We start from the raw sequence: 55597 nt of genomic DNA on the forward strand, positions 1-55597 counted from the left end.
TCCGAACGTTGCGGGCGGAGAAACACCCAGTCATCGACCTGTAAGCCTGTGCCGGCTGAGCCGATCAGGCGTTCCTGATTGGCGCTACGGCCATACAGGGCGTCATAGCTGAGGCCGGTCGGCGAGACTGGTGTTGCCGGCCATTGCCCGCCATACAGGTAGTAAGCCTGCTGGCGATTGGGGTTCCAGCGCTGCAGCAGTTGTTGTGATCCGTCGAGAAACGGCAGTTGTCCAGGCAACGCCTTGAGCACCGGGCTGGCGATCCACAGGGCGGCTTGTTGGGCGGTCAGCAGGTCGCTGTCGAAATCACTGGGTTTGAGCAGTGCGGAGCCGACCGCGACTTCATTCAATGGCGTATCGCGCTGGGTGTGCAGGGCATAGGTCAGGCTGCCCGCGCCATTGAGCAGCGGCTGTTGCGGCCACAGTTCGCTGAATGCGGCGGCGCTGGTGATAAATGCGCGGTAGCGTGCGGCGCTCTGGGTAAAGGCGCTGGTTTGGTCTGTCCAGAACGGCGTATGGGCGAGGTGCGCGTCATAGCCCATCAAGCCTCGTACGCGTAGCCGGTTGGGCGTATTACGCAGCCAGGTGAGTGCGGCGCCAAGTTCTGCGGGCGTCGCAAACCCCCCGCGAGCCAGGCCGATGTCGATTTCAAAGGCAATCTGTAGCGGTTGGTTGAGGGCGTTGGCCAGTGCTGCGTATTCCTGCAGACGGGGTTGGCTATCGACCAGCCAGGTCAGCTGCTCAGCGGGCACAAAGCCACTGCCCTGCGGCAGTTGCTGGTAGAAACTCAGGGCCGCTGCTGCGGGTAAGGGCTTGCCGAGCAGCAGGTCGGCCTGGGGGAAGTTCACCGCGAGCTGATTGATCTGCGGCTGGTGAAACACCATAAAGCGCTGCGTGCCGAGCTTCTTTGCCAGGTACTCCAGCAGGCCGATGGCGGCCAGGGACTTGGCCACCAGACGCAACGGCAACTGGTTGCCGAGTTGGCTGGCGAGCCGCTCGGCATTCTGATCCAGGCGCGCCAGGTCAACCACCAGCAGAGGGATGCCGCCGCCCTCACGGCGCAAAAGCTGGTTGAGCGCGGCAAAGTATGGCACGTGGGGCTGGCCGAGATCGCTCGGGCGTAGCGCCCAGCCGCCCAATAACCCCAGCGCGCCGAGGCCGAGCAGATTGCGTCGCTTCATCGCGCCCAGCGTTGTTGCAGTTGCCGGCTGCTCGTAAGCGCAGCGCGGTATTCGCTGTCCAGGCGGGTGATCAGCTGCTCGACGCTGGGCAGGTCGCTGATAGTGCCAACACCCTGGCCGGCCGACCATACGGTCTTCCAGGCCTTGGCTTCTTCATCCATTGGCTTGAGCTTCTCGCCGTAGTTGATCTCGCCTTTGTTCTGCAGCTGCTTGAGGTCGTAGCCGGCCAGCTCCAGGCTCTGGCGCATAAAGCTCGCCGGTACGCCGGAGACCGCCGGGGTGTGGATGATGTCGGCGGCTTTGGCGTCGAGAATCATCTGCTTATAGGCAGCGGAAGCGGCGTTTTCCTGGGTGGCAATCAGGCGGGTGCCAAGGTAGGCGAGGTCGGCGCCAAGCAGTTGCGCGGCCAGCACTTCGTGGCCTTGGTTAAGGCAGCCGGCCAGCAGCAGAGTTTTGTCGAAAAACTGGCGGATTTCGGCAATCAGCGCAAACGGGCTCCAGGTCCCGGCATGTCCGCCTGCGCCAGCTGCGACTGCAATCAGCCCATCGACTCCGGCTTCAGCGGCCTTCTCGGCATGCCGGCGGGTGGTCACATCATGGAACACCAGGCCCCCGTAACTGTGTACGGCATCCACCACGTCCTTCACTGCACCGAGGCTGGTGATCACGATAGGCACGCGTTGCTCGACGCAGATCGCCAGGTCTGCCTGCAGGCGCGGGTTGCTGCCATGCACGATCAGGTTGACCGCATAGGGAGCTGCATCGCTACTCAGGCCCGCCTCGATCTCTTGCAGCCAGTCCTTGAAGCCGCTGCTCTCACGCTGGTTCAGCGCGGGAAAGCTACCGACGATGCCATTGTTGCAGCAGGCCAGCACCAGTTGTGGGTTGGACACCAGAAACATCGGCGCGGCGACGACGGGCAGGCGCAGGCGTTGTTCGAGCAGGGCCGGAAGCGACATGCAGTAATCCTCTTGATGGAATTAGAAGGGGCGAACCACGACCAGAATGACAATGCCGAGCAGGGCCAGCACGGGCGCTTCATTGAACCAGCGGTAGAACACATGGCTGCGCTGGTTCTCGCCCCGGGCAAAGGCCTTGACTTGAGCGCCGCACATAAACTGGTAGACCACCAGCAGCGCCACCAGGCTCAGCTTGGCGTGCATCCAGCCCTGGCTGAAGTAGTAGCTCGGGTTAAGGCTGATCAGCCACAGACCCAGGCCGACAGTAAGAATCAGTGACGGCCACATGATGCCGCGATAGAGCTTGCGCTCCATGATGCAGAAGCGTTCGCGGCTGACTTCGTCGGTGCTCATGGCGTGGTAAACGAACAGGCGCGGCAGGTAGAACAGACCGGCGAACCAGCAGACCATGGCGATGATGTGCAGGGCCTTGAGCCATAGATAAAGCATTGTCCGTACTCGTTACAGGAAAGTGCCCCGATAGTAGTGGGCATGACCGCCTCCGTCATCACATGCGGCGCTCAAGTGTTGGCCCCTGGCCGAAGCGGCCGTATCATCGGCAGCTTTCCACTGCTGGTATTGCAAAGGGGCAAGTGATGATCAAGGTCGGAATCGTCGGCGGCACGGGGTATACCGGTGTCGAGCTGTTGCGTTTGTTGGCGCAACACCCGCAAGCGCAGGTCGAGGTGATTACCTCGCGCTCCGAGGCCGGCATGCGTGTCGATGAGATGTACCCGAACCTGCGCGGTCATTACGACAACCTGGCGTTCAGCGTGCCGGACGTCGCTACCCTGGGCGCGTGCGATGTGGTGTTCTTCGCCACCCCGCATGGTGTTGCGCATGCCCTGGCCGGTGAGCTGCTGGCCGCTGGAACCAAGGTGATCGACCTTTCCGCTGACTTCCGCCTGCAGGATGCTGATGAATGGGCCAAGTGGTACGGCCAGCCGCATGGCGCGGCGGACCTGCTGCCGGAGGCGGTGTATGGCCTGCCTGAGGTCAACCGTGAGGCGATTAAACAGGCGCGTCTGATTGCCGTGCCGGGTTGTTACCCGACTGCCGCACAGCTGGCGCTGATTCCGCTGCTGGAGGCCGGTCTGGCTGATACCTCGCAAGTGATCGCCGACTGCAAGTCCGGCGTCAGTGGTGCCGGGCGTGGTGCCAGCGTGGCTTCGCTGTTCAGTGAAGCCGGCGAAAGCATGAAAGCCTATGGGGTCAAAGGTCATCGGCATTTGCCAGAAATTCGCCAAGGCCTGCGTCGCGCTGCCGGTAAGGATGTCGGCCTGACCTTTGTGCCACACCTCACGCCAATGATTCGTGGTATTCACGCTACGCTTTACGCCACCGTGGTTGACCACTCGGTGGATCTGCAGGCGTTGTTTGAGAAGCGTTATGCCAGCGAGCCCTTCGTCGATGTAATGCCTGCCGGCAGCCACCCGGAAACCCGCAGCGTGCGTGGCGCCAACGTCTGCCGTATCGCCGTGCACCGTCCGCAGGGTGGCGACCTGGTGGTGGTGCTGTCGGTGATCGACAACCTGGTCAAGGGTGCGTCGGGCCAGGCGGTGCAGAACATGAACATCCTCTTTGGCCTCGATGAGCGCCTGGGCTTGTCCCACGCGGCCATGTTGCCCTGATGGCGGGCTGGGAGGTTCGCCCAAGCGATCCGGGGCGTGCGCGGCGGCGGCGCATGCTCGGCTTGCTGCTGGTGCTGTGCATTCCGCTGGCCTTCTATGTCGGCGGCTGGTGGCAGCAGTACACGCAGCCTGCAGTAGTGGTGGGGCTGCCGGCCGAGCCAGTGCGTGATGAACAATTGGTGCGCGAGGTCGATGAGTTGCGTCAGCGCGTGGCAGTGCTCAGCAGCGCAGAAAAGCTCAGCCAGCAAGCTAATGAACAGAACCGTCTGACCATCAAGCTGCTCGAAGAGCAGATCTACAAACAGCAACAGGATCTGGCCTTCTACAAAGGCGTATTGGCCCCCGCCAGCCGTCGTGAAGGTTTGCGCATCAAGACCTTTGAGCTACAGGCCACGGACAAGCCTGAGCATTTCCGCTACAAGATACTCCTCAGCCGTGTGGGCAAAGGCGAGACGCCGCTGGAAGGCCAGTTGCAGGTGTCGATTGTCGGCAAGCAAGGCGAGCAGGATGTCACGCTTGAGCTGGCGACGTTAGGCGCAGACTTACCCGGTGCCCTGCCTGAGCAGCCGATTGCCTTCGCCTTCAAGCACTTTCAGGCCATCCCCGAGGCCGGGCGATTTGCCGAGCTAAAGTTGCCTGAAGGGTTTATCCCGCGCGAGATCAAGGTGCGTGCCGAGGTGCAGGGCGAGAAGCCTCTGCTGCGCACATTCAAATGGAACAAAGAGGAGTAACTGTTCCTTATGTGGAATAAAGATAAGGCGCGCACTGACGTGCAGCGTTTCGCGGGTAAGACCAGCCTGATTGCGGTGGGTGCTGAATTGCATGGCGATTTGCGCTTTCAGGGCGCGGTACAGGTCGATGGCAAGGTTATGGGTAACCTGGTGGCCAGCGAAGGTATGGTGCGCGTCAGTGTGCAGGGGAGGGTTGAAGGTGAGATCCGCGCCCCCCATATAGTGATTGATGGCGAAGTAGTCGGCGATGTGCACGCCAGTGGTCATCTTGAGTTGGGCGCGCGGGCGCGGGTACGTGGCAATCTGTATTACGCCCTGATGGAAATGGCCATGGGTGCGCAGATAGAGGGTCGTCTCTGTCGCTTGCAAGACGAGGCTCGGCCGTTGGAACTACCAGAAACGCTGGATGCTGCACAATAGTTGACCGCTTTTCTCGGGTAAGCGGATAATGCCGATCAGAATGCAGTATGGCGCGTAGCGCCGGGAGTTAATCAGCATGAGCGTCGAAACCTTCACCCCTAGTGCTATGCAATTTACGCAGGGCGCGGCGAACAAGGTGAAGAGCCTGGTCGATGAGGAAGGCAATCCGCGCCTGAAGTTGCGCGTGTTTGTAACGGGAGGCGGTTGTTCCGGCTTCCAGTACGGCTTCACCTTCGATGAGGAAGTGGCCGAGGATGACACCATAATCGAGCGCGAAGGCGTGAGTCTGGTGGTTGACCCGATGAGTTTCCAGTACCTGGCAGGTGCCGAGGTGGATTATCAGGAAGGTCTGGAGGGTTCGCGATTTGTCATCAACAATCCGAACGCCACCACCACCTGCGGTTGCGGTTCTTCGTTCTCGATCTGAGTTGCAGGCTGTTCAAGTTAACGCCGTGCCTTGTGCACGGCGTTGTCGTTTCTGGGTGCAGCAGATTTGAAAAGGTGACTAGGCGGGGTAGATCGCGCCAAGTACCCGCAGGCCTCTAGCGCCAGTGACGCTAGGCCGGTTGGCGGGAATGCCTTCCAGGCAGCAGTGCGCCAGCCAGGCAAAGGCCATGGCCTCAACCCAGTCGGCAGGAACGCCATGCGCATCGGTACTGCTCACCTGACTGTTAGGCAGCAGCTGCGCCAGGCGGCGCATCAGTGTGTGGTTATGCGCGCCACCACCACACACCAGCAGCATCTCGGTGTTCTGCTGAGCAGCCTTGAGCGCCTCGGTAATGCTGATAGCGGTCAGCTCCAGCAGCGTTGCCTGCACGTCAGTCGCCGCAAATGCCGGCAAGTTCTGCAGGTGCTGATCCAGCCAGTTCAGGTTGAACAACTCGCGCCCGGTGCTTTTCGGGCCTTGAGTCTGGAAATAGGGATCACTCAGTAAGGCTTGCAGAAGTTGCGGCTCTATCTGGCCGCTGGCGGCCCACTGGCCATCCTTATCGTATGCCAGGCCCTGATGGCGTTGAATCCAGGCATCCAGCAGCACATTGCCCGGGCCGCAATCGAAGCCATGCACCGGACTCTCAGGCTCAAGCAGGCTGAGGTTGCTGAAACCGCCAATATTAAGGATCGCGCGAGTGCTGCCTTCGCTGGCGAACAATGCCTGGTGGAATGCCGGAACCAGCGGTGCGCCCTGGCCGCCGGCGGCAACATCGCGGCGGCGGAAGTCACTGACGACGCTGATACCGGTCAATTCAGCGAGCAGGGCGGAGTTGCCGATCTGGATGCTAAATCCGCGTGCAGGCTCATGGCGCACGGTCTGACCGTGGCTGCCGATGGCGCGAACGCTGTGTGCGGGTATGTCGTGCTGGATTAGCAGTTCATTGATGCCTTGCGCGGCGAGCGCGACCCACTGTTGTTCGGCGATTGCCGCACGTGCCAGTTCATCTGGGCCGGATGCGCACAGGCTGAGCAGCGCGCTGCGCAGCTCGTCTGGCATGGGCAGGTAGCGGGTGCCGAGCAGGCGGGTGTTGTGTTCCTGCTCTATCAGCGCAATGTCCAGGCCATCCAGGCTGGTACCGGACATCACGCCAAGGTAGAGGGGCATGGTTTAGCGCTGATTGTTGAGGGCAAGCATGGTGGACTTTTCTTTATCCATTTGTGCCATCAACGGTTTGCTCAACTGCATAAAGCGGGCTTTCTCGCTCTTGGCGATAGGGTCAGCCATTGGTAGCTTCTGGCTCAGCGGGTCAACGTGCACGCCATTGACCTGGAACTCATAGTGCAAGTGCGGCCCGGTGGACAGGCCGGTGGTGCCGATATAACCGATGATCTGGCCCTGCTTGACGTTGCTACCACTACGGATGCCCTTAGCAAAGCCGTTCATATGAGCATACAGGGTGCGGTAGCGTTGACCATGCTGGATGATCACCGCATTGCCGTAGCCGCCGTGACGACCGGCCAGGGTGATGCGGCCATCGCCGGCTGCCTTGATTGGCGTGCCGCGCGGGGCTGCGTAATCAACGCCCTTGTGTGCACGAATCTTATTCAGCACAGGGTGGCGACGGCCTGTGGAAAAGCGCGAGCTGATGCGGGCAAAGTCTACCGGGGTGCGAATAAAGGCTTTGCGCATGCTCTCGCCATTGGCGTTGTAATAGCTGCTGTTGCCTTGCTTGTTCGTGTAGCGCACGGCGGTGTAGGTCTTGCCGCGGTTGGTGAAGCGTGCTGAGAGAATATTGCCAGTGCCGACCTGCTTGCCGTTGACCACTTTCTTCTCGTAGATCAGCTCGAACACGTCGCCTTCGCGAATATCCATGGCGAAATCGATGTCGTAGCCGAATACGTTGGCCAGATCCATGGTCAGGCTATGCGACAGGCCCGCGCGCTTGGCTGAGAGAAACAGCGAGCTGTTGATCACTCCGTGGCTGTAAGTGGTTTGAACTTCAGGTTTGACCAGTTCGCGCTTGAAACTAAAGCCTTTCTCGCTTTTCGTCAGGGCAATGCTTTCCAGATCACTGAGCTTGCTGTGCAGGCTTTCAAGCTGACCGTCTGTGTTCAGATTGAATTCGAGCGCTTGGCCTACTTTCAGGCGTGTCAGCTGCTTGGCGTCCTTGCTGCTATTGAGCACGTCATGCAGTGTGGTGGCGCTCAGGCCGACCTTGGCAAATACCGTGGATAGCGTATCGCCGTTTTCCACGCGGATGATGTGCTTAAGCGGGTCGATTTCTTCCTGAGGTTTTTCGGCCTGCGCAGCCTTCTGCTCATCGTCTGTGGAGCGCTCTGTGGCTGCCGTATTGGCGAAAGGTGATTGGCTTTTGTTGGGCGACGGTAGGGTGTCTAAGTTCTGCTCGCCCTGTAGCTCGGCGAACTCAGAACCGTTGTCTAGCTCAAGATTGATGTAGGTTTTTTGGGCTTCAACTTCGCGGGAGGGAAATACCAGTAGGGCTAGGCTCAGTAGGGCGGCGACGCCACTGGCCGCCAGAATATGGCTTTTCGGGTACAGGGGCGGCGCTTTAGCTGGAGAGGTCATAGGCTGCTTTTTGACTTTAAAAATGAAAAGAAATAGATAAACGAAATGATGAATATGCAGTAACTGTATAAAATATAACCAAATCGCTAGCTAGGCAACCCCGGTTGTCGCGAGGAGGTCTTAGCGTAGGTGGATGGCGGGCAGAACTTGTGATTTGTCTGCGATCTTGTATGGTTGGTTCCCTTTTGTTTTGAGTGGTCGTGAGTCCTGTCATGAAGTCGGTTGAAGAGCAGTTGGCGCTGATCAAGCGTGGCGCAGAAGAGGTTCTGGTTGAGGCTGAGCTAGTTGAGAAGCTCAAGCGTGGTCAGCCACTGCGTATCAAGGCCGGGTTTGATCCGACTGCGCCGGATCTGCACCTTGGGCACACCGTGCTTATTAATAAGCTGCGTCAGTTCCAGGAGCTGGGGCATCAGGTGATTTTCCTGATTGGCGACTTCACGGGAATGATCGGTGATCCCAGTGGCAAGAGCGCTACGCGTCCACCGCTGACTCGCGAGCAAGTGCTGGAGAACGCGGAGACCTACAAGACCCAGGTGTTCAAGATTCTTGATCCGGCGAAAACCGAAGTTGCCTTCAACTCCACCTGGATGGACAAGATGGGACCGGCAGATTTCATTCGCCTGACTTCGCAGTACACCGTTGCGCGGATGCTTGAGCGTGATGATTTCAGTAAGCGCTACTCGACCAATCAACCGATCGCCATCCATGAGTTCCTCTACCCGCTGGTGCAGGGTTATGACTCTGTCGCTCTGCAGGCGGATGTTGAGCTGGGCGGCACTGATCAGAAATTCAACCTGTTGATGGGGCGCGAGTTGCAGCGCTCCTATGGTCAGTCCTCGCAGTGCATCGTCACCATGCCGTTGCTTGAAGGTCTGGATGGCGTGAAGAAGATGTCCAAGTCGCTGGGCAACTATATAGGTATCCAGGAAGCTCCTGGTGTCATGTACAACAAGCTGGTATCCATGCCGGATGCGCTGATGTGGCGCTACTTCGAGCTGCTCAGCTTCCGCTCCATGGAAGAGATCGAGCAGTTCAAGCGTGATGTCGAGCAGGGCGCCAACCCCCGTGACATCAAAATCAAATTGGCTGAAGAGATCGTTGCGCGCTTCCATGGCGAAGAGGCGGCGCTCAATGCTCATCGCTCGGCGGGTAATCGTATGAAGGAAGGCGAGCTACCTGAGGATCTACCTGAGATTGAAGTCCTGTCTGTTGAGGATATGCCGATTGCCGCGCTGCTTAATAAAGCAGGCCTGGTGAAGAACGCTGCGATGGCGCGTGATCTGCTGGGCTCTGGTAGTGTGCGCGTGGATGGCGAGGTGGTGGATCGCTCCTTTATATATAAGGTGGGTGCCGCTCATGTTTGTCAGGCCGGCAAGAAAGCGTTTGCACGCATTACGCTTAAGCTCGAGTCGTGATGCGCTAGATGTAGTAGGTGCGACAAAGCCGTTGAAGCGTCAGCTTCAACGGCTTTGTCGTTTCTGAGGGCGGCGCGGGTGGTGAGTTGTCGTGGCTGTTGAATTTGCGGCTTTTGAAACAAAAGCATAACAATCGATTGACCTTGGTTATTTTGTCCCTATAATGCGCAGCTCTTCAGGCGTAAGCAGCTCCTTAAACTTCTTATAAAACAAGAAGTTATATTTAAAATAGGGGTTGCAAAGCAGCGAAAGCTGCGTAGAATGCGCCACCTCTTCAGGTGGTGATATTTGAGTCTGAAGAGGTTCGGTCAGGTAGATCGAAAGCGGTAAAAGAGGCAGTTGACAGTGGTTTGAAACGCTGTAGAATTCGCCTCCCGCTGACGAGAAGCTAGGTGTTGATCGAAGGTGCAAGTGGTTGAGATTGAAAAGAAATTTTCAAAATCACTTGACGGAAGATGAGGCTGCTGTAGAATGCGCGCCTCGGTTGAGGCGAAAGACTTAACCACCCGCTCTTTAACAACTGAATCAAGCAATTCGTGTGGGTGCTTGTGAGGTAAGACTGTTAGTCGCAAGATTATCAGCATCACAAGTAACACTCGTTAATTTGAGAGTTTTTTGTCGATTGCTGAGCTAAGTTTAGGGTTTTTTCAAAACCCAAGCAGTATTGAACTGAAGAGTTTGATCATGGCTCAGATTGAACGCTGGCGGCAGGCCTAACACATGCAAGTCGAGCGGTAGAGAAAAGCTTGCTTTTCTTGAGAGCGGCGGACGGGTGAGTAATGCCTAGGAATCTGCCTAGTGGTGGGGGATAACGTTCGGAAACGGACGCTAATACCGCATACGTCCTACGGGAGAAAGCGGGGGACCTTCGGGCCTCGCGCCATTAGATGAGCCTAGGTCGGATTAGCTAGTTGGTGAGGTAATGGCTCACCAAGGCGACGATCCGTAACTGGTCTGAGAGGATGATCAGTCACACTGGAACTGAGACACGGTCCAGACTCCTACGGGAGGCAGCAGTGGGGAATATTGGACAATGGGCGAAAGCCTGATCCAGCCATGCCGCGTGTGTGAAGAAGGTCTTCGGATTGTAAAGCACTTTAAGTTGGGAGGAAGGGTAGTAACTTAATACGTTGCTACTTTGACGTTACCGACAGAATAAGCACCGGCTAACTTCGTGCCAGCAGCCGCGGTAATACGAAGGGTGCAAGCGTTAATCGGAATTACTGGGCGTAAAGCGCGCGTAGGTGGTTCAGTAAGTTGGAAGTGAAATCCCCGGGCTCAACCTGGGAACTGCTTTCAAAACTGCTGAGCTAGAGTACGGTAGAGGGTGGTGGAATTTCCTGTGTAGCGGTGAAATGCGTAGATATAGGAAGGAACACCAGTGGCGAAGGCGACCACCTGGACTGATACTGACACTGAGGTGCGAAAGCGTGGGGAGCAAACAGGATTAGATACCCTGGTAGTCCACGCCGTAAACGATGTCAACTAGCCGTTGGGAGTCTTGAACTCTTAGTGGCGCAGCTAACGCATTAAGTTGACCGCCTGGGGAGTACGGCCGCAAGGTTAAAACTCAAATGAATTGACGGGGGCCCGCACAAGCGGTGGAGCATGTGGTTTAATTCGAAGCAACGCGAAGAACCTTACCTGGCCTTGACATGCTGAGAACTTTCTAGAGATAGATTGGTGCCTTCGGGAACTCAGACACAGGTGCTGCATGGCTGTCGTCAGCTCGTGTCGTGAGATGTTGGGTTAAGTCCCGTAACGAGCGCAACCCTTGTCCTTAGTTACCAGCACGTTATGGTGGGAACTCTAAGGAGACTGCCGGTGACAAACCGGAGGAAGGTGGGGATGACGTCAAGTCATCATGGCCCTTACGGCCAGGGCTACACACGTGCTACAATGGTCGGTACAAAGGGTTGCCAAGCCGCGAGGTGGAGCTAATCCCATAAAACCGATCGTAGTCCGGATCGCAGTCTGCAACTCGACTGCGTGAAGTCGGAATCGCTAGTAATCGTGAATCAGAATGTCACGGTGAATACGTTCCCGGGCCTTGTACACACCGCCCGTCACACCATGGGAGTGGGTTGCACCAGAAGTAGCTAGTCTAACCGCAAGGGGGACGGTTACCACGGTGTGATTCATGACTGGGGTGAAGTCGTAACAAGGTAGCCGTAGGGGAACCTGCGGCTGGATCACCTCCTTAATCGAAGACTTCAGCTTCTTCATAAGTTCCCACACGAATTGCTTGATTCATTGAGAAAGACGATTGGGTCTGTAGCTCAGTTGGTTAGAGCGCACCCCTGATAAGGGTGAGGTCGGCAGTTCGAATCTGCCCAGACCCACCAATTGTTGTGGGGTTTGGCCTTGTAAGAATATGGGGCCATAGCTCAGCTGGGAGAGCGCCTGCCTTGCACGCAGGAGGTCAGCGGTTCGATCCCGCTTGGCTCCACCATATACAGCCTCGTTGAGAGTTCAGAAATGAGCGTTCCTGCTAAAGCAGATGAATGTTGATTTCTGGTCTTTGACCAGTAAGAAAATCGTTCTTTAAAAATTTGGGTATGTGATAGAAGTGACTGATTGATTACTTTCACTGGTAATTAATTTGGTCAAGGTAAAATTTGTAGTTCTCAATTGCAAATTTTCGGCGAATGTCGTCTTCACGTTAGAGACAATAACCAGATTGCTTGGGGTTATATGGTCAAGTGAAGAAGCGCATACGGTGGATGCCTTGGCAGTCAGAGGCGATGAAAGACGTTGTAGCCTGCGATAAGCTCCGGGGAGTCGGCAAACAGACTTTGATCCGGAGATCTCTGAATGGGGGAACCCAGCCAGCATAAGCTGGTTATTACACACTGAATACATAGGTGTGTAAGGCGAACCAGGGGAACTGAAACATCTAAGTACCCTGAGGAATAGAAATCAACCGAGATTCCCTTAGTAGTGGCGAGCGAACGGGGACTAGCCCTTAAGTTGATTTGAGAATAGTGGAAGGCTCTGGAAAGTGCCGCCGTAGTGGGTGATAGCCCCGTACACGAAATTCTCTTATCAATGAAATCGAGTAGGACGGAGCACGAGAAACTTTGTCTGAATATGGGGGGACCATCCTCCAAGGCTAAATACTACTGACTGACCGATAGTGAACTAGTACCGTGAGGGAAAGGCGAAAAGAACCCCGGAGAGGGGAGTGAAATAGATCCTGAAACCGTATGCGTACAAGCAGTGGGAGCCCACTTTGTTGGGTGACTGCGTACCTTTTGTATAATGGGTCAGCGACTTATATTCAGTGGCGAGCTTAACCGAATAGGGGAGGCGTAGCGAAAGCGAGTCTTAATAGGGCGTTTAGTCGCTGGGTATAGACCCGAAACCGGGCGATCTATCCATGGGCAGGTTGAAGGTTGGGTAACACTAACTGGAGGACCGAACCGACTACCGTTGAAAAGTTAGCGGATGACCTGTGGATCGGAGTGAAAGGCTAATCAAGCTCGGAGATAGCTGGTTCTCCTCGAAAGCTATTTAGGTAGCGCCTCGTGTATCACTGCTGGGGGTAGAGCACTGTTTCGGCTAGGGGGTCATCCCGACTTACCAAACCGATGCAAACTCCGAATACCAGCAAGTGTCAGCACGGGAGACACACGGCGGGTGCTAACGTCCGTCGTGAAAAGGGAAACAACCCAGACCGTCAGCTAAGGTCCCAAAGTTATGGTTAAGTGGGAAACGATGTGGGAAGGCTTAGACAGCTAGGAGGTTGGCTTAGAAGCAGCCACCCTTTAAAGAAAGCGTAATAGCTCACTAGTCGAGTCGGCCTGCGCGGAAGATGTAACGGGGCTCAAACCATACACCGAAGCTACGGGTTCAACGTAAGTTGAGCGGTAGAGGAGCGTTCTGTAAGCCTGTGAAGGTGAGTTGAGAAGCTTGCTGGAGGTATCAGAAGTGCGAATGCTGACATGAGTAACGACAATGGGAGTGAAAAACTCCCACGCCGAAAGACCAAGGTTTCCTGCGCAACGTTAATCGACGCAGGGTGAGTCGGCCCCTAAGGCGAGGCAGAAATGCGTAGTCGATGGGAAACGGGTTAATATTCCCGTACTTCTAATTACTGCGATGGAGGGACGGAGAAGGCTAGGCCAGCACGGCGTTGGTTGTCCGTGTTTAAGGTTGTAGGCTGAATGCTTAGGTAAATCCGGGCGTTCAAGGCCGAGAACTGATGACGAGTTATCTTTTAGATGACGAAGTGGTTGATGCCATGCTTCCAGGAAAAGCTTCTAAGCTTCAGGTAATTAGGAACCGTACCCCAAACCGACACAGGTGGTTAGGTAGAGAATACCAAGGCGCTTGAGAGAACTCGGGTGAAGGAACTAGGCAAAATGGCACCGTAACTTCGGGAGAAGGTGCGCCGGTGAGGGTGAAGTATTTACTGCGTAAGCCCATGCCGGTCGAAGATACCAGGCCGCTGCGACTGTTTATTAAAAACACAGCACTCTGCAAACACGAAAGTGGACGTATAGGGTGTGACGCCTGCCCGGTGCCGGAAGGTTAATTGATGGGGTTAGCTAACGCGAAGCTCTTGATCGAAGCCCCGGTAAACGGCGGCCGTAACTATAACGGTCCTAAGGTAGCGAAATTCCTTGTCGGGTAAGTTCCGACCTGCACGAATGGCGTAACGATGGCGGCGCTGTCTCCACCCGAGACTCAGTGAAATTGAAATCGCTGTGAAGATGCAGTGTATCCGCGGCTAGACGGAAAGACCCCGTGAACCTTTACTATAGCTTTGCACTGGACTTTGAGTTTACTTGTGTAGGATAGGTGGGAGGCTTTGAAGCGTGGACGCCAGTTCGCGTGGAGCCATCCTTGAAATACCACCCTGGTAACCTTGAGGTTCTAACTCTGGTCCGTTATCCGGATCGAGGACAGTGTATGGTGGGTAGTTTGACTGGGGCGGTCTCCTCCTAAAGAGTAACGGAGGAGTACGAAGGTGCGCTCAGACCGGTCGGAAATCGGTCGTAGAGTATAAAGGCAAAAGCGCGCTTGACTGCGAGACAGACACGTCGAGCAGGTACGAAAGTAGGTCTTAGTGATCCGGTGGTTCTGTATGGAAGGGCCATCGCTCAACGGATAAAAGGTACTCCGGGGATAACAGGCTGATACCGCCCAAGAGTTCATATCGACGGCGGTGTTTGGCACCTCGATGTCGGCTCATCACATCCTGGGGCTGAAGCCGGTCCCAAGGGTATGGCTGTTCGCCATTTAAAGTGGTACGCGAGCTGGGTTTAGAACGTCGTGAGACAGTTCGGTCCCTATCTGCCGTGGACGTTTGAGATTTGAGAGGGGCTGCTCCTAGTACGAGAGGACCGGAGTGGACGAACCTCTGGTGTTCCGGTTGTCACGCCAGTGGCATTGCCGGGTAGCTATGTTCGGAAAAGATAACCGCTGAAAGCATCTAAGCGGGAAACTTGCCTCGAGATGAGATCTCACTGGAACCTTGAGTTCCCTAAAGGGCCGTCGAAGACTACGACGTTGATAGGTTGGGTGTGTAAGCGCTGTGAGGCGTTGAGCTAACCAATACTAATTGCCCGTGAGGCTTGACCATATAACACCCAAACAATTTGATGTTTGTGTGTCTCTATGAAGACTGCAACAGCCGAAAATTTGCACAACTACAAAACACATCACATACCCAATTCGAGGTAGCGAGCCGCGAAAGCAGCGCGACATCTCAGCTGAATCGCTTGACGACCATAGAGCATTGGAACCACCTGATCCCATCCCGAACTCAGAAGTGAAACGATGCATCGCCGATGGTAGTGTGGGGTTTCCCCATGTGAGAGTAGGTCATCGTCAAGCACCTATACCAAAACCCCCGATCGTGAAAACGATCGGGGGTTTTACTATTAGTACAAGCATGAAGTTTTGAGTGATCAAGGCCAGTGCTGAAAAGATGTAATGCAAGTGGTTGAGTAGAAAGAACTTTTTCTGAAAGGAACTTCGAAAAATAGCTTGACGGAAGATGAGGCTGCTGTAGAATGCGCGCCTCGGTTGAGACGAAAGACTTAACCACCCGCTCTTTAACAACTGAATCAAGCAATTCGTGTGGGTGCTTGTGAGGTAAGACTGCTAGTCGCAAGATTATCAGCATCACAAGTAACACTCGTTAATTTGAGAGTTTTTTGTCGATTGCTGAGCTAAGTTTAGGGTTTTTTCAAAACCCAAGCAGTATTGAACTGAAGAGTTTGATCATGGCTCAGATTGAACGCTGGCGGCAGGCCTAACACATGCAAGTCGAGCGGTAGAGAGAAGCTTGCTTCTCTTGAGAGCGGCGGACGGGTGAGTAATGCCTAGGAATCTGCCTAGTGGTGGGGGATAACGTTCGGAAACGGACGCTAATACCGCATACGTCCTACGGGAGAAAGCGGGGGACCTTCGGGCCTCGCGCCATTAGATGAGCCTAGGTCGGATTAGCTAGTTGGTGAGGTAATGGCTCACCAAGGCGACGATCCGTAACTGGTCTGAGAGGATGATCAGTCACACTGGAACTGAGACACGGTCCAGACTCCTACGGGAGGCAGCAGTGGGGAATATTGGACAATGGGCGAAAGCCTGATCCAGCCATGCCGCGTGTGTGAAGAAGGTCTTCGGATTGTAAAGCACTTTAAGTTGGGAGGAAGGGTAGTAACTTAATACGTTGCTGCTTTGACGTTACCGACAGAATAAGCACCGGCTAACTTCGTGCCAGCAGCCGCGGTAATACGAAGGGTGCAAGCGTTAATCGGAATTACTGGGCGTAAAGCGCGCGTAGGTGGTTCAGTAAGTTGGAAGTGAAATCCCCGGGCTCAACCTGGGAACTGCTTTCAAAACTGCTGAGCTAGAGTACGGTAGAGGGTGGTGGAATTTCCTGTGTAGCGGTGAAATGCGTAGATATAGGAAGGAACACCAGTGGCGAAGGCGACCACCTGGACTGATACTGACACTGAGGTGCGAAAGCGTGGGGAGCAAACAGGATTAGATACCCTGGTAGTCCACGCCGTAAACGATGTCAACTAGCCGTTGGGAGTCTTGAACTCTTAGTGGCGCAGCTAACGCATTAAGTTGACCGCCTGGGGAGTACGGCCGCAAGGTTAAAACTCAAATGAATTGACGGGGGCCCGCACAAGCGGTGGAGCATGTGGTTTAATTCGAAGCAACGCGAAGAACCTTACCTGGCCTTGACATGCTGAGAACTTTCTAGAGATAGATTGGTGCCTTCGGGAACTCAGACACAGGTGCTGCATGGCTGTCGTCAGCTCGTGTCGTGAGATGTTGGGTTAAGTCCCGTAACGAGCGCAACCCTTGTCCTTAGTTACCAGCACGTTATGGTGGGAACTCTAAGGAGACTGCCGGTGACAAACCGGAGGAAGGTGGGGATGACGTCAAGTCATCATGGCCCTTACGGCCAGGGCTACACACGTGCTACAATGGTCGGTACAAAGGGTTGCCAAGCCGCGAGGTGGAGCTAATCCCATAAAACCGATCGTAGTCCGGATCGCAGTCTGCAACTCGACTGCGTGAAGTCGGAATCGCTAGTAATCGTGAATCAGAATGTCACGGTGAATACGTTCCCGGGCCTTGTACACACCGCCCGTCACACCATGGGAGTGGGTTGCACCAGAAGTAGCTAGTCTAACCGCAAGGGGGACGGTTACCACGGTGTGATTCATGACTGGGGTGAAGTCGTAACAAGGTAGCCGTAGGGGAACCTGCGGCTGGATCACCTCCTTAATCGAAGACTTCAGCTTCTTCATAAGTTCCCACACGAATTGCTTGATTCATTGAGAAAGACGATTGGGTCTGTAGCTCAGTTGGTTAGAGCGCACCCCTGATAAGGGTGAGGTCGGCAGTTCGAATCTGCCCAGACCCACCAATTGTTGTGGGGTTTGGCCTTGTAAGAATATGGGGCCATAGCTCAGCTGGGAGAGCGCCTGCCTTGCACGCAGGAGGTCAGCGGTTCGATCCCGCTTGGCTCCACCATATACAGCCTCGTTGAGAGTTCAGAAATGAGCGTTCCTGCTAAAGCAGATGAATGTTGATTTCTGGTCTTTGACCAGTAAGAAAATCGTTCTTTAAAAATTTGGGTATGTGATAGAAGTGACTGATTGATTACTTTCACTGGTAATTAATTTGGTCAAGGTAAAATTTGTAGTTCTCAATTGCAAATTTTCGGCGAATGTCGTCTTCACGTTAGAGACAATAACCAGATTGCTTGGGGTTATATGGTCAAGTGAAGAAGCGCATACGGTGGATGCCTTGGCAGTCAGAGGCGATGAAAGACGTTGTAGCCTGCGATAAGCTCCGGGGAGTCGGCAAACAGACTTTGATCCGGAGATCTCTGAATGGGGGAACCCAGCCAGCATAAGCTGGTTATTACACACTGAATACATAGGTGTGTAAGGCGAACCAGGGGAACTGAAACATCTAAGTACCCTGAGGAATAGAAATCAACCGAGATTCCCTTAGTAGTGGCGAGCGAACGGGGACTAGCCCTTAAGTTGATTTGAGAATAGTGGAAGGCTCTGGAAAGTGCCGCCGTAGTGGGTGATAGCCCCGTACACGAAATTCTCTTATCAATGAAATCGAGTAGGACGGAGCACGAGAAACTTTGTCTGAATATGGGGGGACCATCCTCCAAGGCTAAATACTACTGACTGACCGATAGTGAACTAGTACCGTGAGGGAAAGGCGAAAAGAACCCCGGAGAGGGGAGTGAAATAGATCCTGAAACCGTATGCGTACAAGCAGTGGGAGCCCACTTTGTTGGGTGACTGCGTACCTTTTGTATAATGGGTCAGCGACTTATATTCAGTGGCGAGCTTAACCGAATAGGGGAGGCGTAGCGAAAGCGAGTCTTAATAGGGCGTTTAGTCGCTGGGTATAGACCCGAAACCGGGCGATCTATCCATGGGCAGGTTGAAGGTTGGGTAACACTAACTGGAGGACCGAACCGACTACCGTTGAAAAGTTAGCGGATGACCTGTGGATCGGAGTGAAAGGCTAATCAAGCTCGGAGATAGCTGGTTCTCCTCGAAAGCTATTTAGGTAGCGCCTCGTGTATCACTGCTGGGGGTAGAGCACTGTTTCGGCTAGGGGGTCATCCCGACTTACCAAACCGATGCAAACTCCGAATACCAGCAAGTGTCAGCACGGGAGACACACGGCGGGTGCTAACGTCCGTCGTGAAAAGGGAAACAACCCAGACCGTCAGCTAAGGTCCCAAAGTTATGGTTAAGTGGGAAACGATGTGGGAAGGCTTAGACAGCTAGGAGGTTGGCTTAGAAGCAGCCACCCTTTAAAGAAAGCGTAATAGCTCACTAGTCGAGTCGGCCTGCGCGGAAGATGTAACGGGGCTCAAACCATACACCGAAGCTACGGGTTCAACGTAAGTTGAGCGGTAGAGGAGCGTTCTGTAAGCCTGTGAAGGTGAGTTGAGAAGCTTGCTGGAGGTATCAGAAGTGCGAATGCTGACATGAGTAACGACAATGGGAGTGAAAAACTCCCACGCCGAAAGACCAAGGTTTCCTGCGCAACGTTAATCGACGCAGGGTGAGTCGGCCCCTAAGGCGAGGCAGAAATGCGTAGTCGATGGGAAACGGGTTAATATTCCCGTACTTCTAATTACTGCGATGGAGGGACGGAGAAGGCTAGGCCAGCACGGCGTTGGTTGTCCGTGTTTAAGGTTGTAGGCTGAATGCTTAGGTAAATCCGGGCGTTCAAGGCCGAGAACTGATGACGAGTTATCTTTTAGATGACGAAGTGGTTGATGCCATGCTTCCAGGAAAAGCTTCTAAGCTTCAGGTAATTAGGAACCGTACCCCAAACCGACACAGGTGGTTAGGTAGAGAATACCAAGGCGCTTGAGAGAACTCGGGTGAAGGAACTAGGCAAAATGGCACCGTAACTTCGGGAGAAGGTGCGCCGGTGAGGGTGAAGTATTTACTGCGTAAGCCCATGCCGGTCGAAGATACCAGGCCGCTGCGACTGTTTATTAAAAACACAGCACTCTGCAAACACGAAAGTGGACGTATAGGGTGTGACGCCTGCCCGGTGCCGGAAGGTTAATTGATGGGGTTAGCTAACGCGAAGCTCTTGATCGAAGCCCCGGTAAACGGCGGCCGTAACTATAACGGTCCTAAGGTAGCGAAATTCCTTGTCGGGTAAGTTCCGACCTGCACGAATGGCGTAACGATGGCGGCGCTGTCTCCACCCGAGACTCAGTGAAATTGAAATCGCTGTGAAGATGCAGTGTATCCGCGGCTAGACGGAAAGACCCCGTGAACCTTTACTATAGCTTTGCACTGGACTTTGAGTTTACTTGTGTAGGATAGGTGGGAGGCTTTGAAGCGTGGACGCCAGTTCGCGTGGAGCCATCCTTGAAATACCACCCTGGTAACCTTGAGGTTCTAACTCTGGTCCGTTATCCGGATCGAGGACAGTGTATGGTGGGTAGTTTGACTGGGGCGGTCTCCTCCTAAAGAGTAACGGAGGAGTACGAAGGTGCGCTCAGACCGGTCGGAAATCGGTCGTAGAGTATAAAGGCAAAAGCGCGCTTGACTGCGAGACAGACACGTCGAGCAGGTACGAAAGTAGGTCTTAGTGATCCGGTGGTTCTGTATGGAAGGGCCATCGCTCAACGGATAAAAGGTACTCCGGGGATAACAGGCTGATACCGCCCAAGAGTTCATATCGACGGCGGTGTTTGGCACCTCGATGTCGGCTCATCACATCCTGGGGCTGAAGCCGGTCCCAAGGGTATGGCTGTTCGCCATTTAAAGTGGTACGCGAGCTGGGTTTAGAACGTCGTGAGACAGTTCGGTCCCTATCTGCCGTGGACGTTTGAGATTTGAGAGGGGCTGCTCCTAGTACGAGAGGACCGGAGTGGACGAACCTCTGGTGTTCCGGTTGTCACGCCAGTGGCATTGCCGGGTAGCTATGTTCGGAAAAGATAACCGCTGAAAGCATCTAAGCGGGAAACTTGCCTCGAGATGAGATCTCACTGGAACCTTGAGTTCCCTAAAGGGCCGTCGAAGACTACGACGTTGATAGGTTGGGTGTGTAAGCGCTGTGAGGCGTTGAGCTAACCAATACTAATTGCCCGTGAGGCTTGACCATATAACACCCAAACAATTTGATGTTTGTGTGTCTCTATGAAGACTGCAACAGCCGAAAATTTGCACAACTACAAAACACATCACATACCCAATTCGAGGTAGCGAGCCGCGAAAGCAGCGCGACATCTCAGCTGAATCGCTTGACGACCATAGAGCATTGGAACCACCTGATCCCATCCCGAACTCAGAAGTGAAACGATGCATCGCCGATGGTAGTGTGGGGTTTCCCCATGTGAGAGTAGGTCATCGTCAAGCACCTATACCAAAACCCCCGATCAGGTAACTGATCGGGGGTTTTATTTTGCGCCGCGAAAACAAGTCAGGCGCAGGTGCGCCTTTGATAGGCAACTAAACGGCGCATCGTTATCATGCGTGCCTTATTGCTTGGCGGGACTCATATGCTTGCATTGTTAAGGCTTCTTCAAGACGGGCGTTTCCACTCCGGTGAGGCGCTTGGCGCGGCTTTGGGAGTGAGCCGCTCTGCTGTGTGGAAACAGTTACAGGCTTTGCAGGCTGAATTGTCGTTACCCTTGCACAAGGTGCGCGGGCGTGGCTATCAGTTGGCGACGCCACTGCAGCTGCTGGATGCTGACTGGCTAAATGCTCAGGTGGATGCTCCGCAGTGGCATATGTGCGTTATGCCCAGTGTGGACTCGACCAATGCGGAGGCATTACGGCTGTTGCCTGCGGCGCAGACTCTGCCGTTCTATGTGCTCGCTGAGCGGCAAACCAGTGGGCGAGGGCGGCGGGGGCGTAGTTGGGTAAGTCCCTTCGGCGAGAATCTGTATTACAGCCTGGTTGTTCGTGTTGAGGGTGGCATGCGTCAGCTTGAAGGCATGAGCCTCGCTGTCGGCTTGGCGTTGTTACAGGTTATTCGCGGCTTTGGCGTGGCCGAGGCCGGATTGAAGTGGCCCAACGATGTGCTGGTCGATGAGCGAAAGCTGGCGGGCATCCTATTAGAGCTGTCCGGCGACCCGGCTGATGTGTGTCATGTGGTCATTGGGATTGGCTTGAATGTGAATATGCTCGCGGCTGATCAGGGGGCTATTGGTCAGCCCTGGACTTCGATGCGTGCTGAGCTGGGGCGTCTGTTAAATCGCAATGAGCTGGTCAGTGAGTTGAATCGGCAGCTGTCGCGCTATCTGGATATTCAGCTGCGTGATGGTTTCGCGGCTTTGCAGGATGAGTGGCAGGCTTGTCACCTTTGGCAGGGGGGATCAGTTGCGCTAACGGCTGGCGGTGAGCCTATAGAAGGTGAGGTTTTAGGGGTGGATCGTTCTGGGGCCATTCGTCTTCGTGTTGATGGGGTTGAGCGAAGCTTTAGCGGCGGTGAGCTTAGCCTGAGGTTGCGTGATGATTCTTGAGCTCGACTGCGGTAATACCTTTATTAAGTGGCGCTTGCTGGGTGGTGGCAAGGCTACGGCAGACGTAGGCGGTGTCGTTGACTCGGATCAGGCGCTTATAGAGGTTGTCCGCGAGCAAGCAGTGCAGCTACGTGCCTGTCGTCTGGTGAGTGTGCGCAGTGACGAAGAGACTGCGCAGTTGATCTCCCAGCTTGAGCAGGCTTTTGCTGTCGAGTGTCGTGCAGCTCGGCCTGCTGTTTCCTTGTCGGGTGTGCGCAATGGCTATGAGCAGTACGAGCGCCTTGGGCTTGATCGCTGGCTTGCGGTGGTAGGGGCTTATCAGTTATCGGGCAAGGCTGCGCTGGTTATTGACCTGGGCACTGCGGTTACTTCGGATTTTGTGGGGGCAGATGGTAGGCACCTGGGCGGCTTTATTTGCCCGGGCGTGCCGCTGATGCGCACGCAGTTGCGAACCCACACCCGCAGAACACGTTATGACAGCGATGAGGCGGCCAGGGCGCTTGAGGATTTGGTGCCGGGGCGGGCGACTGCTGAGGCTGTTGAGCGTGGATGTTTGTTGATGCTGCGTGGTTTTGTCAGTGGCCAGGTGGCGATGGCGGCAGAGCTGCTGGGCAGTGATTTTGATGTTTTCCTCACTGGTGGGGATGCTCCGCTGGTGATGGATGTTATTCCGGGGGCGCGGGTTGTGCCGGATCTGGTGTTTATCGGCTTGGCGATCGCTTGCCCCATAGATTGAGGTCATGCATGCGCTGGATGTTCTTGTGGTTGGTTGTGCTGAATCTGTTCTATTACGTGTGGCATCAGCAGCAGGCTCCTTTGCGGGTTACTGAGATTGCACCGCTAAATATGGCGCAAGACAGTAAGCGCGATATTCGCCTGCTCAGTGAGTCGAGCGCGCCGCCGCGACGAGAGGTTGCTGTAGCGCAGTCTGCTGAGGCTGTGTGCTTGTTTCTCGGTAGTTTTGAGGTGATGGCGGATGCGTCTGCGGTCGAACAACGGTTGTTGAGTCTGGATATTCAGTCGCGTGTGCAAAGTATGGATGCGGCGGCGGGCGTCGATTACTGGGTGTATCTACCGCCGCTGGCTTCACGGCAGGCGTCTCTGCGCCAGTTGCGGGAGCTGCAGGCACGCAAGATCGATAGTTACATCATTACCCAGGGCGATTTGGCCAACGGTATTTCCCTGGGCATCTTTCCGCGCAGCGATTCGGCGCAGAGTGTCATGCAGCGTTTGCGTGATGCCGGGTACGAGCCGTCTCTGCGTGAGCTGACGCGCGCACACCGCAGTTTCTGGGTGCGTATCTCTCCGCAAAGTCGGCGTCTGGCGGATGATTCCTTGCTGCAGCGTTTGGCTTTTGACTTCAAGGGCTTAGAGCAGCAATTAATGCCGTGTGAGGGGGTTGCAAGCCCTCAGTAGAATGCATAGAATGGCCCCCGCTTCGCAGGGTGGCGCTTACAAGTGTTCTGCGAAGTTGCTGTCAATGTAGCTAACCTCAGGTTTTTTAATGAGAAATTGCTTGACAGTAGGTCGGCATCGAATGAGAATGCCGCCCCGTTTGGAGGGATTCCCGAGTGGCCAAAGGGATCAGACTGTAAATCTGACGTCATCGACTTCGAAGGTTCGAATCCTTCTCCCTCCACCAGATTTAGCGAGAGCTGCAGGCTCCGCGGGTATAGTTCAGTGGTAGAACCTCAGCCTTCCAAGCTGATGATGCGGGTTCGATTCCCGCTACCCGCTCCAGCATTGTTGTTTTCGTAATGTGTTTGCTCATGTAGCTCAGTTGGTAGAGCACACCCTTGGTAAGGGTGAGGTCAGCGGTTCAAGTCCGCTCATGAGCTCCATCTAATAAAGGCAGATATGCAAGTATCTGCCTTTGTTTTATGGCGGTGATGCTGAGTCAATTCTTCTCTGGGAGGCAGTCAAAATGGCTAAAGAAAAGTTTGAGCGTAACAAGCCGCACGTCAACGTTGGCACTATCGGTCACGTTGACCACGGTAAAACCACTCTGACCGCTGCTCTGACCCGCGTCTGCTCCGAAGTGTTCGGTTCGGCCAAGGTTGACTTCGACAAGATCGACAGCGCCCCAGAAGAAAAAGCTCGCGGTATCACCATTAACACCGCTCACGTTGAATACGATTCGTCCGTGCGTCACTACGCGCACGTTGACTGCCCAGGTCACGCTGACTACGTAAAAAACATGATCACCGGTGCTGCGCAGATGGACGGCGCTATCCTGGTTTGCTCGGCCGCTGATGGTCCGATGCCGCAAACTCGTGAGCACATCCTGCTGTCCCGTCAGGTAGGCGTTCCGTACATCGTTGTCTTCCTGAACAAGGCCGACATGGTTGACGACGCTGAGCTGCTGGAGCTGGTTGAAATGGAAGTGCGCGACCTGCTCAGCACTTACGATTTCCCAGGCGACGACACTCCGATCATCATCGGTTCCGCTCTGATGGCTCTGAACGGCCAAGACGACAACGAAATGGGCACCAGCGCTGTTAAGAAGCTGGTTGAAACTCTGGACAGCTACATCCCGGAGCCAGTTCGTGCAATCGACAAGCCGTTCCTGATGCCAATCGAAGACGTGTTCTCGATCTCCGGTCGTGGCACCGTGGTAACTGGCCGTATCGAGCGCGGTATCGTCAAGATCCAGGAAGAAATCGAGATCGTTGGTCTGCGTGACACCACCAAGACTACCTGTACTGGTGTTGAAATGTTCCGCAAGCTGCTCGACGAAGGTCGTGCTGGTGAGAACTGCGGCGTTCTGCTGCGCGGCACCAAGCGTGACGACGTAGAGCGTGGTCAGGTTCTGGTCAAGCCAGGTTCGGTTAAGCCGCACACCACCTTCACTGCAGAAGTGTATGTGTTGAGCAAAGAAGAAGGCGGTCGTCACACTCCGTTCTTCAAGGGCTACCGTCCTCAGTTCTACTTCCGTACTACTGACGTGACTGGTAACTGCGAACTGCCGGAAGGCGTTGAGATGGTAATGCCAGGTGACAACATCCAGATGACTGTCACTCTGATCAAGACCATCGCAATGGAAGAAGGTCTGCGTTTCGCTATTCGTGAAGGCGGTCGTACCGTCGGCGCTGGCGTCGTAGCTAAGATCATCGCTTAATCGATTGATCTGTTTTGATCGGGCCGGCATAATGGCCGGCCTGATTCAGTTTTTAGGTCAGTAGCTCAATTGGCAGAGCGACGGTCTCCAAAACCGTAGGTTGGGGGTTCGATTCCCTCCTGACCTGCCATTTTCCCTAGGATTTGGCGCGTCTTTTTACAGGATATTAGTAGATGAATGTTAAGGCTGAAGCCAAAGACTCTCGCTTCGATCTGCTTAAGTGGCTTGTAGTTGCTGCTCTGGTAATCGCAGGCGTAGTCGGTAATCAGTATTTCTCTGCTGAGCCTATTCTGTATCGTGTTCTGGCTTTGCTGGTTATTGCAGCATTGGCTGGTGTAATTGCACTGCAAACCTCAAAAGGTCAGGCTTTTTGGGTGTTGGCAAAAGAAGCTCGCGTTGAAATTCGTAAGGTCGTTTGGCCAACTCGCCAAGAAACCACGCAGACAACTCTGATTGTTGTGGCTGTTGTTTTGGTTATGGCGCTGTTGTTGTGGGGTTTAGATTCCCTGCTTGGTTGGCTTGTTTCGTTGATTGTAGGCTAAGGGTGTCCCGTGGCTAAGCGTTGGTACGTCGTGCATGCTTACTCGGGTTACGAGAAGCATGTTATGCGCTCGTTGGTCGAGCGCGTGAAGCTCGCTGGTATGGAAGACGTTTTTGGCGAGATTCTGGTCCCCACTGAAGAAGTAGTGGAGATGCGGAACGGTCAGAAGCGCAAGAGTGAGCGTAAGTTCTTCCCGGGGTATGTGCTGGTGCAGATGGAGATGAGCGAGGCGACTTGGCATTTGATCAAGAACACTCCGCGCGTCATGGGCTTCATCGGTGGTACAGCAGATAAGCCTGCGCCGATCACTGAAAAAGAAGCTGATGCCATTCTGCGTCGTGTTGCCGATAGTGGTGACAAGCCGAAGCCGAAAACATTGTTCGAGCCGGGCGAAATGGTGCGCGTGACCGATGGTCCGTTTGCTGATTTCAGCGGTGTTGTTGAAGAAGTTAATTACGAGAAGAGCCGAATCCAGGTAGCAGTGACTATTTTTGGTCGCTCTACACCGGTCGAGCTGGAGTTCAGTCAGGTCGAAAAGGCATAACTGACATACGCATCCCTTACCCCGCAGCCATAGGCTGCGGGGTTTTGTCGTCACTGGGATAAATAGGCAATAACTGGGGAGCTGAAAGGCGCTAGAACCCAAAACTGGAGTAGCTCATGGCTAAGAAGATTACGGCTTATATCAAGCTGCAAGTAAAGGCTGCACAAGCCAACCCGTCGCCACCTGTCGGCCCAGCTCTGGGTCAGCACGGCGTAAACATCATGGAATTCTGCAAGGCGTTCAATGCCCGTACCCAGGGCATGGAGCCTGGTCTGCCGACTCCAGTGATCATCACTGTTTATAGCGACCGTAGCTTCACCTTTGAAACCAAGTCCACCCCTGCTTCGGTTCTGCTGAAGAAGGCTGCTGGCCTGACCAGCGGTTCGGCTCGTCCGAACACCGTTAAGGTTGGTACCGTGACTCGTGCTCAGCTGGAAGAGATCGCCAAAACCAAACAGGCTGATCTGACTGCCGCTGATATGGATGCAGCTGTGCGTACCATCGCCGGCTCCGCTCGTAGCATGGGCCTCAACGTGGAGGGTGTGTAATGGCTAAGTTGACCAAGCGTCAAAAGGCAATCGCTGAGAAAGTTGAAGCTGGCAAGGCTTACAACTTTGTTGAAGCAGCCGCTCTGCTGGCTGAGCTGTCCGCAGTTAAGTTCTCTGAGTCGGTAGATATCGCCGTCAACCTCGGTGTTGACCCGCGTAAATCCGACCAAGTTGTACGTGGCGCTACCGTGCTGCCGAACGGCTCGGGCAAAAGCGTTCGCGTTGCCGTGTTCACCCAAGGCCCAGCTGCTGAAGCCGCTCTGGCTGCCGGCGCTGATCGCGTAGGTATGGATGAGCTGGCTGCCGAAATGAAAGGCGGCGACCTGAACTATGACGTAGTAATTGCTTCCCCGGATGCAATGCGCGTTGTGGGTCAGTTGGGTCAAGTGCTCGGCCCGCGTGGCCTGATGCCGAACCCGAAAGTCGGTACCGTTACCCCTGACGTGGCTACCGCTGTGAAAAACGCCAAAGCTGGTCAAGTACGTTTCCGTACTGACAAGAACGGCATCATCCACGGTTCCGTCGGCAAAGTTGGTTTTGACGCCGAGAAGCTGAAGCAGAACGTTGAAGCGCTGATTTCTGACCTCAAGCGTCTGAAGCCATCGACTTCGAAAGGCATCTACGTCAAGCGCGTAACCCTGAGCACCACTATGGGCCCAGGTCTGGTCATCGATCAAAGCTCGCTCGACGCGTAATACATAGGGGCAGCGTAAGCGATTGCGCTGCTTCGACACTTTGGGGTCCCTGCTTTGCGGGGGCTATCCAAGACCGTAGGTGGCGCAAGTCTTAAACCAACAGCCTACGCAGATGGTGCTCCCGGTTCCTTACCGAATCAGACACCAAAACGACATCCGGCTTCGGCCAGATGAAACGGTAACAAGCAGGAGTTAAACCCGTGGCAATTAAACTCGAAGACAAGAAGGCCATCGTCGCTGAAGTCAACGAGGCTGCCAAAGTCGCCCTGTCCGCTGTTGTGGCTGATGCCCGCGGTGTGACTGTAGGCGCTATGACCGGACTCCGTAAAGAGGCCCGCGAAGCTGGCGTATACGTACGTGTTGTACGTAATACCCTGCTCAAGCGCGCTGTTGAAGGCACCGATTACTCGGTCCTCAACGACGTGTTCAAAGGCCCGACCCTGATTGCATTCTCCAAGGAACATCCGGGCGCTGCTGCTCGTATTTTCAAAGAGTTCGCCAAGGGTCAGGACAAGTTCGAGATCAAGGCAGCTGCGTTCGAGGGCAAGTTCCTCGCAGCAAACGAGATCGACGTGTTGGCTTCGCTGCCAACTCGCGACGAAGCCATTGCGAAGCTGATGAGCGTGATCCAAGGCGCTACCAGCAAGCTGGCTCGTACTCTGGCGGCCATTCGCGACCAGAAAGAAGCTACCGCTGCCTAAGGCATCGTAAACTCTTTCAAAATCATATGTTTAATTTGATGGCTGCGTAGGCTGTCACCCCAATACAGGATTTAAAGTCATGTCTCTGACTAACGAACAAATCATCGAAGCAATTGGCCAGAAAACCGTTCTGGAAGTTGTTGAACTGATCAAAGCAATGGAAGAAACCTTCGGCGTAACCGCTGCTGTTGCTGCAGCTGGCCCAGCTGCTGCCGCCGCTGTTGTTGAAGAGCAAACCGAATTCAACGTGATGTTGGTTGAAGCCGGCGAGAAGAAAGTAAACGTGATCAAGGCAGTTCGTGAGCTGACCGGTCTGGGCCTGAAAGAAGCCAAGGCTGTCGTTGACGGCGCTCCTGCCATGGTTCTGGAAGCTGTTGCGAAAGACGCAGCTGACAAAGCCAAAGCTGCTTTGGAAGAAGCTGGCGCCAAAGTCGAGCTCAAGTAAGCGACGACCTTGCGTCTACAGCCCAAGCGTTGAGCGAAAGGCTGATGGCTGGTGGCTTTTGCCACCGGCCTTTTTCCGTTCTAGGTCGGCGAATCATTAGCTGGCCTGGGGCGCGAAATACCCGCCCGATGTGGCGGCGCAAACCTAGGGTTTGCAAGAGTTTCTGGCAACTCCCGTCGGAGGGGCCAAATAAGCAGGTGACCAAGCTGGGGAACGCTGATGGCTTACTCATATACTGAGAAAAAACGTATCCGCAAGGACTTTAGCAAGTTGCCGGATGTCATGGATGTGCCTTATCTCCTGGCCATCCAGCTGGATTCGTATCGCGAATTCCTGCAGGCAGGGGCGACCAAGGACCAGTTCCGCGACATTGGCCTGCATGCGGCCTTCAAGTCTGTTTTCCCGATTATCAGCTATTCCGGCAATGCTGCTCTGGAATATGTCGGTTATCGCTTGGGCGAGCCGGCTTTTGATGTCAAGGAATGTACGCTGCGCGGCGTAACCTATGCCGTACCGCTGCGGGTAAAAGTCCGTCTGATCATTTTCGACAAAGAATCGTCGAACAAAGCGATCAAGGACATCAAAGAGCAAGAAGTGTACATGGGCGAAATTCCGCTCATGACCGAGAACGGTACCTTCGTTATCAACGGTACCGAGCGCGTTATCGTCTCCCAGTTGCACCGCTCCCCAGGTGTGTTCTTCGACCACGACCGTGGCAAGACACATAGCTCGGGCAAGCTGCTGTACTCGGCGCGGATTATTCCTTACCGCGGTTCCTGGTTGGACTTCGAGTTCGATCCGAAGGACGCCGTGTTCGTGCGTATCGACCGTCGTCGCAAGCTGCCGGCTTCCGTACTGCTGCGCGCGCTGGGCTACAGCACTGAAGAAGTGCTGGACGCGTTCTACGCGACCAACGTTTTCCACGTTAAGGGCGAAACCCTGAATCTGGAACTGGTTCCGCAGCGTCTGCGTGGTGAAATTGCCGTCCTCGATATCCTCGATGACAAGGGCAAGGTCATCGTTGAGCAAGGCCGCCGGATTACCGCGCGCCATATCAACCAGTTGGACAAGGCCGGCATCAAAGAGCTGCAAGTGCCTATCGACTACCTGATCGGTCGCACCTCGGCCAAGGCAATCGTGCACCCGGCTACCGGCGAAATTATCGCTGAGTGCAACACCGAGCTGAACGTCGAGATCCTGGCCAAAGTGGTCAAGGCTCAGGTTGTGCGCATCGAAACGCTGTACACCAACGACATCGATTGCGGTCCGTTCATCTCCGACACCCTGAAGATCGACAGCACCACCAATCAGTTGGAAGCGCTGGTCGAGATCTATCGCATGATGCGTCCTGGCGAGCCGCCAACCAAGGATGCTGCCGAGACCCTGTTCAACAACCTGTTCTTCAGCGCCGAGCGTTACGACCTGTCGGCCGTTGGCCGTATGAAGTTCAACCGTCGTATCGGTCGCACCGAAATCGAAGGTTCGGGCGTGCTGAGCAAGGAAGACATCGTCGAGGTGCTCAAGACCCTCGTTGATATCCGTAACGGTAAAGGCATCGTCGACGACATCGATCACCTGGGTAACCGTCGTGTTCGCTGCGTAGGCGAAATGGCCGAGAACCAGTTCCGCGTTGGCCTGGTACGTGTTGAGCGTGCGGTCAAAGAGCGTCTGTCGATGGCCGAAAGCGAAGGCCTGATGCCGCAAGACCTGATTAACGCCAAGCCGGTTGCGGCTGCCGTTAAAGAGTTCTTCGGTTCCAGCCAGCTCTCGCAGTTTATGGACCAGAACAACCCGCTCTCCGAGATCACCCACAAGCGCCGTGTTTCGGCTCTTGGCCCGGGCGGTCTGACCCGTGAGCGTGCCGGCTTCGAAGTCCGTGACGTACACCCGACCCACTACGGCCGTGTGTGCCCGATCGAGACCCCTGAAGGTCCGAACATCGGTCTGATCAACTCCCTGGCAGCCTATGCTCGCACCAACCAGTACGGCTTCCTCGAGAGCCCGTACCGTGTGGTGAAAGACACCCTGGTTACCGACGAAATCGTGTTCCTGTCCGCCATCGAAGAGGCCGATCACGTGATCGCCCAAGCTTCGGCGACCATGAACAACAAAGGTCAGCTGGTTGATGAGTTGGTGGCCGTACGTCACCTCAACGAATTCACCGTTAAAGCGCCTGAAGACGTCACCCTGATGGACGTATCGCCTAAGCAGGTAGTTTCGGTTGCTGCTTCGTTGATTCCGTTCCTCGAGCACGACGACGCCAACCGTGCGTTGATGGGGTCGAACATGCAGCGTCAGGCTGTACCAACCCTGCGCGCTGACAAGCCGCTGGTCGGTACCGGCATGGAGCGCAACGTAGCGCGCGATTCCGGCGTTTGCGTCGTGGCTCGCCGTGGCGGTGTGATCGACTCCGTCGATGCCAGCCGTGTGGTTGTTCGCGTCAATGACGACGAAGTTGAAACTGGCGAAGCCGGTGTCGACATCTACAACCTGACCAAATACACCCGCTCCAACCAGAACACCTGCATCAACCAGCGTCCGCTGGTGAGCAAAGGTGACAAGGTTGAGCGCAGCGACATCCTGGCCGACGGTCCGTCCACTGATATGGGTGAGCTGGCTCTGGGTCAGAACATGCGCGTCGCGTTCATGCCGTGGAACGGTTACAACTTCGAAGACTCCATCTGCCTCTCCGAGCGCGTGGTGCAAGAAGATCGTTTCACCACCATCCACATCCAGGAACTGACCTGTGTGGCGCGTGACACCAAGCTCGGCTCGGAAGAAATCACTTCCGACATCCCGAACGTCGGTGAATCGGCGCTGAACAAGCTGGACGAAGCAGGCATCGTATATGTCGGCGCTGAAGTGGGCCCAGGTGACATTCTGGTCGGCAAGGTCACGCCAAAAGGCGAAACCCAACTGACTCCGGAAGAGAAGCTGCTGCGTGCGATCTTCGGTGAGAAGGCGTCTGACGTTAAAGACACCTCCCTGCGTGTGCCAACTGGCACCAAAGGTACCGTTATCGACGTGCAGGTCTTCACTCGTGATGGCGTGGAGCGCGATGCGCGTGCCCTGTCGATCGAGAAGAGCCAGCTCGACGAGATCCGTAAGGACCTCAACGAAGAGTTCCGCATCGTTGAAGGTGCAACCTTCGAGCGTCTGCGTTCCGCTCTGGTTGGTAAGAAAGTTGAAGGCGGCGCTGGCCTGAAGAAAGGCGCAGAAGTCACCGACGAGTTCCTCGACGGCCTCGAGCGCGGCCAGTGGTTCAAACTGCGCATGGCTGACGATGCCCTGAACGAGCAGTTGGAAAAGGCCCAGGCCTACATTTCCGACCGCCGTCAGCTGCTCGACGACAAGTTTGAAGACAAGAAGCGCAAACTGCAGCAGGGCGATGACCTGGCTCCAGGCGTGCTGAAGATCGTCAAGGTCTACCTGGCAATCCGTCGCCGCATCCAGCCGGGTGACAAGATGGCCGGTCGTCACGGTAACAAGGGTGTGGTCTCGGTGATCATGCCGGTTGAAGACATGCCGCACGACATCCACGGTACGCCGGTGGACATCGTACTGAACCCGCTGGGCGTACCATCGCGTATGAACGTCGGTCAGATCCTTGAAACCCACCTGGGCCTCGCGGCCAAAGGTCTGGGTGAGAAGATCAACCGCATGCTCGAAGAGCAGCGCAAGGTCGCTGAACTGCGTAAGTTCATGCAGCAGATCTACAACGAGATCGGCGGTCGTCAGGAAAGCCTGGATGAGTTGAGCGATCAGGAAATCCTTCGTTTGGCGCACAACCTCAAAGGCGGTGTGCCGATGGCCACCCCGGTGTTCGACGGTGCCAAGGAAAGCGAAATCAAGGCCATGCTGAAACTGGCTGATCTGCCAGAAAGCGGCCAGATGCGCCTGATCGACGGTCGTACTGGTAACCAGTTCGAGCGTCCGACCACCGTTGGCTACATGTACATGCTGAAACTGAACCACCTGGTGGACGACAAGATGCACGCGCGTTCCACGGGTTCCTACAGCCTGGTTACTCAGCAGCCGCTGGGTGGTAAGGCGCAGTTCGGTGGTCAGCGCTTCGGTGAGATGGAGGTCTGGGCACTGGAAGCCTACGGCGCCGCCTACACCCTGCAGGAAATGCTGACCGTGAAGTCGGACGACGTGAACGGCCGTACCAAGATGTACAAAAACATCGTGGACGGTGATCACCGTATGGAGCCGGGCATGCCCGAGTCCTTCAACGTACTGATCAAAGAGATCCGTTCGCTGGGTATCGACATCGATCTGGAAACCGAATAACACGTGACGCGAATCGAGAGCGGGGCACCACAGCCCGCTCTCTGCTCCGCCAGGAGGAAAGGCCTTGAAAGACCTACTGAATTTGCTGAAAAACCAGGGTCAAGTCGAAGAGTTCGATGCCATTCGCATCGGCCTTGCTTCGCCTGAGATGATCCGTTCGTGGTCGTTCGGTGAAGTTAAAAAACCGGAAACCATCAACTACCGTACGTTCAAGCCTGAGCGTGACGGCCTGTTCTGCGCCAAGATTTTTGGCCCGGTAAAGGATTACGAGTGCCTGTGCGGTAAGTACAAGCGCTTGAAGCATCGCGGCGTGATCTGCGAGAAGTGCGGCGTTGAAGTTGCACTGGCTAAGGTTCGTCGTGAGCGCATGGCGCACATCGAATTGGCTTCGCCGGTTGCCCACATCTGGTTCCTGAAATCGCTGCCGAGCCGTATCGGTTTGCTGATGGACATGACCCTGCGCGATATCGAGCGCGTTCTCTACTTCGAGAGCTATGTCGTTATCGACCCGGGCATGACCACCCTTGAAAAAGGCCAGCTGCTGAACGACGAGCAGTACTTCGAAGCCCTCGAAGAGTTCGGTGATGACTTCGACGCCCGCATGGGTGCTGAAGCCGTTCGCGAACTGCTGCACGCGATCGACCTGGAGCACGAGATTGGCCGTCTGCGCGAAGAAATTCCGCAAACCAACTCGGAAACCAAGATCAAGAAGCTGTCCAAGCGTCTGAAGCTGATGGAAGCTTTCCTCGGTTCGGGCAACCTGCCTGAGTGGATGGTGTTGACCGTTCTGCCGGTTCTGCCGCCAGATCTGCGTCCGCTTGTTCCGCTCGACGGTGGCCGTTTCGCGACTTCGGATCTCAACGATCTGTATCGCCGCGTGATCAACCGTAACAACCGTCTGAAGCGCCTGCTCGATCTGTCCGCACCGGACATCATCGTGCGCAACGAAAAGCGCATGCTGCAGGAAGCGGTCGATGCTCTGCTCGACAACGGCCGTCGCGGTCGCGCCATCACTGGCTCGAACAAGCGTCCGCTGAAATCCTTGGCTGACATGATCAAGGGTAAGCAAGGTCGTTTCCGTCAGAACCTGCTCGGTAAGCGCGTGGACTACTCCGGTCGTTCCGTTATTACCGTGGGCCCGACTCTGCGTCTGCATCAGTGCGGTCTGCCGAAGAAGATGGCGCTCGAGCTGTTCAAGCCGTTCATTTTCGGCAAGCTGGAAATGCGTGGTCTGGCGACCACCATCAAGGCCGCGAAGAAGATGGTCGAGCGCGAGCTGCCAGAGGTTTGGGACGTTCTCGCCGAAGTGATTCGCGAACACCCCGTGCTGCTCAACCGTGCACCAACCCTTCACCGTCTGGGCATCCAGGCGTTTGAACCGGTTCTGATCGAAGGTAAAGCGATTCAGCTGCACCCGCTGGTCTGCGCCGCGTACAACGCCGACTTCGACGGTGACCAGATGGCCGTGCACGTACCGCTGACGCTGGAAGCCCAGCTGGAAGCGCGCGCACTGATGATGTCGACCAACAACATCCTGTCGCCTGCCAACGGTGAGCCAATCATCGTTCCTTCGCAGGACGTGGTACTGGGTCTGTATTACATGACCCGCGAAGCGATCAACGCCAAGGGCGAAGGCCGCGTATTCGCTGACCTGCAGGAAGTTGACCGGGTTTTCCGTGGTGGCGAAGCCTCGTTGCATGCTCGCGTAAAAGTGCGCATCAACGAAGTGATCAAAGACCGCGACGGCACCATCACCAAGAACACCCGTATCGTCGACACCACTGTCGGCCGTGCGCTGCTGTTCCAAATCGTGCCGGACGGCCTGTCGTATGACGTGGTCAACCAGTCGATGAAGAAGAAGGCGATCTCCAAGCTGATCAACCAGTGCTACCGCACCGTTGGCTTGAAAGACACCGTGATCTTCGCTGACCAGCTGATGTACACCGGTTTCGCTTACTCGACCATCTCTGGTGTGTCGATCGGCGTGAACGACTTCGTTATCCCGGATGAGAAGGCGCGCATCATTGACGCCGCCACCGAGGAAGTTAAAGAGATCGAATCGCAGTATGCCTCCGGCCTGGTAACCCAGGGCGAGAAGTACAACAAGGTGATCGACCTCTGGTCCAAGGCCAACGACGAAGTGTCCAAAGCGATGATGGCCAATCTCTCGAAAGAGAAAGTGGTTGATCGCGAAGGCAAGACCGTTGAGCAAGAGTCGTTCAACTCGATGTACATGATGGCCGACTCCGGTGCGCGGGGTTCTGCTGCGCAGATCCGTCAGCTCGCTGGTATGCGTGGTCTGATGGCCAAGCCAGACGGCTCGATCATCGAAACGCCGATCACCGCGAACTTCCGCGAAGGTCTGTCGGTTCTGCAGTACTTCATCTCGACGCACGGTGCTCGTAAGGGTCTTGCGGATACCGCGTTGAAAACAGCTAACTCCGGTTACCTGACTCGTCGTCTGGTAGACGTAGCGCAAGATCTGGTGGTTACCGCGATCGATTGCGGCACCGAGCACGGCCTGCTGATGACGCCGCACATTGAAGGCGGTGACGTGGTTGAGCCGCTGGGTGAGCGTGTACTGGGTCGTGTAATCGCCCGTGACGTGTTTAAGCCGGGCACCGAGGACGTCATCGTTCCAGCCGGTACCCTGGTGGACGAGCAGTGGGTTGAATTCATCGAACTGAACAGTATCGATGAGGTGATCGTGCGTTCGCCGATCACTTGTGAAACCCGCTATGGCATCTGCGCCAAGTGCTACGGTCGCGACCTGGCACGTGGTCACCAGATCAACATTGGTGAAGCGGTCGGGGTTATTGCTGCCCAGTCGATCGGTGAGCCGGGTACCCAGCTGACCATGCGTACGTTCCACATCGGTGGTGCGGCCAGCCGGACCTCCGCTGCCGACAGCGTACAGGTGAAGAATGGCGGTGCGGTACGTCTGCACAACCTGAAGCACGTTGAGCGTCTCGACGGCAATCTGATCGCGGTATCGCGTTCCGGTGAGCTGGCGATTGCTGACGAGTTTGGTCGTGAGCGCGAGCGCTACAAGCTGCCGTACGGTGCCGTGATTTCCGTGAAGGAAGGCGACAAGGTCGACGCTGGCGCAATCGTCGCCAAGTGGGACCCGCACACCCACCCGATCGTTACCGAAATGAAAGGTACCGTGACCTACGTGGGCATGGAAGAAGGCATCACCATCAAGCGTCAGACGGACGAATTGACCGGTTTGACCAACATCGAAGTCCTCGATCCGAAAGATCGTCCGGCTGCCGGCAAGGACATCCGTCCTGCAGTGAAGATGGTTGGTGAAGATGGCAAGGATCTGCTGCTGCCAGGTACCGACGTGCCAGCTCAGTACTTCCTGCCGGCCAACGCCTTGGTAGGTGTGGCGAACGGTGCGCAGGTTGCGGTCGGTGATGTTATCGCCCGTATTCCTCAGGAAACCTCGAAGACCCGTGACATCACCGGTGGTCTGCCGCGCGTTGCCGATTTGTTCGAAGCGCGTCGTCCGAAAGAAGCCTCGATTCTGGCTGAAATCAGCGGCACCATCGCGTTCGGTAAAGAGACCAAGGGCAAGCGCCGTCTGGTCATTACCCCGAACGACGGTAGCGATCCGTACGAAGAGCTGATTCCGAAGTGGCGTCACCTGAACGTGTTCGAGGGTGAACAGGTCAACAAGGGTGAAGTTATCTCCGACGGTCCGAGCGACCCGCACGATATCCTGCGTTTGCTGGGTGTCAGCGCGCTGGCCAAGTACATCGTCAACGAGATCCAGGACGTGTACCGCCTGCAGGGCGTGAAGATCAACGACAAGCACATTGAAACCATCCTGCGCCAGATGCTGCGCAAGGTTGAGGTGGCTGAGTCGGGTGATTCCTCCTTCATCAAGGGCGACCAGATGGAGTTGACTGCGGTACTGGGTGAGAACGAGCGTCTGGCTGCAGAAGACAAGTTCGTCGCCAAGTACACTCGCGTTCTGCTGGGTATCACCAAGGCGTCGTTGTCCACCGAGTCGTTTATCTCGGCGGCTTCTTTCCAGGAAACCACTCGCGTTCTTACCGAGGCGGCGGTTACTGGCAAGCGCGACTACCTGCGTGGCCTGAAAGAAAACGTGGTTGTGGGTCGTCTGATCCCAGCCGGTACCGGTCTGGCTTATCACAGCGAGCGCAAGCGCAAGCGTGATGCGGCTCAGCCGGTACGTGTCAGCGCCAGTGAAGTGGAAGCCGCACTGACCGAAGCGCTGAACTCCAGCAGCAATTAAGTTCAAAGCCCCGCTAGTTCGCTAGCGGGGCTTTGTCTTGACTGGGGCGGTGAGTCTCTTTAGACTCATGCACCCCTAAATTTGGCAGGGCACGTGCTCTGCCATTTTGTTTGTAGGGCAATAGCGTCGCAAGACAACAGTGGAGCTTAAGATGGCAACTATCAACCAGCTGGTACGTCAGCCGCGTAAGCGTATCGTCGAGAAATCCGACGTGCCTGCGCTGCAGAACTGCCCGCAGCGTCGTGGTGTGTGCACTCGCGTGTATACCACTACGCCGAAAAAACCTAACTCGGCACTGCGTAAAGTATGTCGTGTACGCCTGACCAACGGTTTCGAGGTTTCCTCGTACATCGGCGGTGAAGGCCACAACCTGCAAGAGCACAGCGTCGTTCTGATTCGCGGCGGCCGTGTAAAAGACTTGCCAGGTGTGCGTTACCACACCGTGCGCGGTTCGCTGGATACTTCCGGCGTTAAAGACCGTAAGCAGGGTCGTTCGAAGTACGGTACCAAGCGTCCGAAGTAATCGGCGCTCTGTACTGAATTGCGAGTTTCTATTTTTCTGAGTCGATAAGAGTAAGGTCGGGCATCCATCTCATGATGCAGTCCCGGGCTAACCTGAAGACCGTTTGAGGGCTTATCAAATGCCAAGACGTCGTGTAGCAGCCAAGCGCGAAGTGCTTGACGATCCAAAATACGGAAGCCAAATCCTGGCCAAGTTCATGAACCACGTGATGGAAAGCGGCAAGAAAGCCGTTGCCGAGCGTATCGTTTATGGCGCCCTGGACAAGGTTAAAGAGCGTAAGAACAGCGATCCCCTGGAAATCTTCGAGAAAGCTCTCGACGCCATCGCTCCGCTGGTCGAAGTGAAGTCGCGCCGTGTAGGCGGTGCTACTTACCAGGTTCCGGTCGAAGTTCGTCCGTCCCGTCGTAACGCTCTTGCCATGCGTTGGCTGGTAGATTTCGCCCGTAAGCGTGGCGAGAAGTCTATGGCTCTGCGTTTGGCTGGTGAGTTGCTGGATGCCGCTGAAGGCAAAGGTGCTGCAGTTAAGAAGCGTGAAGACGTGCACCGTATGGCTGAAGCCAACAAGGCTTTCTCGCACTACCGCTTCTAATTATCGCGCTTCTAAATTTGCGAGGGCTTTATGGCTCGTACTACACCGATTAACCGGTACCGTAACATCGGTATCGTGGCTCACGTGGACGCGGGTAAAACCACGACCACCGAGCGTGTACTTTTCTATACCGGCAAAAGCCACAAGATGGGCGAGGTGCATGATGGCGCCGCGACCACCGACTGGATGGTGCAGGAGCAGGAGCGTGGTATCACCATTACTTCTGCTGCTATTACCGCCTTCTGGAAAGGTTCCGAGAAGCAGTACAAAGATGAGCACCGCTTCAACGTAATCGATACCCCCGGCCACGTTGACTTCACTATTGAAGTAGAGCGTTCGCTGCGTGTGCTCGACGGCGCTGTCGTTGTGTTCTGCGGTACTTCGGGCGTTGAGCCTCAGTCGGAAACCGTATGGCGTCAGGCCAACAAATACGGCGTTCCACGTCTTGTTTACGTCAACAAGATGGACCGTGCCGGTGCTGACTTCCTGCGCGTGATCGGTCAGATCAAGCAGCGTCTGGGTCACACTCCGGTGCCGATTCAGTTGGCTATCGGCTCTGAAGACAACTTCCAGGGTCAGATTGATCTGATCAACATGCAAGCTGTCTACTGGAACGATGCTGACAAAGGCATGGTTCCAGTGCGCAAGGACATTCCGGCAGAACTGCTGGAAGAGGCCGAGAAGTGGCGCAGCAACATGGTTGAAGCTGCGGCCGAAGCCAACGAAGAGCTGATGAACAAGTACCTGGAAGGCGAAGAGCTGACCATTGCTGAGATCAAGTCGGCCCTGCGTCAGCGTACTATTGCTGGCGAAATCGTTCTGGCAGTTTGCGGTTCTTCCTTCAAGAACAAGGGTGTTCCCCTGGTTCTCGACGCCGTTATCGACTTCCTGCCTGCTCCTACCGACATTCCTGCTATCAAGGGTTCCAACCCGGATAACGAGGAAGAGGAAATGGAGCGTCATGCAAGTGACGACGAGCCTTTCGCGGCGCTGGCGTTCAAGATCGCTACCGACCCATTCGTGGGTACCTTGACCTTCGTTCGCGTTTACTCGGGTGTATTGGCCTCCGGCGATGGCGTGATCAACTCGGTTAAAGGTAAGAAAGAGCGCGTGGGCCGTATGGTGCAAATGCACGCAAACGCTCGCGAAGAGATCAAGGAAGTACGCGCTGGTGACATCGCGGCCTTGATCGGCATGAAGGACGTCACCACTGGTGAGACTCTGTGCAACGCTGACAAGCCAATCATCCTGGTTCGCATGGACTTCCCGGAGCCGGTTATCTCGGTTGCCGTAGAGCCTAAGACCAAGGACGACCAGGAAAAAATGGGTATCGCACTGGGCAAGCTTGCTCAGGAAGACCCGTCTTTCCGCGTCAAAACTGATGAAGAGACTGGTCAGACGATCATCTCCGGTATGGGTGAGTTGCACCTGGACATCCTGGTCGACCGCATGCGCCGCGAGTTCAACGTCGAAGCCAACATCGGTAAGCCTCAGGTTTCTTATCGTGAGCGCATCACGAAGAGCTGTGAAATCGAAGGCAAGTTCGTTCGTCAGTCCGGTGGTCGTGGTCAGTTCGGTCACTGCTGGGTTCGCTTTGCACCTGCTGACGAAGGTCAGGAAGGTCTGCAGTTCCTGAACGAAGTTGTTGGTGGTGTGATTCCGAAGGAATACATCCCGGCGATCCAGAAGGGTATCGAAGAGCAGATGAAGAACGGCGTAGTTGCCGGTTATCCGCTGATCGGCCTGAAGGCTACCGTGTTCGATGGTTCCTACCACGACGTCGACTCCAACGAGATGGCGTTCAAGGTGGCTGCTTCCATGGCGACCAAGCAACTGGCCCAGAAGGGTGGTGGTGAGTTGCTCGAGCCGATCATGGCGGTAGAAGTTGTTACCCCAGAAGACTACATGGGTGATGTGATGGGCGACCTTAACCGTCGTCGCGGCATGATCCTGGGTATGGAAGACACGATCTCCGGCAAGGTGATTCGTGCTGAAGTTCCGCTGGGTGAGATGTTCGGTTATGCGACCGACGTCCGTTCCATGTCTCAGGGTCGCGCAAGCTACTCCATGGAATTCAAAAAATACAATACGGCTCCGTCGCACATCGTCGAGTCGGTAACCAAAAAACAAGGCTGATTCAGCCCCTTTAAGCTAGGAGTTAATTGTCGTGGCTAAAGAAAAATTTGAACGTAACAAACCGCACGTCAACGTTGGCACTATCGGTCACGTTGACCACGGTAAAACCACTCTGACCGCTGCTCTGACCCGTGTCTGCTCCGAGGTATTCGGTTCGGCAAAGGTTGACTTCGACAAGATCGACAGCGCCCCAGAAGAAAAAGCTCGCGGTATCACCATCAACACCGCTCACGTTGAGTACGATTCGTCCGTGCGTCACTACGCACACGTTGACTGCCCAGGTCACGCTGACTACGTAAAAAACATGATCACCGGTGCTGCCCAGATGGACGGCGCTATCCTGGTTTGCTCGGCCGCTGATGGTCCGATGCCGCAAACTCGTGAGCACATCCTGCTGTCCCGTCAGGTAGGCGTTCCGTACATCGTTGTCTTCCTGAACAAGGCCGACATGGTTGACGACGCTGAGCTGCTGGAGCTGGTTGAAATGGAAGTGCGCGACCTGCTCAGCACGTACGATTTCCCAGGCGACGACACTCCGATCATCATCGGTTCCGCTCTGATGGCTCTGAACGGCCAAGACGACAACGAAATGGGCACCAGCGCTGTTAAGAAGCTGGTTGAAACTCTGGATAGCTACATCCCAGAGCCAGTTCGTGCAATCGACAAGCCGTTCCTGATGCCAATCGAAGACGTGTTCTCGATCTCCGGTCGTGGCACCGTGGTGACTGGCCGTATCGAGCGCGGTATCGTCAAGATCCAGGAAGAAATCGAGATCGTTGGTCTGCGTGACACCACCAAGACCACCTGTACTGGTGTTGAAATGTTCCGCAAACTGCTCGACGAAGGTCGTGCTGGCGAGAACTGCGGCGTTCTGCTGCGCGGCACCAAGCGTGACGACGTAGAGCGTGGCCAGGTTCTGGTCAAGCCAGGTTCGGTTAAGCCGCACACCACCTTCACTGCAGAAGTGTATGTGTTGAGCAAAGAGGAAGGCGGTCGTCACACTCCGTTCTTCAAAGGCTACCGTCCTCAGTTCTACTTCCGTACTACTGACGTAACTGGTAACTGCGAACTGCCGGAAGGCGTTGAGATGGTAATGCCAGGTGACAACATCCAGATGACTGTCACTCTGATCAAGACCATCGCAATGGAAGAAGGTCTGCGTTTCGCTATTCGTGAAGGCGGTCGTACCGTCGGCGCTGGCGTCGTAGCCAAAATCATCGCGTAAGTGATGGTTTGAGAAAAAGCCCCCGCTTGCGGGGGCTTTTTTATTGGGTTGACACCTGCTAGGGGCGTCTATAGAATCACGCCTCCTTTTAACGGGCGTATTGCGTCCGTTGGGAATAGCAGCTTGGAATCTGAGGTCAAAATGCAAAACCAACAAATCCGTATTCGGTTGAAGGCTTTTGACCATCGCCTGATCGATCAATCAACCCAGGAAATCGTGGAAACCGCGAAACGTACTGGTGCTCAGGTGCGTGGTCCTATTCCTCTGCCTACCCGCAAAGAGCGGTTCACCGTGCTGACCTCGCCACACGTCAATAAAGACGCGCGTGATCAGTTCGAGATCCGTACTCATAAGCGTGTTCTGGACATTGTCCAGCCAACGGATAAAACCGTTGACGCGCTGATGAAGCTTGATCTTGCGGCTGGTGTGGAAGTGCAGATCAGCCTCGGCTAAGACCGCTTTAGGTTTTAGTCGTGTAACGCTCTGAAATGGGCGGCCATAGCGGGTGAAAGCCCCGTACACTCATGAGGTTACAACATGACTATTGGTGTAGTCGGTCGAAAAGCGGGTATGACCCGTATTTTCACCGAAGAAGGTGTCTCCATTCCGGTTACGGTCATTGAGATCGAGCCGAATCGCGTCACTCAGTTCAAAACTGAAGAGTCCGATGGCTATCGTGCAGTGCAAGTCACTGTCGGCGAGCGTCGTGCTTCACGTGTCAGCAAGGCGCAAGCCGGTCACTTCGCTAAGGCGAATGTCGCGGCAGGTCGTACTGTTATGGAATTCCGTCTTGAAGAAGGCGAGTACCAGGCAGGTGATCTGATCAACGCTGAAATATTCCAAGCTGGTCAACTGGTGGATGTCACCGGTCAGTCCAAAGGTAAAGGCTTTGCCGGTACCATCAAGCGTTGGAACTTCCGCGGCCAAGACAACACTCACGGTAACTCCGTGTCCCACCGTGTTCCGGGTTCCATTGGCCAGTGCCAGACTCCGGGTCGCGTATTCAAGGGCAAAAAAATGTCCGGTCATATGGGCGCTGAGCGCGTGACCGTGCAGTCCCTGGAAGTAGTGCGGGTTGACGCTGAACGCAATCTGTTGCTGGTCAAGGGTGCTGTTCCTGGCGCTACTGGCGGCAACCTGGTTGTACGTCCAGCGGCCAAGGCTCGCGGTTAAGGGGAAGCTGACATGCAATTAAATGTAAATGGCGCTCAAGCAATCGAAGTATCCGAAGCCACTTTTGGCGGCGCATACAACGAGACCCTGGTTCACCAAGCAGTTGTGGCCTACATGGCCGGCGGCCGTCAGGGCAGCAAGCAGCAGAAGACTCGTTCCGACGTATCCGGTGGCGGTAAGCGCCCATGGCGTCAGAAGGGTACCGGTCGTGCTCGTGCAGGTACCACTCGTGGTCCGATCTGGCGTGGCGGTGGTGTGACCTTCGCGGCTCGTCCGCAGAATCACGATCAAAAGCTGAACAAGAAGATGTATCGCGCGGCCATCCGTTCGATTCTTGCTGAGCTGGTTCGTACTGATCGTCTGATCGTCGTCGAAGACTTCAGCGTCGAAGCTCCGAAGACCAAAGAACTGTTGGGCAAGTTGAATGGCATGGGTCTGACCGATGTGCTGATCGTGTCCGATGCTATTGATGAGAATCTGTACCTGGCTGCGCGCAACCTGCCACACGTCGATGTTCGTGACGTGCAGGGTTCCGATCCGGTCAGTCTGATCGCGTACGAAAAGGTGCTGGTCACCGTTTCTGCCGTGAAGAAATTCGAGGAGCTGCTGGGATGAACCAGGAACGCGTATTTAAAGTGCTGCTTGGCCCGCACATCTCCGAGAAGGCCACGGTTCTCGCTGACAAGAAAAGTCAGTTCGTTTTCAAGGTTGCAACCGATGCAACCAAGCTGGAAATCAAGAAGGCCGTCGAAAGCCTGTTCAACGTGAATGTTGCTGCTGTCAATACCGTGAATGTTCTCGGTAAGACCAAGCGCAATGCTCGCGGCCTGGGCAAGCGTAACGACTGGAAGAAAGCGATCATCTCGCTTCAGCCAGGCCAAGATCTCGATTTCGCCAGCAGTGCTGAGTAAGGAAGGGGTGCATCATGGCAATCGTTAAATGCAAACCGACTTCCCCTGGCCGCCGTTTTGTGGTCAAGGTGGTCAATCAGGAGCTGCATAAAGGCGCTCCTTACGCTCCGCTGCTTGAGAAGAAGTCGAAGACTGGCGGTCGTAACAACAATGGTCGTATCACTACCCGTCACATCGGTGGTGGCCACAAGCAGCATTACCGTCTGGTCGATTTCCGTCGCAACGACAAAGATGGCATCCCAGCCACTGTCGAGCGTATTGAATACGATCCGAACCGTACCGCACACATCGCTCTGCTGATGTATGCAGACGGCGAGCGTCGCTACATCATCGCCCCTAAAGGCGTGAGTGCTGGCGATCAGCTGGTAGCTGGCATCATGGCTCCGATCAAGCCGGGCAACAGTCTGCAGCTGCGCAACATTCCAGTTGGTAGCACTGTTCACGGTATCGAACTGAAGCCGGGCAAAGGTGCTCAGATCGCTCGTTCCGCTGGTGCTTCGGCTCAGCTGATTGCGCGTGAAGGTGTCTACGTTACCCTGCGTCTGCGTTCCGGTGAAATGCGTAAAGTTCTGGCTGAGTGCCGTGCGACCCTGGGCGAAGTCTCGAACTCCGAGCACAGCCTGCGTTCGCTGGGTAAAGCTGGTGCCAAACGCTGGCGTGGCGTTCGCCCAACCGTTCGTGGTGTTGCCATGAACCCGGTTGACCACCCACACGGTGGTGGTGAAGGTCGTACCTCTGGTGGTCGTCATCCGGTGTCTCCATGGGGCTTCCCGACGAAGGGCGCGAAGACTCGTGGTAACAAACGCACCGACAACATGATCGTCCGTCGTCGCAAGTAAATAGAGGGATACGACAGTGCCACGTTCTCTGAAAAAAGGTCCTTTTATTGATCTTCACCTACTGAAGAAGATCGAAGTGGCGGTGGAAAAGAACGATCGCAAGCCAGTGAAAACCTGGTCGCGTCGCTCGATGATCCTGCCACAAATGGTCGGTCTGACCATCGCTGTACATAACGGTCGTCAACATGTCCCAGTTCTCGTGAACGAAGACATGGTCGGTCACAAACTGGGCGAATTTGCCGGCACTCGTACCTATCGTGGGCACGTGGCTGACAAGAAAGCCAAGCGTTAAGGGGTAAGGAAATGGAAGTAGCCGCTAAGTTGTCGGGCGCTCGCATCTCCGCCCAGAAAGCCCGCTTGGTCGCTGACCAGATTCGTGGGAAGAAGGTGGGCGAAGCGCTCAACCTCCTGGCTTTCAGCAGTAAGAAAGCCGCCGAGATCATCAAGAAAGTGCTGGAGTCGGCTGTAGCCAACGCCGAGCACAACGAAGGCGCAGACGTTGATGACTTGAAGGTCAGCACCGTTTTCGTCAACGAAGGGCGTTCGCTGAAGCGCATCATGCCGCGTGCCAAAGGCCGCGCTGATCGCATCGTCAAGCGGTCTTGCCATATCACTGTCAAGGTTGCGGACAAGTAACGGAGTCGATCAGATGGGTCAGAAAGTACATCCCATTGGCATTCGCCTGGGAATCGTCAAGGAGCACACCTCCGTCTGGTACGCCAGCGGTCGGACTTATGCGGACTATTTGTTCGCTGATCTGAAGGTGCGTGAGTATCTCCAAGACAAACTAAAAAGCGCGTCCGTAAGCCGTATCGACATTGCTCGTCCGGCTCAAACTGCACGTATCACCATTCACACCGCTCGTCCCGGTATCGTTATCGGTAAGAAAGGTGAAGATGTTGAGAAACTGCGTCAGGACCTGACCAAGCAAATGGGTGTGCCTGTGCACATCAATATCGAAGAGATCCGCAAGCCGGAGCTCGACGGTATGCTGGTTGCGCAGAGCGTAGCTCAGCAGCTGGAGCGTCGTGTGATGTTCCGTCGCGCTATGAAGCGCGCTGTACAGAACGCCATGCGTATTGGTGCCAAGGGCATCAAAATCCAAGTGAGCGGTCGTCTCGGCGGTGCTGAAATTGCACGTACCGAATGGTATCGCGAAGGTCGTGTGCCGTTGCACACCCTGCGTGCCGATATCGACTATGCCACGTACGAAGCGCACACCACTTACGGTGTGATCGGTGTCAAGGTTTGGATCTTCAAAGGCGAAGTGATTGGTGGCCTTAAAGAAGAACTGAAACCTCAAGCACCTGCGCCTCGTAAAAAAGCTGCTAAGTAAGGAGTACGCAAAATGTTGCAACCAAAGCGTACGAAGTTCCGCAAGCAGATGACCGGCCACAACCGTGGTCTGGCTCAGCGCGGTAGCAAAGTCAGCTTCGGCGAGTTTGCGCTGAAGTCTGTTGCCCGTGGTCGTCTCACCGCCCGTCAGATTGAGTCCGCTCGTCGTGCTCTGACTCGTCACGTTAAGCGTGGCGGGAAAATCTGGATTCGCGTTTTCCCGGACAAGCCGATCTCCAAGAAGCCTCTTGAAGTGCGGATGGGTAAAGGGAAGGGTAGCGTTGAATATTGGGTAGCCCAGATCCAGCCAGGCAAAGTCCTGTATGAGATCGAAGGCGTTTCCGAAGAGTTGGCGCGTGAGGCTTTCGCCCTGGCTGCTGCAAAGCTGCCACTCGCCACCACTTTTGTTAAGCGGACGGTGATGTGATGAAGGCGAATGAACTTCGTGAAAAATCAGCACAGCAGCTGAACGAGCAACTGCTCGGCCTGCTGCGCGACCAGTTCAATCTGCGTATGCAGAAAGCAACTGGCCAGTTGGGGCAGTCTCACCTGCTCTCGCAAGTTAAGCGCGACATCGCTCGTGTGAAAACTGTGCTCAACCAGCAGGCAGGTAAGTGATCATGGCTGAAGCCGAAAAAACAGTCCGTACGCTGACCGGCCGTGTCGTCAGCGACAAGATGGACAAGACCATCACCGTATTGATCGAGCGTCGCGTTAAGCACCCGATCTACGGCAAATATGTCAAGCGTTCGACCAAGCTGCACGCACACGACGAAACCAACCAGAGCAAGATCGGTGACAAAGTTTCCATTCGCGAAACTCGTCCCGTTGCCAAGACCAAGTCTTGGGCGCTGGTTGAGATCCTCGAACGCGCAGTGGACGTCTAAGGGCTAAGGGTCGGAGAAATTATATGATTCAGACTCAATCCATGCTCGACGTCGCTGACAACAGCGGTGCTCGTCGCGTTATGTGTATCAAGGTGCTGGGCGGTTCGCACCGTCGTTATGCTGGCATCGGCGACATCATCAAAGTCACCGTTAAGGAAGCAATTCCGCGCGGTAAAGTGAAGAAAGGCCAAGTGATGACTGCTGTTGTAGTCCGCACTCGCCACGGCGTTCGTCGCCCTGATGGCTCGATCATTCGCTTTGATGGCAACGCTGCTGTTCTGCTGAACAACAAGCAAGAGCCAATCGGCACTCGTATTTTTGGGCCAGTGACTCGTGAACTTCGTACTGAGAAGTTCATGAAGATCGTCTCGCTCGCCCCTGAAGTGCTCTAAGGAGATCCGACATGCAAAAGATTCGTCGTGACGACGAGATCATCGTGATCGCCGGTAAAGACAAAGGTAAGCGTGGCAAGGTGCTCAAGGTTCTCGCTGACGACCGTCTGGTCGTCGGTGGGATCAACCTGGTGAAGCGCCATACCAAGCCGAACCCGATGTCGGGCGTTCAGGGCGGTATCGTCGAGAAAGAAGCGCCATTGCACGCTTCTAACGTGGCCATCTTCAATGGCGAAACCAACAAGGCTGATCGCGTTGGTTTCAAAGTAGAAGAAGGTAAAAAAATTCGTGTCTTCAAGTCGACCCAAAAAGCGGTTGATGCTTGAACACTGCTAGGTAGAAGACCATGGCACGACTAAAAGAGATTTATCGGAAAGAAATCGCTCCCAAGCTTAAGGAAGAACTTAAGCTTGCCAACGTGATGGAAGTTCCGCGTATCACCAAGATCACCCTTAACATGGGCTTGGGCGAAGCAATCGGTGACAAGAAAATCATCGAGCACGCTGTTGCCGACCTGGAAAAGATTACTGGTCAGAAAGTCGTTGTGACTCATGCCCGTAAGTCGATTGCAGGCTTCAAGGTTCGTGAGGGCTGGCCGATCGGCGTTAAAGTAACTCTGCGCCGTGAGCGTATGTACGAGTTCCTGGATCGTCTGCTGTCCATCTCCCTGCCGCGCGTGCGTGACTTCCGCGGCCTGAATGCCAAGTCCTTCGATGGTCGTGGCAACTACAGCATGGGCGTTAAAGAGCAGATCATCTTCCCGGAAATCGACTACGACAAGATCGATGCTCTGCGTGGTCTGGACATTACCCTGACCACCACTGCCCGTACGGATGATGAAGGTCGCGCCTTGCTGCGTGCTTTCAAATTCCCGTTCCGCAACTGATTGGAGTTGGATCATGGCCAAAACCAGCATGAAAAACCGCGAGCTGAAGCGTCAGCAAACGGTAGCCAAGTACGCTAAGAAGCGTGCCGAGCTGAAAGCTACCATCGCCGATCTGAACGCCAGTCCAGAAGCGCGTTGGGCAGCACAAGTAGCGCTGCAGAAGCAGCCGCGTGACGCCAGCGCCTCGCGCCTGCGCAATCGCTGCCGCATTACCGGTCGTCCGCACGGCGTTTATCGCAAGTTCGGTCTGTCGCGTATCAAGCTGCGTGAAGCTGCAATGCGTGGTGATGTACCAGGTCTGGTTAAAGCCAGCTGGTAAAAAACAAAGCCGGCCTAGTGCCGGCTTTGTCTTATCTGTGAATCAGGCCCCTTTGGGGCTTGATTCATTTTTGATCAGTCTCTAGAATGCTCGGCTCGCCTGAGCCTGGGTTCAATTTTTCCCAGAATTCTCAGCGACTGTAGCCGCAAGGCTAATTCTTTTTGTATCAGGAGCGTCTAGCCCATGAGTATGCAGGACCCGTTAGCGGACATGCTAACTCGTATCCGTAATGCCCAGATGGCTGAAAAGTCCGTCGTAAGCATGCCGTCTTCCACGTTGAAGGTGGCTGTAGCCAAAGTTTTGAAAGACGAAGGTTATATTGCGGGTTATCAGATCAGCGGTGAAGTTAAGCCGCAGCTGTCCATCGAGCTGAAATACTTCGAAGGCCGTCCGGTTATCGAAGAAGTTAAGCGCGTTAGCCGTCCAGGCCTTCGCCAATACAAATCCGTCGATGATCTGCCGAAAGTTCGTGGCGGTCTCGGTGTATCCATCGTCTCCACCAACAAGGGTGTGATGACGGACCGCGCTGCGCGCGCTGCCGGTGTCGGCGGCGAAGTGCTTTGCACAGTGTTCTAAGGGGGGATAAGCATGTCTCGCGTTGCTAAGAACCCCGTAAAGCTGCCCGCTGGTGTTGAGATCAAGCTCACCGGCCAACAGCTTTCGGTAAAGGGTGCCAAGGGTGCTCTCGAACTGAACGTTCACTCGTCCGTTGAAGTCCTGCAGGAAGCTGGTGAGCTGCGTTTCGCTGCTCGCAATGGCGATCAGCAGACTCGTGCAATGGCCGGTACCACTCGCGCCCTGGTCAACAATATGGTGATCGGTGTTAGCGCTGGCTTCGAGCGCAAGCTGCAGCTGGTTGGTGTTGGTTACAAAGCGCAAGCCAAAGGTCAGGTGCTGAACCTCGCTCTCGGCTTCTCCCATCCGATCGACTATGAGTTGCCGGACGGTGTAGTGGCTGAAACCCCGAACCAGACCGAGATCCTGATCAAGGGTGTCGACAAACAACTGGTTGGTCAGGTCGCTGCGGAGATTCGTGACTTCCGTCGTCCTGAACCTTATAAGGGCAAAGGTGTTCGTTACGCTGACGAAGTCGTCCGCCGTAAAGAAGCCAAGAAGAAGTAGGGCATAGCAAATGACCGACAAAAAAGTTACTCGACTGCGTCGCGCTCGCAAAGCACGCCTGAAAATGCACGAGCTAGAAGCCGTGCGTCTCTGCGTGTATCGCTCTTCGCAGCACATCTATGCCCAGGTCATTTCGGCCGACGGCAGCAAGGTTCTGGCCAGCGCCTCTACCTTGGACAAAGCACTGCGTGACGGCGCCACTGGCAACGTTGACGCGGCCAAGAAAGTTGGTGAGCTGGTTGCCGAGCGTGCGAAAGCCGCTGGTGTAACTCAGGTTGCATTCGACCGTTCTGGCTTCAAGTACCACGGCCGCGTCAAGGCGCTGGCTGATGCTGCTCGTGAAGGCGGGCTGGAGTTCTAAGTTATGGCAAATAACGACCAAAAGCGCGACGAAGGCTATATCGAGAAGCTGGTACAGGTTAACCGCGTTGCCAAGACCGTTAAGGGTGGCCGTATCTTCACTTTCACCGCGTTGACCGTGGTTGGTGATGGTAAGGGTCGCGTCGGTTTCGGCCGTGGTAAGTCCCGTGAAGTGCCTGCTGCCATCCAGAAAGCGATGGAAGCTGCTCGTCGCAACATGATCCAGGTTGATCTGAACGGCACCACTCTGCAGTACGCAATGAAGTCTGCCCATGGCGCCTCCAAGGTGTACATGCAGCCTGCTTCTGAAGGTACCGGCATCATCGCCGGCGGCGCTATGCGTGCCGTGCTGGAAGTGGCTGGCGTGCAGAACGTTCTGGCTAAGTGCTACGGCTCGACTAACCCGGTGAACGTGGTGTATGCCACTTTCAAAGGTTTGAAAGCTATGCAGTCGCCAGGTTCTGTTGCGGCTAAGCGTGGCAAGAGCGTCGAGGAGATTCTCTAATCATGGCTAATACCGTAAAAGTCACGCTGATCAAAAGCATGACCGGCCGTATCCCCAACCATAAACTCTGCGTTAAAGGTCTGGGTCTGCGTCGCATCGGTCACACCGTAGAAGTGCTGGATACTCCCGAGAATCGCGGGATGATCAACAAGGCTTACTACATGCTGCGAGTCGAGGGTTAATTCATGTACCTGAACGATTTGAGTCCTGCGCCGGGTTCCCGTCGCGAGAAGCACCGTCCGGGCCGTGGTATCGGTAGCGGTTTGGGTAAGACTGGTGGCCGCGGCCACAAAGGTCAGACCTCCCGCTCCGGTGGCACCATTGCTCCGGGTTTCGAAGGCGGCCAGCAGCCTCTGCACCGCCGTCTGCCTAAGTTCGGTTTCGTTTCTTTGAAGGCTATGGATCGCGCAGAAGTGCGTACTTCCGAGCTGAATAAAATCGAAGGCGGCGTTGTTACTCTGCAGTCGCTGAAGGATGCCAACCTGATCAACCAAAACGTACAGCGTGTGAAAGTCATGCTGTCCGGTGAGGTTACTCGGGCAGTCACCCTTAAAGGTATCGCCGCCACCAAAGGTGCGCGCGCGGCTATCGAAGCAGCTGGCGGTAAGTTCGAGGAATAAATGGCTAAGCAAGGTGCTCTCTCAGCGCTCAGCAATGGCGGGTTATCCGAGCTCTGGGCTCGTTTGCGCTTTCTGTTCATGGCGATCATCGTCTATCGGATAGGTGCACACATCCCGGTTCCTGGTATCAACCCTGATCGGCTGGCGGACCTGTTTCGACAGAATGAGGGGACCATTCTTAGCTTGTTCAACATGTTTTCCGGCGGCGCGCTGGAGCGTATGAGTATTTTTGCACTGGGGATCATGCCGTACATTTCGGCGTCGATCATCATGCAGCTCATGACCGCTGTCAGCCCGCAGCTGGAGCAGTTGAAGAAGGAAGGTGAAGCTGGCCGTCGCAAGATTAGCCAGTACACCCGCTACGGCACCCTCGTCCTGGCAATTGTTCAGGCTGTCGGCATGTCCGTCGGTCTGGCCAGTCAGGGCGTAGCGTTTACAGTTGATTTCGGCTTCCACTTTGTTGCAGTCACCACTTTTGTGGCGGGTGCGATGTTCATGATGTGGCTGGGCGAGCAAATCACTGAGCGTGGTGTTGGCAACGGTATTTCGATGCTGATTTTTGCAGGCATCGTAGCCGGTCTGCCGTCGGCGATTGGGCAGTCTTTCGAGTCTGCTCGTCAGGGTGATATCAATATCTTTGCTCTGATTGCCATCGGTTTGCTGGCAGTAGCGATTATCGGTTTTGTGGTGTTCATTGAGCGTGGTCAGCGTCGCATTGCGGTGCACTACGCCAAGCGTCAGCAGGGTCGTAAGGTCTTTGCAGCGCAGACCAGCCACTTGCCGTTGAAGGTGAACATGGCGGGGGTTATCCCGGCTATTTTCGCCAGCAGCCTTCTGTTATTCCCGGCTTCGCTGGGTGCCTGGTTTGGTCAGTCCGAAGGTATGGGCTGGCTGCAGGATATTTCACAGGCTATCGCTCCTGGTCAGCCGTTGAACATTTTGCTGTTTAGTGCAGGGATTGTTTTCTTCTGCTTCTTCTATACAGCTCTGATGTTCAACCCGAAAGACGTAGCGGAGAACCTGAAGAAGTCCGGTGCCTTTATTCCGGGTATCCGTCCCGGTGAGCAATCGGCGCGCTATATCGATGGCGTGTTGACTCGCTTGACCATGTTCGGTGCTCTGTACATGACGGCCGTATGCTTGTTGCCCCAGTTCCTGGTGGTGGCTGCCAACGTACCGTTCTATCTTGGCGGGACCTCGTTGCTGATCGTGGTAGTGGTTGTGATGGACTTTATGTCGCAAGTACAATCGCACCTCGTTTCGCACCAGTACGAATCCCTGATGAAGAAAGCCAACCTGAAGGGCTACGGCAGCGGCATGCTGCGCTGAAGTCCATAAGGTTCGAGGAGTTGGTGATGAAAGTTCGTGCATCGGTGAAAAAGCTGTGCCGCAACTGCAAGATTATCCGTCGCGAAGGTGTTGTTCGCGTCATTTGCAGCGCGGAACCGCGTCACAAGCAGCGCCAAGGCTGAGTGTGAGTGAAGTGACAAGCCCGGCAGCTAGTGCGCTGCCGGGTTGATTATTTGTTTTTACAGCGTTAATATCTTGCGCCCTATTTCTTGGCTTCCGGGGCGTAGGTAGCTGTCAATTGGAGTTCCACTGAATGGCCCGTATTGCAGGCGTTAACATTCCGGATAACAAGCACACTGTTATCTCGTTGACCTACATCTATGGTGTTGGTCGCACAACTGCACAGAAAGTCTGTGCTGCCGCCGGCGTTAATCCGGCTGCAAAGATCAAAGATCTCTCTGACGAGCAGATCGAGCAGCTGCGTGGCGAAGTAGCCAAGGTGAATACCGAAGGCGACCTGCGTCGTGAAGTGAACATGAAAATCAAGCGCTTGATGGACCTGGGTTGCTACCGCGGCCTGCGTCATCGTCGTGGTCTGCCGGTTCGCGGTCAGCGTACCAAGACCAACGCGCGTACCCGTAAGGGCCCGCGTAAGCCGATCCGCAAGTAATCGCATTCGCGCATCGACAGGAATCTAGTCATGGCAAAACCTGCTGCTCGTACTCGTAAGAAAGTCAAAAAGACGGTGGTTGATGGCATCGCCCACATCCACGCCTCTTTCAACAACACAATCGTGACCATTACTGACCGTCAGGGCAATGCTCTGTCCTGGGCTACCTCTGGTGGTTCGGGTTTCCGCGGCTCGCGTAAAAGCACCCCGTTCGCCGCCCAGGTGGCTGCAGAACGTGCTGGTCAAGCTGCGCTGGAATATGGTCTGAAGAACCTCGACGTTAACGTCAAGGGTCCAGGTCCAGGTCGTGAGTCTGCTGTCCGTGCATTGAACGGCTGTGGCTATAAGATCGCCAGCATCACCGATGTGACGCCAATCCCGCATAACGGGTGCCGTCCTTCGAAGAAGCGTCGCGTGTAATCAGGAGACAGTGAGAAATGGCTCGTTACATTGGTCCCAAATGCAAACTGTCTCGTCGTGAAGGCACAGATCTTTTCCTGAAAAGCGGTGTACGCGCTCTGGAATCGAAGTGCAACATCGAAGCGGCCCCAGGTATTCACGGTCAGCGCCGTGGCCGTCAGTCTGACTACGGCACCCAGCTGCGTGAGAAGCAAAAAGTTCGTCGTATCTACGGTGTGCTTGAGCGTCAATTCAGCGGTTATTACAAAGAAGCTGCCGGCAAGAAAGGCGCTACTGGTGAGAACCTGCTGCAACTGCTCGAATGCCGTCTGGATAACGTGGTTTACCGCATGGGCTACGGCGCTACTCGCGCTGAATCCCGTCAGCTGGTATCGCACAAGTCGATCAGCGTAAACGGTAAAACTGTAAACGTACCGTCCTACCAGGTTAAAGCTGGTGACGTTGTTGCAGTCCGCGAGAAATCGAAGAATCAGCTGCGCATTGTTCAAGCTCTTGAGCTGTGTGCCCAGCGTGGCCGCGTTGAATGGGTAGAAGTAGACACTGAGAAGAAGTCTGGCGTGTTCAAAAACGTCCCGGCGCGCAGTGATCTCTCCGCTGACATCAACGAAAGCCTGATTGTCGAGCTCTACTCCAAGTAAGGGCTAGAAAATAGGTGCATCCATGCAGATTTCGGTAAATGAGTTCCTGACCCCCCGTCACATTGATGTGCAGGTGGTCAGTTCGACCCGCGCCAAGATCACTCTCGAGCCTCTCGAGCGTGGTTTTGGCCATACGCTGGGCAACGCGCTGCGTCGCATCCTGTTGTCCTCCATGCCTGGCTGTGCAGTAGTCGAGGCCGAGATTGACGGTGTACTCCATGAGTACAGCGCCATCGAAGGTGTTCAGGAAGACGTCATTGAAATCCTGCTCAACCTGAAAGGTCTGGCTGTCAAACTGCACGGTCGTGACGAAGTGACGTTGACTCTGGCGAAGAAGGGCTCGGGCGTAGTTACCGCTGCCGATATTCAGCTGGATCACGATGTCGAAATCGTCAACGGCGACCACGTAATCGCCAACCTGGCTTCCACTGGCGCGCTGAACATGAAGCTCACCATAGCTCGTGGTCGCGGCTATGAGCCGGCTGATGCTCGTCAGAGCGATGAAGATGAAAGCCGCAGCATTGGTCGCTTGCAGCTAGATGCTTCGTTCAGCCCGGTACGCCGTGTGTCGTACGTGGTGGAAAACGCTCGTGTTGAGCAGCGTACTAACCTGGACAAACTGGTTATTGACCTGGAGACCAACGGTACTCTGGACCCTGAAGAGGCTATCCGCCGCGCTGCAACCATTCTGCAACAGCAGTTGGCTGCGTTCGTCGACCTCAAAGGTGACAGTGAGCCTGTTGTTATCGAGCAGGAAGATGAGATCGATCCGATCCTCCTCCGTCCGGTTGATGACCTGGAACTGACTGTACGTTCGGCTAACTGCCTCAAAGCAGAGAACATTTACTACATCGGCGATCTGATTCAGCGCACCGAAGTAGAACTGTTGAAAACGCCGAACCTGGGCAAGAAATCCCTGACTGAAATCAAGGATGTTCTGGCTTCTCGCGGTCTGTCCCTCGGTATGCGCCTCGACAACTGGCCGCCGGCAAGTCTGAAGAAAGACGATAAGGCGACTGCCTGATCGTCATCATCACCGAACGTGAGTTTGGTAAGGAATTGAACCATGCGTCATCGTAAAAGTGGCCGTCACCTCAGCCGCACCAGCGCACACCGCAAGGCCATGTTCCAGAACATGGCGGTATCGCTGTTCGAGCATGAGCTGATCAAAACTACTCTGCCGAAAGCCAAAGAGCTGCGTCGCGTTGCCGAGCCGCTGATTACTCTGGCTAAAGAAGACAGCGTTGCCAATCGTCGTCTGGCCTTCGATCGTACTCGTTCGAAAGCCATCGTCGGCAAGCTGTTCAACGACCTGGGCAAGCGCTACGCCACCCGTCAGGGCGGTTACCTGCGTATTCTCAAGTGCGGTTTCCGCACTGGCGACAATGCTCCAATGGCTTATGTTGAGCTGGTTGACCGTCCGGTCGCTGGTGCAGCTGTAGACGCTGAGTAAGTCGTAGGTTGTATAAGAAACCGGGCTTTGGCCCGGTTTTTTTATGCCTGCAGCAAGGCTGGCTGCATTCAGTGCGCTTGACCCATTGGTTGCGGCCAGCCAGCATTAACCTTTGTATGTCGCTAGCTAAGGAAACCGCCTCATGAAAGGCCATGTAGACGTCATCGATTACCTGAAGGTGCTGCTCAAGGGCGAGCTGGCCGCGCGTGATCAGTATTTCGTGCATTCGCGTCTGTATGAAGATTGGGGTTTTACCAAGCTGTACGAGCGGATCAACCATGAGATGGAAGAGGAAACTCA

General features: G+C 55.2%; 55 protein-coding genes, 8 tRNA genes and 6 rRNA genes (2 of these 69 running past the window's edge). 64 read left to right on the forward strand and 5 right to left on the reverse strand.

The genetic code is table 11. The features are described from left to right. The 3 genes in view from RHP75_RS02940 to hemJ are tightly spaced (at most 21 nt apart) and all read right to left on the reverse strand, a layout consistent with a single transcriptional unit that may run on beyond the window. Positions 1 to 1181 carry the 5' portion of an alanine racemase gene (locus tag RHP75_RS02940; RefSeq protein ID WP_311090414.1) on the reverse strand. Its footprint begins 82 nt before the window's first position, so the window shows 1181 of its 1263 coding nt (coding positions 1-1181); it begins with the start codon at positions 1179 to 1181; its stop codon lies off the left edge, out of view. Continuing rightward, positions 1178 to 2140: a nitronate monooxygenase family protein gene (locus tag RHP75_RS02945; RefSeq protein ID WP_311090415.1), complete on the reverse strand. Its 963-nt coding sequence runs from the start codon at positions 2138 to 2140 to the stop codon at positions 1178 to 1180. The genes RHP75_RS02940 and RHP75_RS02945 overlap by 4 nt, the downstream gene beginning before the upstream one ends. Before the next feature lie 21 nt (positions 2141 to 2161). Further along, the gene (gene hemJ, locus RHP75_RS02950) at positions 2162 to 2590 is read right to left on the reverse strand and encodes a protoporphyrinogen oxidase HemJ (RefSeq protein ID WP_311090416.1); all 429 of its coding nucleotides are present in this window, start codon (positions 2588 to 2590) and stop codon (positions 2162 to 2164) included. Between the two features lie 146 nt (positions 2591 to 2736). Here hemJ and argC point away from each other — a divergent pair, with 146 nt between their 5' ends. From argC to erpA, 4 genes are all read left to right on the forward strand, one after another. Then, a complete protein-coding gene (gene argC, locus RHP75_RS02955) occupies positions 2737 to 3771 on the forward strand; it encodes an N-acetyl-gamma-glutamyl-phosphate reductase (RefSeq protein WP_311090417.1) in 1035 nt (344 codons plus the stop codon). Continuing rightward, positions 3771 to 4502 (forward strand): DUF6776 family protein, encoded by a 732-nt coding sequence (locus RHP75_RS02960; protein WP_311090418.1) that lies wholly within the window; start codon positions 3771 to 3773, stop codon positions 4500 to 4502. The genes argC and RHP75_RS02960 overlap by 1 nt, the downstream gene beginning before the upstream one ends. Before the next feature lie 9 nt (positions 4503 to 4511). Further along, the gene (locus RHP75_RS02965) at positions 4512 to 4922 is read left to right on the forward strand and encodes a polymer-forming cytoskeletal protein (protein WP_311090419.1); all 411 of its coding nucleotides are present in this window, start codon (positions 4512 to 4514) and stop codon (positions 4920 to 4922) included. A gap of 76 nt (positions 4923 to 4998) precedes the next feature. Next, positions 4999 to 5349, forward strand: coding sequence for an iron-sulfur cluster insertion protein ErpA (gene erpA / locus RHP75_RS02970; RefSeq protein ID WP_090256106.1), 351 nt, complete (start codon positions 4999 to 5001; stop codon positions 5347 to 5349). Between the two features lie 78 nt (positions 5350 to 5427). On the opposite strand, the gene RHP75_RS02975 is transcribed toward erpA, so the two are convergent. Further along, a complete protein-coding gene (locus RHP75_RS02975) occupies positions 5428 to 6519 on the reverse strand; it encodes an anhydro-N-acetylmuramic acid kinase (RefSeq protein ID WP_311090420.1) in 1092 nt (363 codons plus the stop codon). Between the two features lie 3 nt (positions 6520 to 6522). Continuing rightward, a complete protein-coding gene (locus RHP75_RS02980) occupies positions 6523 to 7941 on the reverse strand; it encodes a peptidoglycan DD-metalloendopeptidase family protein (protein WP_311090421.1) in 1419 nt (472 codons plus the stop codon). Positions 7942 to 8153: 212 nt separating this feature from the next. On the opposite strand from RHP75_RS02980, the gene tyrS reads away from it, so the two are divergent. From tyrS to bfr, 60 genes are all read left to right on the forward strand, one after another. Continuing rightward, positions 8154 to 9356 (forward strand): tyrosine--tRNA ligase, encoded by a 1203-nt coding sequence (tyrS, locus tag RHP75_RS02985; protein ID WP_311090422.1) that lies wholly within the window; start codon positions 8154 to 8156, stop codon positions 9354 to 9356. 666 nt (positions 9357 to 10022) lie between these two features. Continuing rightward, positions 10023 to 11559: ribosomal RNA gene (locus RHP75_RS02990) — 16S ribosomal RNA — on the forward strand. A gap of 65 nt (positions 11560 to 11624) precedes the next feature. Next, positions 11625 to 11701, forward strand: a tRNA-Ile gene (locus RHP75_RS02995). 31 nt (positions 11702 to 11732) lie between these two features. Continuing rightward, positions 11733 to 11808 (forward strand) — tRNA-Ala (locus RHP75_RS03000). A 244-nt stretch (positions 11809 to 12052) separates the two neighbouring features. Then, a 23S ribosomal RNA gene (locus RHP75_RS03005) occupies positions 12053 to 14943 on the forward strand. A 138-nt stretch (positions 14944 to 15081) separates the two neighbouring features. Beyond that, positions 15082 to 15197 (forward strand): 5S ribosomal RNA (rrf, locus tag RHP75_RS03010). A 374-nt stretch (positions 15198 to 15571) separates the two neighbouring features. Continuing rightward, positions 15572 to 17108 (forward strand): 16S ribosomal RNA (locus RHP75_RS03015). 65 nt (positions 17109 to 17173) lie between these two features. Next, positions 17174 to 17250, forward strand: a tRNA-Ile gene (locus tag RHP75_RS03020). A gap of 31 nt (positions 17251 to 17281) precedes the next feature. Beyond that, a tRNA-Ala gene (locus RHP75_RS03025) sits at positions 17282 to 17357 on the forward strand. A 244-nt stretch (positions 17358 to 17601) separates the two neighbouring features. After that, positions 17602 to 20492: ribosomal RNA gene (locus RHP75_RS03030) — 23S ribosomal RNA — on the forward strand. 138 nt (positions 20493 to 20630) lie between these two features. Then, positions 20631 to 20746, forward strand: a 5S ribosomal RNA gene (gene rrf, locus RHP75_RS03035). Together the 16S, 23S and 5S rRNA genes with 4 tRNA genes alongside form the textbook arrangement of a ribosomal RNA operon. Positions 20747 to 20889: 143 nt before the next feature. Then, positions 20890 to 21855 (forward strand): bifunctional biotin--[acetyl-CoA-carboxylase] ligase/biotin operon repressor BirA, encoded by a 966-nt coding sequence (gene birA, locus RHP75_RS03040; RefSeq protein WP_311090423.1) that lies wholly within the window; start codon positions 20890 to 20892, stop codon positions 21853 to 21855. Further along, positions 21845 to 22591, forward strand: a complete 747-nt coding sequence (locus RHP75_RS03045) for a pantothenate kinase (protein ID WP_311091854.1) — start codon at positions 21845 to 21847, stop codon at positions 22589 to 22591. Before birA ends, RHP75_RS03045 begins: the two co-directional genes overlap by 11 nt. A gap of 8 nt (positions 22592 to 22599) precedes the next feature. Beyond that, positions 22600 to 23271 (forward strand): SPOR domain-containing protein, encoded by a 672-nt coding sequence (locus tag RHP75_RS03050; protein ID WP_311090424.1) that lies wholly within the window; start codon positions 22600 to 22602, stop codon positions 23269 to 23271. Between the two features lie 141 nt (positions 23272 to 23412). Beyond that, positions 23413 to 23497: transfer RNA gene (locus RHP75_RS03055), tRNA-Tyr, on the forward strand. A gap of 24 nt (positions 23498 to 23521) precedes the next feature. Next, a tRNA-Gly gene (locus RHP75_RS03060) sits at positions 23522 to 23595 on the forward strand. A gap of 25 nt (positions 23596 to 23620) precedes the next feature. Beyond that, positions 23621 to 23696: transfer RNA gene (locus RHP75_RS03065), tRNA-Thr, on the forward strand. 83 nt (positions 23697 to 23779) lie between these two features. Further along, entirely contained in the window at positions 23780 to 24973 is a 1194-nt protein-coding gene (gene tuf / locus RHP75_RS03070) for an elongation factor Tu (protein ID WP_090377379.1), read from the forward strand. A gap of 54 nt (positions 24974 to 25027) precedes the next feature. Next, positions 25028 to 25103, forward strand: a tRNA-Trp gene (locus tag RHP75_RS03075). A gap of 43 nt (positions 25104 to 25146) precedes the next feature. Then, the gene (gene secE, locus RHP75_RS03080; RefSeq protein WP_311090425.1) at positions 25147 to 25515 is read left to right on the forward strand and encodes a preprotein translocase subunit SecE; all 369 of its coding nucleotides are present in this window, start codon (positions 25147 to 25149) and stop codon (positions 25513 to 25515) included. 9 nt (positions 25516 to 25524) lie between these two features. After that, the gene (nusG, locus tag RHP75_RS03085) at positions 25525 to 26058 is read left to right on the forward strand and encodes a transcription termination/antitermination protein NusG (RefSeq protein WP_090256278.1); all 534 of its coding nucleotides are present in this window, start codon (positions 25525 to 25527) and stop codon (positions 26056 to 26058) included. A gap of 116 nt (positions 26059 to 26174) precedes the next feature. After that, on the forward strand, positions 26175 to 26606 hold the full coding sequence (rplK, locus tag RHP75_RS03090; protein WP_069522401.1) for a 50S ribosomal protein L11: 432 nt from the start codon (positions 26175 to 26177) through the stop codon (positions 26604 to 26606). Then, positions 26606 to 27301, forward strand: coding sequence for a 50S ribosomal protein L1 (gene rplA, locus RHP75_RS03095; protein WP_311090426.1), 696 nt, complete (start codon positions 26606 to 26608; stop codon positions 27299 to 27301). Before rplK ends, rplA begins: the two co-directional genes overlap by 1 nt. 200 nt (positions 27302 to 27501) lie before the next feature. After that, a complete protein-coding gene (gene rplJ, locus RHP75_RS03100) occupies positions 27502 to 28002 on the forward strand; it encodes a 50S ribosomal protein L10 (RefSeq protein WP_090377397.1) in 501 nt (166 codons plus the stop codon). A 79-nt stretch (positions 28003 to 28081) separates the two neighbouring features. Further along, positions 28082 to 28447 (forward strand): 50S ribosomal protein L7/L12, encoded by a 366-nt coding sequence (rplL, locus tag RHP75_RS03105; RefSeq protein WP_090256280.1) that lies wholly within the window; start codon positions 28082 to 28084, stop codon positions 28445 to 28447. A gap of 219 nt (positions 28448 to 28666) precedes the next feature. Beyond that, positions 28667 to 32740, forward strand: a complete 4074-nt coding sequence (gene rpoB, locus RHP75_RS03110) for a DNA-directed RNA polymerase subunit beta (protein ID WP_311090427.1) — start codon at positions 28667 to 28669, stop codon at positions 32738 to 32740. A gap of 64 nt (positions 32741 to 32804) precedes the next feature. After that, positions 32805 to 37004 carry a DNA-directed RNA polymerase subunit beta' gene (gene rpoC / locus RHP75_RS03115; RefSeq protein ID WP_311090428.1) on the forward strand — a complete coding sequence of 1400 codons (4200 nt, stop codon included), beginning with the start codon at positions 32805 to 32807 and terminating at the stop codon, positions 37002 to 37004. Between the two features lie 151 nt (positions 37005 to 37155). Beyond that, complete coding sequence (rpsL, locus tag RHP75_RS03120; protein WP_003463319.1) at positions 37156 to 37527, forward strand: 30S ribosomal protein S12; 372 nt, start codon at positions 37156 to 37158, stop codon at positions 37525 to 37527. Positions 37528 to 37645: 118 nt separating this feature from the next. Continuing rightward, a complete protein-coding gene (gene rpsG, locus RHP75_RS03125) occupies positions 37646 to 38116 on the forward strand; it encodes a 30S ribosomal protein S7 (protein ID WP_010490886.1) in 471 nt (156 codons plus the stop codon). Between the two features lie 30 nt (positions 38117 to 38146). After that, positions 38147 to 40252, forward strand: a complete 2106-nt coding sequence (gene fusA / locus RHP75_RS03130) for an elongation factor G (RefSeq protein ID WP_311090429.1) — start codon at positions 38147 to 38149, stop codon at positions 40250 to 40252. A 31-nt stretch (positions 40253 to 40283) separates the two neighbouring features. Beyond that, positions 40284 to 41477 carry an elongation factor Tu gene (gene tuf, locus RHP75_RS03135; protein ID WP_090377379.1) on the forward strand — a complete coding sequence of 398 codons (1194 nt, stop codon included), beginning with the start codon at positions 40284 to 40286 and terminating at the stop codon, positions 41475 to 41477. 141 nt (positions 41478 to 41618) lie between these two features. Next, a complete protein-coding gene (rpsJ, locus tag RHP75_RS03140; protein ID WP_010486970.1) occupies positions 41619 to 41930 on the forward strand; it encodes a 30S ribosomal protein S10 in 312 nt (103 codons plus the stop codon). Between the two features lie 84 nt (positions 41931 to 42014). Further along, positions 42015 to 42650, forward strand: coding sequence for a 50S ribosomal protein L3 (rplC, locus tag RHP75_RS03145; RefSeq protein WP_090255807.1), 636 nt, complete (start codon positions 42015 to 42017; stop codon positions 42648 to 42650). A gap of 12 nt (positions 42651 to 42662) precedes the next feature. Then, the gene (gene rplD, locus RHP75_RS03150) at positions 42663 to 43265 is read left to right on the forward strand and encodes a 50S ribosomal protein L4 (RefSeq protein WP_311090430.1); all 603 of its coding nucleotides are present in this window, start codon (positions 42663 to 42665) and stop codon (positions 43263 to 43265) included. Continuing rightward, positions 43262 to 43561, forward strand: a complete 300-nt coding sequence (gene rplW, locus RHP75_RS03155) for a 50S ribosomal protein L23 (protein ID WP_090255803.1) — start codon at positions 43262 to 43264, stop codon at positions 43559 to 43561. Before rplD ends, rplW begins: the two co-directional genes overlap by 4 nt. A gap of 14 nt (positions 43562 to 43575) precedes the next feature. Next, positions 43576 to 44400 (forward strand): 50S ribosomal protein L2, encoded by an 825-nt coding sequence (gene rplB, locus RHP75_RS03160; RefSeq protein ID WP_090255801.1) that lies wholly within the window; start codon positions 43576 to 43578, stop codon positions 44398 to 44400. A 16-nt stretch (positions 44401 to 44416) separates the two neighbouring features. Then, complete coding sequence (gene rpsS, locus RHP75_RS03165; protein WP_010486981.1) at positions 44417 to 44692, forward strand: 30S ribosomal protein S19; 276 nt, start codon at positions 44417 to 44419, stop codon at positions 44690 to 44692. An 11-nt stretch (positions 44693 to 44703) separates the two neighbouring features. Next, positions 44704 to 45036 carry a 50S ribosomal protein L22 gene (rplV, locus tag RHP75_RS03170; RefSeq protein WP_003210077.1) on the forward strand — a complete coding sequence of 111 codons (333 nt, stop codon included), beginning with the start codon at positions 44704 to 44706 and terminating at the stop codon, positions 45034 to 45036. Between the two features lie 13 nt (positions 45037 to 45049). Continuing rightward, positions 45050 to 45736, forward strand: a complete 687-nt coding sequence (gene rpsC, locus RHP75_RS03175; protein WP_069519907.1) for a 30S ribosomal protein S3 — start codon at positions 45050 to 45052, stop codon at positions 45734 to 45736. 12 nt (positions 45737 to 45748) lie between these two features. Next, on the forward strand, positions 45749 to 46162 hold the full coding sequence (gene rplP, locus RHP75_RS03180; RefSeq protein WP_090255798.1) for a 50S ribosomal protein L16: 414 nt from the start codon (positions 45749 to 45751) through the stop codon (positions 46160 to 46162). Then, positions 46162 to 46353: a 50S ribosomal protein L29 gene (gene rpmC / locus RHP75_RS03185; RefSeq protein WP_002555481.1), complete on the forward strand. Its 192-nt coding sequence runs from the start codon at positions 46162 to 46164 to the stop codon at positions 46351 to 46353. The genes rplP and rpmC overlap by 1 nt, the downstream gene beginning before the upstream one ends. Before the next feature lie 2 nt (positions 46354 to 46355). Then, positions 46356 to 46622 (forward strand): 30S ribosomal protein S17, encoded by a 267-nt coding sequence (gene rpsQ, locus RHP75_RS03190; RefSeq protein WP_090255823.1) that lies wholly within the window; start codon positions 46356 to 46358, stop codon positions 46620 to 46622. Positions 46623 to 46645: 23 nt separating this feature from the next. Beyond that, positions 46646 to 47014: a 50S ribosomal protein L14 gene (rplN, locus tag RHP75_RS03195; RefSeq protein WP_003281831.1), complete on the forward strand. Its 369-nt coding sequence runs from the start codon at positions 46646 to 46648 to the stop codon at positions 47012 to 47014. 11 nt (positions 47015 to 47025) lie between these two features. Continuing rightward, positions 47026 to 47340: a 50S ribosomal protein L24 gene (gene rplX, locus RHP75_RS03200; RefSeq protein ID WP_008374158.1), complete on the forward strand. Its 315-nt coding sequence runs from the start codon at positions 47026 to 47028 to the stop codon at positions 47338 to 47340. Positions 47341 to 47360: 20 nt separating this feature from the next. Continuing rightward, positions 47361 to 47900, forward strand: coding sequence for a 50S ribosomal protein L5 (gene rplE, locus RHP75_RS03205; RefSeq protein ID WP_090255796.1), 540 nt, complete (start codon positions 47361 to 47363; stop codon positions 47898 to 47900). Positions 47901 to 47913: 13 nt separating this feature from the next. Then, positions 47914 to 48219, forward strand: a complete 306-nt coding sequence (rpsN, locus tag RHP75_RS03210; RefSeq protein ID WP_090255793.1) for a 30S ribosomal protein S14 — start codon at positions 47914 to 47916, stop codon at positions 48217 to 48219. A gap of 183 nt (positions 48220 to 48402) precedes the next feature. Further along, positions 48403 to 48795 carry a 30S ribosomal protein S8 gene (gene rpsH, locus RHP75_RS03215; RefSeq protein ID WP_069519903.1) on the forward strand — a complete coding sequence of 131 codons (393 nt, stop codon included), beginning with the start codon at positions 48403 to 48405 and terminating at the stop codon, positions 48793 to 48795. A 12-nt stretch (positions 48796 to 48807) separates the two neighbouring features. Further along, positions 48808 to 49341: a 50S ribosomal protein L6 gene (gene rplF / locus RHP75_RS03220; protein WP_311090431.1), complete on the forward strand. Its 534-nt coding sequence runs from the start codon at positions 48808 to 48810 to the stop codon at positions 49339 to 49341. A gap of 10 nt (positions 49342 to 49351) precedes the next feature. Then, positions 49352 to 49702: a 50S ribosomal protein L18 gene (gene rplR / locus RHP75_RS03225; protein ID WP_003293038.1), complete on the forward strand. Its 351-nt coding sequence runs from the start codon at positions 49352 to 49354 to the stop codon at positions 49700 to 49702. Between the two features lie 3 nt (positions 49703 to 49705). Further along, the gene (rpsE, locus tag RHP75_RS03230) at positions 49706 to 50206 is read left to right on the forward strand and encodes a 30S ribosomal protein S5 (RefSeq protein ID WP_090255789.1); all 501 of its coding nucleotides are present in this window, start codon (positions 49706 to 49708) and stop codon (positions 50204 to 50206) included. A gap of 2 nt (positions 50207 to 50208) precedes the next feature. Next, positions 50209 to 50388 (forward strand): 50S ribosomal protein L30, encoded by a 180-nt coding sequence (gene rpmD / locus RHP75_RS03235; protein ID WP_079204534.1) that lies wholly within the window; start codon positions 50209 to 50211, stop codon positions 50386 to 50388. Between the two features lie 3 nt (positions 50389 to 50391). Then, positions 50392 to 50826 (forward strand): 50S ribosomal protein L15, encoded by a 435-nt coding sequence (rplO, locus tag RHP75_RS03240; RefSeq protein ID WP_311090432.1) that lies wholly within the window; start codon positions 50392 to 50394, stop codon positions 50824 to 50826. Continuing rightward, the gene (gene secY, locus RHP75_RS03245) at positions 50827 to 52155 is read left to right on the forward strand and encodes a preprotein translocase subunit SecY (RefSeq protein WP_090255788.1); all 1329 of its coding nucleotides are present in this window, start codon (positions 50827 to 50829) and stop codon (positions 52153 to 52155) included. Between the two features lie 26 nt (positions 52156 to 52181). Beyond that, the gene (gene rpmJ, locus RHP75_RS03250) at positions 52182 to 52298 is read left to right on the forward strand and encodes a 50S ribosomal protein L36 (RefSeq protein WP_002555468.1); all 117 of its coding nucleotides are present in this window, start codon (positions 52182 to 52184) and stop codon (positions 52296 to 52298) included. A 131-nt stretch (positions 52299 to 52429) separates the two neighbouring features. Next, a complete protein-coding gene (gene rpsM, locus RHP75_RS03255; protein ID WP_090377333.1) occupies positions 52430 to 52786 on the forward strand; it encodes a 30S ribosomal protein S13 in 357 nt (118 codons plus the stop codon). 30 nt (positions 52787 to 52816) lie between these two features. Beyond that, positions 52817 to 53206, forward strand: a complete 390-nt coding sequence (gene rpsK / locus RHP75_RS03260; protein WP_013789773.1) for a 30S ribosomal protein S11 — start codon at positions 52817 to 52819, stop codon at positions 53204 to 53206. Between the two features lie 17 nt (positions 53207 to 53223). Next, positions 53224 to 53844, forward strand: a complete 621-nt coding sequence (gene rpsD / locus RHP75_RS03265) for a 30S ribosomal protein S4 (RefSeq protein WP_160016246.1) — start codon at positions 53224 to 53226, stop codon at positions 53842 to 53844. Positions 53845 to 53866: 22 nt separating this feature from the next. After that, complete coding sequence (locus RHP75_RS03270) at positions 53867 to 54868, forward strand: DNA-directed RNA polymerase subunit alpha (protein WP_090255780.1); 1002 nt, start codon at positions 53867 to 53869, stop codon at positions 54866 to 54868. A gap of 42 nt (positions 54869 to 54910) precedes the next feature. After that, entirely contained in the window at positions 54911 to 55297 is a 387-nt protein-coding gene (gene rplQ, locus RHP75_RS03275; RefSeq protein ID WP_069519894.1) for a 50S ribosomal protein L17, read from the forward strand. Between the two features lie 142 nt (positions 55298 to 55439). Then, positions 55440 to 55597, forward strand: partial view of a bacterioferritin gene (bfr, locus tag RHP75_RS03280; RefSeq protein ID WP_311090433.1) — the beginning only. 307 nt of this gene lie beyond the right edge of the window; 158 of the gene's 465 nt are visible here — the first part of the coding sequence; its start codon is at positions 55440 to 55442; its stop codon lies off the right edge, out of view.

The organism is Pseudomonas sp. SG20056, assembly GCF_031764535.1.
Taxonomy (GTDB): domain Bacteria; phylum Pseudomonadota; class Gammaproteobacteria; order Pseudomonadales; family Pseudomonadaceae; genus Aquipseudomonas.

What these genes read in the sequence shown, in the direction of transcription:
- RHP75_RS02945 (WP_311090415.1), bottom strand. Translation starts at nt 2,140, where the DNA reads ATGTCGCTTCCGGCCCTGCTCGAACAACGCCTGCGCCTGCCCGTCGTC.
- hemJ (WP_311090416.1), bottom strand. Translation starts at nt 2,590, where the DNA reads ATGCTTTATCTATGGCTCAAGGCCCTGCACATCATCGCCATGGTCTGC.
- argC (WP_311090417.1), top strand. Translation starts at nt 2,737, where the DNA reads ATGATCAAGGTCGGAATCGTCGGCGGCACGGGGTATACCGGTGTCGAG.
- RHP75_RS02960 (WP_311090418.1), top strand. Translation starts at nt 3,771, where the DNA reads ATGGCGGGCTGGGAGGTTCGCCCAAGCGATCCGGGGCGTGCGCGGCGG.
- RHP75_RS02965 (WP_311090419.1), top strand. Translation starts at nt 4,512, where the DNA reads ATGTGGAATAAAGATAAGGCGCGCACTGACGTGCAGCGTTTCGCGGGT.
- erpA (WP_090256106.1), top strand. Translation starts at nt 4,999, where the DNA reads ATGAGCGTCGAAACCTTCACCCCTAGTGCTATGCAATTTACGCAGGGC.
- RHP75_RS02975 (WP_311090420.1), bottom strand. Translation starts at nt 6,519, where the DNA reads ATGCCCCTCTACCTTGGCGTGATGTCCGGTACCAGCCTGGATGGCCTG.
- RHP75_RS02980 (WP_311090421.1), bottom strand. Translation starts at nt 7,941, where the DNA reads ATGACCTCTCCAGCTAAAGCGCCGCCCCTGTACCCGAAAAGCCATATT.
- tyrS (WP_311090422.1), top strand. Translation starts at nt 8,154, where the DNA reads ATGAAGTCGGTTGAAGAGCAGTTGGCGCTGATCAAGCGTGGCGCAGAA.
- birA (WP_311090423.1), top strand. Translation starts at nt 20,890, where the DNA reads ATGCTTGCATTGTTAAGGCTTCTTCAAGACGGGCGTTTCCACTCCGGT.
- RHP75_RS03045 (WP_311091854.1), top strand. Translation starts at nt 21,845, where the DNA reads ATGATTCTTGAGCTCGACTGCGGTAATACCTTTATTAAGTGGCGCTTG.
- RHP75_RS03050 (WP_311090424.1), top strand. Translation starts at nt 22,600, where the DNA reads ATGCGCTGGATGTTCTTGTGGTTGGTTGTGCTGAATCTGTTCTATTAC.
- tuf (WP_090377379.1), top strand. Translation starts at nt 23,780, where the DNA reads ATGGCTAAAGAAAAGTTTGAGCGTAACAAGCCGCACGTCAACGTTGGC.
- secE (WP_311090425.1), top strand. Translation starts at nt 25,147, where the DNA reads ATGAATGTTAAGGCTGAAGCCAAAGACTCTCGCTTCGATCTGCTTAAG.
- rplK (WP_069522401.1), top strand. Translation starts at nt 26,175, where the DNA reads ATGGCTAAGAAGATTACGGCTTATATCAAGCTGCAAGTAAAGGCTGCA.
- rplA (WP_311090426.1), top strand. Translation starts at nt 26,606, where the DNA reads ATGGCTAAGTTGACCAAGCGTCAAAAGGCAATCGCTGAGAAAGTTGAA.
- rplL (WP_090256280.1), top strand. Translation starts at nt 28,082, where the DNA reads ATGTCTCTGACTAACGAACAAATCATCGAAGCAATTGGCCAGAAAACC.
- rpoB (WP_311090427.1), top strand. Translation starts at nt 28,667, where the DNA reads ATGGCTTACTCATATACTGAGAAAAAACGTATCCGCAAGGACTTTAGC.
- rpsL (WP_003463319.1), top strand. Translation starts at nt 37,156, where the DNA reads ATGGCAACTATCAACCAGCTGGTACGTCAGCCGCGTAAGCGTATCGTC.
- rpsG (WP_010490886.1), top strand. Translation starts at nt 37,646, where the DNA reads ATGCCAAGACGTCGTGTAGCAGCCAAGCGCGAAGTGCTTGACGATCCA.
- fusA (WP_311090429.1), top strand. Translation starts at nt 38,147, where the DNA reads ATGGCTCGTACTACACCGATTAACCGGTACCGTAACATCGGTATCGTG.
- rpsJ (WP_010486970.1), top strand. Translation starts at nt 41,619, where the DNA reads ATGCAAAACCAACAAATCCGTATTCGGTTGAAGGCTTTTGACCATCGC.
- rplC (WP_090255807.1), top strand. Translation starts at nt 42,015, where the DNA reads ATGACTATTGGTGTAGTCGGTCGAAAAGCGGGTATGACCCGTATTTTC.
- rplD (WP_311090430.1), top strand. Translation starts at nt 42,663, where the DNA reads ATGCAATTAAATGTAAATGGCGCTCAAGCAATCGAAGTATCCGAAGCC.
- rplW (WP_090255803.1), top strand. Translation starts at nt 43,262, where the DNA reads ATGAACCAGGAACGCGTATTTAAAGTGCTGCTTGGCCCGCACATCTCC.
- rplB (WP_090255801.1), top strand. Translation starts at nt 43,576, where the DNA reads ATGGCAATCGTTAAATGCAAACCGACTTCCCCTGGCCGCCGTTTTGTG.
- rplV (WP_003210077.1), top strand. Translation starts at nt 44,704, where the DNA reads ATGGAAGTAGCCGCTAAGTTGTCGGGCGCTCGCATCTCCGCCCAGAAA.
- rpsC (WP_069519907.1), top strand. Translation starts at nt 45,050, where the DNA reads ATGGGTCAGAAAGTACATCCCATTGGCATTCGCCTGGGAATCGTCAAG.
- rplP (WP_090255798.1), top strand. Translation starts at nt 45,749, where the DNA reads ATGTTGCAACCAAAGCGTACGAAGTTCCGCAAGCAGATGACCGGCCAC.
- rpmC (WP_002555481.1), top strand. Translation starts at nt 46,162, where the DNA reads ATGAAGGCGAATGAACTTCGTGAAAAATCAGCACAGCAGCTGAACGAG.
- rpsQ (WP_090255823.1), top strand. Translation starts at nt 46,356, where the DNA reads ATGGCTGAAGCCGAAAAAACAGTCCGTACGCTGACCGGCCGTGTCGTC.
- rplN (WP_003281831.1), top strand. Translation starts at nt 46,646, where the DNA reads ATGATTCAGACTCAATCCATGCTCGACGTCGCTGACAACAGCGGTGCT.
- rplX (WP_008374158.1), top strand. Translation starts at nt 47,026, where the DNA reads ATGCAAAAGATTCGTCGTGACGACGAGATCATCGTGATCGCCGGTAAA.
- rplE (WP_090255796.1), top strand. Translation starts at nt 47,361, where the DNA reads ATGGCACGACTAAAAGAGATTTATCGGAAAGAAATCGCTCCCAAGCTT.
- rpsN (WP_090255793.1), top strand. Translation starts at nt 47,914, where the DNA reads ATGGCCAAAACCAGCATGAAAAACCGCGAGCTGAAGCGTCAGCAAACG.
- rpsH (WP_069519903.1), top strand. Translation starts at nt 48,403, where the DNA reads ATGAGTATGCAGGACCCGTTAGCGGACATGCTAACTCGTATCCGTAAT.
- rplF (WP_311090431.1), top strand. Translation starts at nt 48,808, where the DNA reads ATGTCTCGCGTTGCTAAGAACCCCGTAAAGCTGCCCGCTGGTGTTGAG.
- rplR (WP_003293038.1), top strand. Translation starts at nt 49,352, where the DNA reads ATGACCGACAAAAAAGTTACTCGACTGCGTCGCGCTCGCAAAGCACGC.
- rpsE (WP_090255789.1), top strand. Translation starts at nt 49,706, where the DNA reads ATGGCAAATAACGACCAAAAGCGCGACGAAGGCTATATCGAGAAGCTG.
- rpmD (WP_079204534.1), top strand. Translation starts at nt 50,209, where the DNA reads ATGGCTAATACCGTAAAAGTCACGCTGATCAAAAGCATGACCGGCCGT.
- rplO (WP_311090432.1), top strand. Translation starts at nt 50,392, where the DNA reads ATGTACCTGAACGATTTGAGTCCTGCGCCGGGTTCCCGTCGCGAGAAG.
- secY (WP_090255788.1), top strand. Translation starts at nt 50,827, where the DNA reads ATGGCTAAGCAAGGTGCTCTCTCAGCGCTCAGCAATGGCGGGTTATCC.
- rpmJ (WP_002555468.1), top strand. Translation starts at nt 52,182, where the DNA reads ATGAAAGTTCGTGCATCGGTGAAAAAGCTGTGCCGCAACTGCAAGATT.
- rpsM (WP_090377333.1), top strand. Translation starts at nt 52,430, where the DNA reads ATGGCCCGTATTGCAGGCGTTAACATTCCGGATAACAAGCACACTGTT.
- rpsK (WP_013789773.1), top strand. Translation starts at nt 52,817, where the DNA reads ATGGCAAAACCTGCTGCTCGTACTCGTAAGAAAGTCAAAAAGACGGTG.
- rpsD (WP_160016246.1), top strand. Translation starts at nt 53,224, where the DNA reads ATGGCTCGTTACATTGGTCCCAAATGCAAACTGTCTCGTCGTGAAGGC.
- RHP75_RS03270 (WP_090255780.1), top strand. Translation starts at nt 53,867, where the DNA reads ATGCAGATTTCGGTAAATGAGTTCCTGACCCCCCGTCACATTGATGTG.
- rplQ (WP_069519894.1), top strand. Translation starts at nt 54,911, where the DNA reads ATGCGTCATCGTAAAAGTGGCCGTCACCTCAGCCGCACCAGCGCACAC.